Annotated in this window: 51 protein-coding genes and 5 tRNA genes (1 of these 56 running past the window's edge); 16 read left to right on the top strand and 40 right to left on the bottom strand. The window is 44.9% G+C overall.

The genetic code is table 11. The features are described from left to right. A protein-coding gene (gene vexH / locus VTH8203_RS06025; RefSeq protein ID WP_096992845.1) for a vibriobactin export RND transporter permease subunit VexH crosses the window boundary here: on the bottom strand, window positions 1–2,204 show its 5' portion. The gene continues 925 nt to the left of window position 1, outside the view; only the first 2,204 of its 3,129 coding nucleotides appear in the window; it begins with the start codon at window positions 2,202–2,204; its stop codon lies beyond the left edge, outside the window. Beyond that, a complete protein-coding gene (locus VTH8203_RS06020) occupies window positions 2,204–3,289 on the bottom strand; it encodes an efflux RND transporter periplasmic adaptor subunit (RefSeq protein WP_096992844.1) in 1,086 nt (361 codons plus the stop codon). The genes vexH and VTH8203_RS06020 overlap by 1 nt, the downstream gene beginning before the upstream one ends. Before the next feature lie 320 nt (window positions 3,290–3,609). Here VTH8203_RS06020 and VTH8203_RS06015 point away from each other — a divergent pair. The 5 genes from VTH8203_RS06015 (at window position 3,610) to VTH8203_RS05995 (ending at window position 4,358) form a co-directional block, all read left to right on the top strand. After that, window positions 3,610–3,694 (top strand) — tRNA-Tyr (locus VTH8203_RS06015). Window positions 3,695–3,775: 81 nt separating this feature from the next. Beyond that, window positions 3,776–3,860 (top strand) — tRNA-Tyr (locus tag VTH8203_RS06010). 81 nt (window positions 3,861–3,941) lie between these two features. Then, window positions 3,942–4,026, top strand: a tRNA-Tyr gene (locus VTH8203_RS06005). 81 nt (window positions 4,027–4,107) lie between these two features. Next, a tRNA-Tyr gene (locus tag VTH8203_RS06000) sits at window positions 4,108–4,192 on the top strand. 81 nt (window positions 4,193–4,273) lie between these two features. Then, window positions 4,274–4,358, top strand: a tRNA-Tyr gene (locus VTH8203_RS05995). 190 nt (window positions 4,359–4,548) lie between these two features. Here the strand turns inward: VTH8203_RS05995 and VTH8203_RS05990 are convergent. Further along, window positions 4,549–5,643, bottom strand: coding sequence for a BamA/TamA family outer membrane protein (locus VTH8203_RS05990; protein ID WP_096992843.1), 1,095 nt, complete (start codon window positions 5,641–5,643; stop codon window positions 4,549–4,551). A 133-nt stretch (window positions 5,644–5,776) separates the two neighbouring features. Next, window positions 5,777–6,661 carry a Tim44 domain-containing protein gene (locus VTH8203_RS05985; protein ID WP_096992842.1) on the bottom strand — a complete coding sequence of 295 codons (885 nt, stop codon included), beginning with the start codon at window positions 6,659–6,661 and terminating at the stop codon, window positions 5,777–5,779. A gap of 263 nt (window positions 6,662–6,924) precedes the next feature. Between VTH8203_RS05985 and VTH8203_RS05980 the strand changes: the two genes are divergently transcribed. The 3 genes from VTH8203_RS05980 (at window position 6,925) to VTH8203_RS05970 (ending at window position 10,494) form a co-directional block, all read left to right on the top strand. Continuing rightward, complete coding sequence (locus tag VTH8203_RS05980; protein ID WP_096992841.1) at window positions 6,925–7,515, top strand: TetR/AcrR family transcriptional regulator; 591 nt, start codon at window positions 6,925–6,927, stop codon at window positions 7,513–7,515. 15 nt (window positions 7,516–7,530) lie between these two features. Then, window positions 7,531–9,405: an MFS transporter gene (locus VTH8203_RS05975; RefSeq protein ID WP_096992840.1), complete on the top strand. Its 1,875-nt coding sequence runs from the start codon at window positions 7,531–7,533 to the stop codon at window positions 9,403–9,405. A gap of 162 nt (window positions 9,406–9,567) precedes the next feature. Further along, window positions 9,568–10,494 carry a YeiH family protein gene (locus VTH8203_RS05970; protein WP_096992839.1) on the top strand — a complete coding sequence of 309 codons (927 nt, stop codon included), beginning with the start codon at window positions 9,568–9,570 and terminating at the stop codon, window positions 10,492–10,494. Here the strand turns inward: VTH8203_RS05970 and VTH8203_RS05965 are convergent. From VTH8203_RS05965 to VTH8203_RS05935, 7 genes are all read right to left on the bottom strand, one after another. Continuing rightward, complete coding sequence (locus VTH8203_RS05965) at window positions 10,439–10,648, bottom strand: hypothetical protein (protein WP_096992838.1); 210 nt, start codon at window positions 10,646–10,648, stop codon at window positions 10,439–10,441. The genes VTH8203_RS05970 and VTH8203_RS05965 overlap by 56 nt on opposite strands. 72 nt (window positions 10,649–10,720) lie before the next feature. Beyond that, window positions 10,721–12,109 (bottom strand): o-succinylbenzoate--CoA ligase, encoded by a 1,389-nt coding sequence (menE, locus tag VTH8203_RS05960; protein ID WP_096992837.1) that lies wholly within the window; start codon window positions 12,107–12,109, stop codon window positions 10,721–10,723. Then, window positions 12,110–13,111 (bottom strand): o-succinylbenzoate synthase, encoded by a 1,002-nt coding sequence (gene menC, locus VTH8203_RS05955; RefSeq protein ID WP_096992836.1) that lies wholly within the window; start codon window positions 13,109–13,111, stop codon window positions 12,110–12,112. It abuts the gene before it with no gap. Window positions 13,112–13,309: 198 nt separating this feature from the next. Then, window positions 13,310–14,176 (bottom strand): 1,4-dihydroxy-2-naphthoyl-CoA synthase, encoded by an 867-nt coding sequence (gene menB, locus VTH8203_RS05950; RefSeq protein ID WP_096992835.1) that lies wholly within the window; start codon window positions 14,174–14,176, stop codon window positions 13,310–13,312. A gap of 3 nt (window positions 14,177–14,179) precedes the next feature. After that, window positions 14,180–15,034, bottom strand: a complete 855-nt coding sequence (gene menH, locus VTH8203_RS05945; RefSeq protein WP_096992834.1) for a 2-succinyl-6-hydroxy-2,4-cyclohexadiene-1-carboxylate synthase — start codon at window positions 15,032–15,034, stop codon at window positions 14,180–14,182. After that, window positions 15,024–16,739, bottom strand: coding sequence for a 2-succinyl-5-enolpyruvyl-6-hydroxy-3-cyclohexene-1-carboxylic-acid synthase (gene menD, locus VTH8203_RS05940; RefSeq protein WP_096992833.1), 1,716 nt, complete (start codon window positions 16,737–16,739; stop codon window positions 15,024–15,026). The genes menH and menD overlap by 11 nt, the downstream gene beginning before the upstream one ends. After that, window positions 16,736–18,043 (bottom strand): isochorismate synthase, encoded by a 1,308-nt coding sequence (locus tag VTH8203_RS05935; RefSeq protein WP_096992866.1) that lies wholly within the window; start codon window positions 18,041–18,043, stop codon window positions 16,736–16,738. Before VTH8203_RS05935 ends, menD begins: the two co-directional genes overlap by 4 nt. Window positions 18,044–18,271: 228 nt before the next feature. Between VTH8203_RS05935 and VTH8203_RS05930 the strand changes: the two genes are divergently transcribed. The 3 genes from VTH8203_RS05930 to VTH8203_RS05920 all read left to right on the top strand — a co-directional run bounded on the left by VTH8203_RS05930 (window position 18,272) and on the right by VTH8203_RS05920 (window position 21,505). Further along, entirely contained in the window at window positions 18,272–19,486 is a 1,215-nt protein-coding gene (locus tag VTH8203_RS05930) for a pyridoxal phosphate-dependent aminotransferase (RefSeq protein WP_096992832.1), read from the top strand. 84 nt (window positions 19,487–19,570) lie between these two features. Continuing rightward, window positions 19,571–20,155, top strand: a complete 585-nt coding sequence (yfbR, locus tag VTH8203_RS05925) for a 5'-deoxynucleotidase (protein WP_096992831.1) — start codon at window positions 19,571–19,573, stop codon at window positions 20,153–20,155. 18 nt (window positions 20,156–20,173) lie between these two features. Beyond that, window positions 20,174–21,505, top strand: a complete 1,332-nt coding sequence (locus VTH8203_RS05920) for an anti-phage deoxyguanosine triphosphatase (protein WP_096992830.1) — start codon at window positions 20,174–20,176, stop codon at window positions 21,503–21,505. Window positions 21,506–21,516: 11 nt separating this feature from the next. Here the strand turns inward: VTH8203_RS05920 and VTH8203_RS05915 are convergent, their stop codons facing one another. Further along, the gene (locus VTH8203_RS05915; protein WP_096992865.1) at window positions 21,517–22,137 is read right to left on the bottom strand and encodes a tRNA-uridine aminocarboxypropyltransferase; all 621 of its coding nucleotides are present in this window, start codon (window positions 22,135–22,137) and stop codon (window positions 21,517–21,519) included. Between VTH8203_RS05915 and rrtA the strand changes: the two genes are divergently transcribed. After that, window positions 22,136–22,699, top strand: coding sequence for a rhombosortase (gene rrtA, locus VTH8203_RS05910; protein ID WP_096992864.1), 564 nt, complete (start codon window positions 22,136–22,138; stop codon window positions 22,697–22,699). The genes VTH8203_RS05915 and rrtA overlap by 2 nt on opposite strands. Here rrtA and VTH8203_RS05905 read toward each other — a convergent pair. The 8 genes from VTH8203_RS05905 to VTH8203_RS24430 form a co-directional block, all read right to left on the bottom strand. After that, window positions 22,682–22,975 carry a ComEA family DNA-binding protein gene (locus VTH8203_RS05905; protein ID WP_096992829.1) on the bottom strand — a complete coding sequence of 98 codons (294 nt, stop codon included), beginning with the start codon at window positions 22,973–22,975 and terminating at the stop codon, window positions 22,682–22,684. The two genes, rrtA and VTH8203_RS05905, sit on opposite strands and share 18 nt — an antisense overlap. Before the next feature lie 169 nt (window positions 22,976–23,144). Further along, window positions 23,145–25,004 carry a peptidylprolyl isomerase gene (gene ppiD / locus VTH8203_RS05900; protein WP_096992828.1) on the bottom strand — a complete coding sequence of 620 codons (1,860 nt, stop codon included), beginning with the start codon at window positions 25,002–25,004 and terminating at the stop codon, window positions 23,145–23,147. A 186-nt stretch (window positions 25,005–25,190) separates the two neighbouring features. Beyond that, on the bottom strand, window positions 25,191–25,463 hold the full coding sequence (gene hbs / locus VTH8203_RS05895) for a non-specific DNA-binding protein Hbs (RefSeq protein ID WP_006075676.1): 273 nt from the start codon (window positions 25,461–25,463) through the stop codon (window positions 25,191–25,193). A gap of 191 nt (window positions 25,464–25,654) precedes the next feature. Continuing rightward, window positions 25,655–28,009 (bottom strand): endopeptidase La, encoded by a 2,355-nt coding sequence (gene lon, locus VTH8203_RS05890; protein WP_096992827.1) that lies wholly within the window; start codon window positions 28,007–28,009, stop codon window positions 25,655–25,657. A 117-nt stretch (window positions 28,010–28,126) separates the two neighbouring features. Then, window positions 28,127–29,407, bottom strand: coding sequence for an ATP-dependent protease ATP-binding subunit ClpX (gene clpX / locus VTH8203_RS05885; RefSeq protein WP_096992826.1), 1,281 nt, complete (start codon window positions 29,405–29,407; stop codon window positions 28,127–28,129). Window positions 29,408–29,530: 123 nt separating this feature from the next. Then, window positions 29,531–30,154, bottom strand: coding sequence for an ATP-dependent Clp endopeptidase proteolytic subunit ClpP (gene clpP / locus VTH8203_RS05880; protein ID WP_096992825.1), 624 nt, complete (start codon window positions 30,152–30,154; stop codon window positions 29,531–29,533). Between the two features lie 105 nt (window positions 30,155–30,259). Next, a complete protein-coding gene (gene tig / locus VTH8203_RS05875; RefSeq protein WP_096992824.1) occupies window positions 30,260–31,564 on the bottom strand; it encodes a trigger factor in 1,305 nt (434 codons plus the stop codon). 311 nt (window positions 31,565–31,875) lie between these two features. Then, complete coding sequence (locus VTH8203_RS24430) at window positions 31,876–32,049, bottom strand: hypothetical protein (RefSeq protein ID WP_158296060.1); 174 nt, start codon at window positions 32,047–32,049, stop codon at window positions 31,876–31,878. A gap of 75 nt (window positions 32,050–32,124) precedes the next feature. Between VTH8203_RS24430 and VTH8203_RS05870 the strand changes: the two genes are divergently transcribed. The 3 genes from VTH8203_RS05870 (at window position 32,125) to VTH8203_RS05860 (ending at window position 35,550) form a co-directional block, all read left to right on the top strand. Further along, window positions 32,125–33,915 carry a sensor histidine kinase gene (locus VTH8203_RS05870; RefSeq protein WP_096992823.1) on the top strand — a complete coding sequence of 597 codons (1,791 nt, stop codon included), beginning with the start codon at window positions 32,125–32,127 and terminating at the stop codon, window positions 33,913–33,915. 3 nt (window positions 33,916–33,918) lie between these two features. After that, the gene (locus VTH8203_RS05865) at window positions 33,919–35,265 is read left to right on the top strand and encodes a sigma-54-dependent transcriptional regulator (RefSeq protein WP_096992822.1); all 1,347 of its coding nucleotides are present in this window, start codon (window positions 33,919–33,921) and stop codon (window positions 35,263–35,265) included. Window positions 35,266–35,361: 96 nt separating this feature from the next. Then, the gene (locus tag VTH8203_RS05860; protein WP_096992821.1) at window positions 35,362–35,550 is read left to right on the top strand and encodes a hypothetical protein; all 189 of its coding nucleotides are present in this window, start codon (window positions 35,362–35,364) and stop codon (window positions 35,548–35,550) included. A 30-nt stretch (window positions 35,551–35,580) separates the two neighbouring features. Here VTH8203_RS05860 and VTH8203_RS05855 read toward each other — a convergent pair whose 3' ends face one another. From VTH8203_RS05855 to lafA, 19 genes are all read right to left on the bottom strand, one after another. Then, window positions 35,581–36,942, bottom strand: a complete 1,362-nt coding sequence (locus VTH8203_RS05855; protein ID WP_096992820.1) for a TRAP transporter large permease — start codon at window positions 36,940–36,942, stop codon at window positions 35,581–35,583. 2 nt (window positions 36,943–36,944) lie between these two features. Then, the gene (locus VTH8203_RS05850) at window positions 36,945–37,598 is read right to left on the bottom strand and encodes a TRAP transporter small permease (RefSeq protein ID WP_096992819.1); all 654 of its coding nucleotides are present in this window, start codon (window positions 37,596–37,598) and stop codon (window positions 36,945–36,947) included. Window positions 37,599–37,677: 79 nt separating this feature from the next. Next, window positions 37,678–38,676, bottom strand: a complete 999-nt coding sequence (locus tag VTH8203_RS05845) for a TRAP transporter substrate-binding protein (protein WP_096992818.1) — start codon at window positions 38,674–38,676, stop codon at window positions 37,678–37,680. 284 nt (window positions 38,677–38,960) lie between these two features. Then, window positions 38,961–40,073 carry an ABC transporter ATP-binding protein gene (locus VTH8203_RS05840; protein WP_096992817.1) on the bottom strand — a complete coding sequence of 371 codons (1,113 nt, stop codon included), beginning with the start codon at window positions 40,071–40,073 and terminating at the stop codon, window positions 38,961–38,963. A 5-nt stretch (window positions 40,074–40,078) separates the two neighbouring features. Continuing rightward, window positions 40,079–40,936 (bottom strand): carbohydrate ABC transporter permease, encoded by an 858-nt coding sequence (locus tag VTH8203_RS05835; protein ID WP_096992816.1) that lies wholly within the window; start codon window positions 40,934–40,936, stop codon window positions 40,079–40,081. Further along, window positions 40,933–41,862, bottom strand: a complete 930-nt coding sequence (locus VTH8203_RS05830; RefSeq protein WP_096992815.1) for a carbohydrate ABC transporter permease — start codon at window positions 41,860–41,862, stop codon at window positions 40,933–40,935. The genes VTH8203_RS05835 and VTH8203_RS05830 overlap by 4 nt, the downstream gene beginning before the upstream one ends. 115 nt (window positions 41,863–41,977) lie before the next feature. Further along, entirely contained in the window at window positions 41,978–43,231 is a 1,254-nt protein-coding gene (locus VTH8203_RS05825) for an ABC transporter substrate-binding protein (RefSeq protein ID WP_096992814.1), read from the bottom strand. 130 nt (window positions 43,232–43,361) lie between these two features. Beyond that, entirely contained in the window at window positions 43,362–44,816 is a 1,455-nt protein-coding gene (locus tag VTH8203_RS05820; RefSeq protein WP_096992813.1) for an ATP-binding protein, read from the bottom strand. Further along, entirely contained in the window at window positions 44,816–45,544 is a 729-nt protein-coding gene (locus tag VTH8203_RS05815) for a response regulator (RefSeq protein WP_096992812.1), read from the bottom strand. Before VTH8203_RS05815 ends, VTH8203_RS05820 begins: the two co-directional genes overlap by 1 nt. A gap of 161 nt (window positions 45,545–45,705) precedes the next feature. Beyond that, window positions 45,706–47,163 carry a protein adenylyltransferase SelO gene (locus VTH8203_RS05810; protein WP_096992811.1) on the bottom strand — a complete coding sequence of 486 codons (1,458 nt, stop codon included), beginning with the start codon at window positions 47,161–47,163 and terminating at the stop codon, window positions 45,706–45,708. Between the two features lie 690 nt (window positions 47,164–47,853). After that, complete coding sequence (locus VTH8203_RS05800) at window positions 47,854–48,825, bottom strand: OmpA family protein (protein ID WP_244181151.1); 972 nt, start codon at window positions 48,823–48,825, stop codon at window positions 47,854–47,856. 13 nt (window positions 48,826–48,838) lie between these two features. After that, complete coding sequence (gene motA, locus VTH8203_RS05795; RefSeq protein ID WP_096992808.1) at window positions 48,839–49,705, bottom strand: flagellar motor stator protein MotA; 867 nt, start codon at window positions 49,703–49,705, stop codon at window positions 48,839–48,841. Further along, entirely contained in the window at window positions 49,693–50,400 is a 708-nt protein-coding gene (locus tag VTH8203_RS05790; RefSeq protein ID WP_096992807.1) for a sigma-70 family RNA polymerase sigma factor, read from the bottom strand. The genes motA and VTH8203_RS05790 overlap by 13 nt, the downstream gene beginning before the upstream one ends. Window positions 50,401–50,409: 9 nt before the next feature. Then, on the bottom strand, window positions 50,410–50,844 hold the full coding sequence (locus tag VTH8203_RS05785) for a flagellar biosynthesis sigma factor (protein WP_096992806.1): 435 nt from the start codon (window positions 50,842–50,844) through the stop codon (window positions 50,410–50,412). Window positions 50,845–50,846: 2 nt separating this feature from the next. Further along, window positions 50,847–52,031: a flagellar hook-length control protein FliK gene (locus VTH8203_RS05780; RefSeq protein WP_096992805.1), complete on the bottom strand. Its 1,185-nt coding sequence runs from the start codon at window positions 52,029–52,031 to the stop codon at window positions 50,847–50,849. Between the two features lie 2 nt (window positions 52,032–52,033). Continuing rightward, the gene (locus VTH8203_RS05775; protein ID WP_096992804.1) at window positions 52,034–52,333 is read right to left on the bottom strand and encodes a hypothetical protein; all 300 of its coding nucleotides are present in this window, start codon (window positions 52,331–52,333) and stop codon (window positions 52,034–52,036) included. Beyond that, window positions 52,317–52,721, bottom strand: a complete 405-nt coding sequence (locus tag VTH8203_RS05770) for a flagellar export chaperone FliS (protein WP_096992803.1) — start codon at window positions 52,719–52,721, stop codon at window positions 52,317–52,319. Before VTH8203_RS05770 ends, VTH8203_RS05775 begins: the two co-directional genes overlap by 17 nt. Window positions 52,722–52,732: 11 nt before the next feature. Continuing rightward, window positions 52,733–54,055 carry a flagellar filament capping protein FliD gene (gene fliD / locus VTH8203_RS05765; RefSeq protein WP_096992802.1) on the bottom strand — a complete coding sequence of 441 codons (1,323 nt, stop codon included), beginning with the start codon at window positions 54,053–54,055 and terminating at the stop codon, window positions 52,733–52,735. Window positions 54,056–54,121: 66 nt separating this feature from the next. Then, window positions 54,122–55,012, bottom strand: a complete 891-nt coding sequence (gene lafA / locus VTH8203_RS05760; RefSeq protein WP_088876845.1) for a lateral flagellin LafA — start codon at window positions 55,010–55,012, stop codon at window positions 54,122–54,124. A 167-nt stretch (window positions 55,013–55,179) separates the two neighbouring features. Here lafA and VTH8203_RS05755 point away from each other — a divergent pair, with 167 nt between their 5' ends. Beyond that, on the top strand, window positions 55,180–57,267 hold the full coding sequence (locus VTH8203_RS05755) for a flagellar biosynthesis protein FlhA (RefSeq protein ID WP_096992801.1): 2,088 nt from the start codon (window positions 55,180–55,182) through the stop codon (window positions 57,265–57,267). A gap of 254 nt (window positions 57,268–57,521) precedes the next feature. On the opposite strand, the gene VTH8203_RS05750 is transcribed toward VTH8203_RS05755, so the two are convergent. Continuing rightward, window positions 57,522–57,671, bottom strand: a 150-nt coding sequence (locus tag VTH8203_RS05750; protein ID WP_208617716.1) for a transposase, incomplete at its 5' end; no start/stop codon positions are given.

The raw sequence follows: 57,671 nt of genomic DNA, 5'->3' as shown, positions 1-57,671 counted from the left end.
CCACCGAGCATTATCTCTAAGGTATCTGAGATATCGGCAACGCTAATTCCCAGCTCTGCGGCACGTTCACGGTTAATAGTGACAACCAGTTCTGGGGTTTTCTCAGAATAGTCGGTACTGGCCCCTTCCATAAATGGTGACTGTTCTGCTGCCAGTTCAAGTTTATCCGCCCAAGTTTGCAATTCATGGTAATCAGACCCACCAATAACAAACTGTACAGGTTCGCTCGAACCGCCTCTAAAGCCTGGCATAAATGGGAATACACGTACGTCAGGAATGCCTGCCAGTGACTTTCTCACTACATTAAGCGATTCTTGCGCCGTGATATCACGGTCATTCCAATCCTCTAGAATCATGATCACAAAGCCCGTTTGGTCGCCGGCATTACCACCAAACGCTGGTGATTGAATACTAAACGACTTTAAGAAACCTTGCCCTAGCAGCGGCATCAAACGTTTCTCGACGATGTCCATATTGGCTGACATACGGTTATAGCTGGTCGCATCGGCACCACGAACAAACGCGAAAATAACTCCTCGGTCTTCTGACGGTGTTAACTGGGCTGGGACTTGTTGCATCAGTTGGAAACTACCACCAATACAAGCCACGATAATAATTGGAGCCATCCAGCGCAGTTTAAGGGCTTTCACCAATGCCGCTTTATAACCGCGCTCAAGCTTTCTAAACCCTTTATCGACAAACTGAGTAAAACGGTTCGGTTTGACATTGGCTTTTAGGATAGTGCTACCCAGCACAGGGGTGAGCGTTAAGGCTATCAGCGACGAAAAGATCACTGACATCGCCAGTAACACTGAAAACTCGGTGAATAGGAGCCCTATCATGCCATCCATAAATGAGATAGGTAGGAATACCATCACCAATACTAATGTGGTAGCAACGACGGCGAATCCCACCTCACGCGTCCCTTTATAGGCCGCTAATAGAGGCGACTCTCCTCTTTCGATATGGTGGAATATATTCTCGACCACAACAATGGCATCATCGACCACCAGACCAATAGAAAGGATAAGCGCCATTAAGGTGATCAAGTTAATAGAGAAGCCAAAGAAATACGCGGCGATAAACGACGAAATCAACGACACTGGCACCGTCACAGCTGGAATTAACGTCGCTCGCGCTTGACCAATAAAAATATACAGCACGAGGATAACCAATCCACCGGTGATAAACAGCGTGTTGTATACTTCGGAAATTGAACGGTCGATAAAGACGGTAGAATCGTAATCGATCGCCAATCGTGTTCCTTGTGGTAGAAACTGCTGCATGCGTTCAACTTCTTTATGAACTAAGTCCGCAACTTGCAGTGGGTTTGCGTCAGATTGCGGCACAATCCCCATACTCACGTTGACAACACCGTCACTCTTAAAGGTCGAGTTTTCGTTTTCCGCTCCCACATAAACATCGGCGACATCTTTTAAGTAAATAGGGGTATTGTCGCTTGCGCGCTTAACCACCAAATACTCAAAATCAACGGGTGTATTATAGGCACGCGCGGTTCGTACTGACATCACAGTGGCATCGTTTCGAACTTCACCACCCGGACTTTCGATGTTTTCACTACGTAGTGCTGAAGTGATATCCGATGTAGCCACGCCGCGACCGGCCATGTAAGCAGGCTTGAGCTTTATGTACATCACCTGATACAAACCACCCGAAATATCCACTGAACTGACGCCAGAAATAAGGCTGAAGCGGTCGACCAGCACACGATTAACATAATCAGTAAGCTGGGTGCGGTCCATCTCAGAGGAACTTAGGTTGATATACAGTGACGCTTCACCGCTACCATTGTTCTTAAACACCAGAGGGTCATCCGCTTCATCCGGCAGGGCGCGCTGAGCACGAGCTACCGCATCACGAATGTCACTGACGCCTGTATTCAAATCATAGCCAAGCTCGAAGGTAACCGTAATACGCGACATACTGTTTCGCGTCGTCGATTCAATTTCATCAATACCACTGATGCCTGAGAGCTGGTCTTCAATAACCGAGGTGATCTGACTCTCAATGATGGTCGCAGACGCCCCTTCATAACGAGTCGAGATAGAAACAACGGGATTTTCAATATCCGGCATTTCGCGAACGGCGAGTTTACTAAAAGAAACAATACCGAACACGCAGAGCAGCAAGCTCAATACAATAGCCGCTACCGGACGTTTAACCGAAACATCAGATAACAACATTAGCTTGCTTCCTTGTCATTGCCTGCAGACTTGTCCATGCTGCGTCCAGCCGTCGGCTCAGAGGAGACTTCTTGAACAGACACTCCGTCACGCATGTTTACAATGCCCTGAACGACAATACGTTGGCCGATTTCTAACCCTTTTTCAATGACCACTTGATTGCCAACACGGGCACCTAAGAAGACTTCTGTGCGGTGCGCTTTGTTATTTTCATCAATCACATAAACAAAACGCTTAGTGCCTGAGTATTCAAGTGCCTGTACTGGGATAATAGGCGCTTCAATCGGTGGAAACTCCATTCTTGCTTGCGCTAACATGCCCGGCTTTAGGCGATTCTCTTCATTTTCAAAATGGATGCGAACACGAAGATTCAAGGTCTCTTGATTAACACGGGTATCGATAGCGACCACTTTCCCGGTAAAAATACGAGTGCCCCATGCCGACGTTCTTGCCGTCACTTCCATACCTTTTTCAAGCATAGGTAAGTAGTGTTCAGGAACTTGAAGATCAAGTTGCATCGTAGAAAGATCATCGAGCGTCAGCAACTCTGTACCAACACTAACCAGTTTACCGCGACTAAAGTCAATCAAACCAACGGTGCCTTTAAACGGCGCTTCGATATACAAATCATTGAGATTGGCGTTCGCAGCATCCAATCGAGCATTGCCAATTTCCACCGCTGCTTTTTGCGCATCAATTTCGGTTTTAGTAATCGCATTTCGGTCAACCAAGCGTTCAAATTCCGCCAAAATACGTTTCTGATCTCGGGTATACGCTTTAGCCTCTGCTACCGCAGCAAGTGCTTTATCGTCATTAAGCAATACCAATGGCTGCCCTTTCTCGACCTTTTGGTTCGCCGTGACTTTAATTTCATCGACAATACCATTAACTTCTGAGGCGATAATGACCGACTGATCCGCTTCTAATTTACCAACTAAAGAGAGAGATTGTGAAACTTGATGGATGGCAACGGGCTCAGTGACAACAGAGATAGCTTGGGAGCCAGCATTCCTTTTGGCGAAAGTCGCTGGTGAAGCACTAAGAATAGACAGTGCCAGTAAACCGATTATTGTTTTGTTTTTCATCGTGTTTGTCTTCAGTGTAAAAACTTTAGATAGTGTAGCGAGTAATACGGGGAGTAACGTCAAGAAGTGTAAATGTATCCTAAAAAGATTATTTACAATTGACGTTCATCTATCCAGAAACTATCCACGTACAAACAATGTATCACTCTGTTGATTAATAAATAATGATTAAAAACACGCTTTTTAAGCGCCTTTGTCCAAAAAGGCATCATTCAATTCAAAATCATCAAAAAAGGGTTTACAGCTATGCGCAGTTTGTTATGATGCGCTCCGCACTTGAGTGATGTGTTGGGAAAACATTAAACAAGTATAAAACTCCTGGGGGAGTTCCCGAGTGGCCAAAGGGATCAGACTGTAAATCTGACGGCACTGCCTTCGATGGTTCGAATCCGTCCTCCCCCACCATATTCTGTTTAAGTGTTAGTAACAATTAAACAAACTTGAAGCACCGCGTTGGGAAAACAGTGAAACAAGTATAAAACTCCTGGGGGAGTTCCCGAGTGGCCAAAGGGATCAGACTGTAAATCTGACGGCACTGCCTTCGATGGTTCGAATCCGTCCTCCCCCACCATATTCTGTTTAAGTGTTAGTAACAGTTAAACAAACTTGAAGCACCGTGTTGGGAAAACAGTGAAACAAGTATAAAACTCCTGGGGGAGTTCCCGAGTGGCCAAAGGGATCAGACTGTAAATCTGACGGCACTGCCTTCGATGGTTCGAATCCGTCCTCCCCCACCATATTCTGTTTAAGTGTTAGTAACAGTTAAACAAACTTGAAGCACCGTGCTGGGAAAACAGTGAAACAAGTATAAAACTCCTGGGGGAGTTCCCGAGTGGCCAAAGGGATCAGACTGTAAATCTGACGGCACTGCCTTCGATGGTTCGAATCCGTCCTCCCCCACCATACTCTGTTTAAGTGTTAGTAACAGTTGAACAAACTTGAAGCACCGTGTTGGGAAAACAGTGAAACAAGTATAAAACTCCTGGGGGGGTTCCCGAGTGGCCAAAGGGATCAGACTGTAAATCTGACGGCACTGCCTTCGATGGTTCGAATCCGTCCCCCCCCACCATATAAACGAAAGCCGGCTCTTTGAGTCGGCTTTTTTGTTTCTGCTTGTTCAATTGCCAGCTGAAGTTTACAGCAAACGTCCTTGTTTACTGCGTTCATCGACATCTGAATCGGTTTAAAAAACCTCATTGACATGAAAGTAGAAAGTACCTCCATGCTCACCGTAGCCAATATCAGCGCGAACATTCACTTTATCTTTGATCTTCAATCGCAGACCCGTACCTGCCACTTGCCAATGTATTGTCCCAAAGTCCTGAAACATCATCAGCTACAGTGCCCGCAGCGCCCCAGAAGACGACCCCGACTCGCCAATAAACCGGTAGACGATACTCCACTTGTCCCATCATCATTTGATTGTCACGATAACGCCCTAGGATGTAACCACGCATCGCATCAGATCCACCAAGATCTGGTAATTGATTCCAAGGCACATCACCTGAGGTTAAGTTGGCTTGCACTTGCCACGCGAGTAAACCGGGTAGTGGTGCCAACGAACGATATTGCGAGGCTTTTAGTGAATACTTTCCAAAATCTGCTGAGTTTGTCGCGTCACGGTAGTATCCAATATCTGCTTGCAACAATGTGCCTTTTGAGGCGTTAGTTACGTTATCACGAGTGTCGTACACATTAGATAGAAAGACTCCGTAGCTAGTGTTATCAGTTAGCTCTTGCGCGAGGTAGGCTGCACTTGGATCATCAAACTCTTGTTCGTGGGGACGGACTGACTTGATATTACCGCCCAGACCTAAGAAGTAATCGCCTTTGACCCGAGTAAGCCAGGTTGGCTTAACGTCAATCACCTGCTCTTTGAAGTCCACCTTGTTGTCGTCTTGCTGACCATTGTCATTACCACGACCATAGTAAACCGCTGCATCGTCAAACACTTTGATATCGGTAAACACACGATCGTTGCCTGAATTATAGAAATGTTTGTTACTGAAGGTAATACCTATCGAACCATTGCTGGACGCATAAGGGTTTATTACCATCGATGACGGTTGCCCCGCACCTTCAGACAGTGCGCCATACAGACCGACATACAGCAAACCCAACCCCAAACCTTGTTCTGGAGTGTAAAACACGGCCGGAATATAACTTGAGTTTAATCCTTGCTCAGCATCGTACTCTTGTTCGGCACCAAATATACTCAGAACGTCATCTAGAGCATCAGTTGTCGGATTGGGTTTTGCCTCAAATAGAGGAAGCACCTGCTCTTCAGCATGTAACGATGTCGTGGCTAAAGAAGCGCAAAGTAACATAGCAAGTTTAGAAAATCTGTATCGCATCGATAATTTGTATGTATTCAAAAGGAAAGGTCGGATTATAGAATAAAAACACCACTGTATCGTGAATTAGTGGGTTATAAACGAAAAAAACCGCAGCGGTTAAACTGCGGTTTTTGGAATGCTATTTCAAAGATTAACCCTGAATACCAACGATCAACCATGGCGCGTTAGGAACAGTGAGATCACGCTCTAAATGCCAGACGTCTTCGATGTCTTCTTCAACGTTTTCAATGGCATCACGGTAACGGCCTGAGAACTGCAAGCTAAGTTGCGCTTTGTTAGCATCAAAGTCTGCGCGCACAATTTCTGCATCAACGTACATGACGTCAGTGTGTTGCTCACCTTCCAACTTGGCACGTTCAGCCATAAGATCTTGCAACAAGCTTGGAGAAACGTATTCCTCGATCGTATGCAACTCATTATGGTTCCATGCACCTTGCAGAATGCGGTAATGCTCACGAGCACCATTGACGAAGGCTGTCTGATCAAAACCAGGAGGATAGTTATGTGGTACATCGCTGTGACCCGCTGCGCCAAATCCACCCGTTGCAGCACCTGTATTTTGCGGCTGCTCAAAGTTTTGGAAATTCGGTTGCTGCTCGAATTGGTTACGCGTGTTGCCACCAAATGCGGGTTGCTGTCGCTGCTGATTCATACTGCCTTGCTTGGCACCTAGCATACCTCGCATCAACTTAAAGATAACAAACGCAATCAAGCCGAAGATTAGGATGTCCATAAAGTTGATGCCTTCAAAAGCACCACCAAAGAACGCTGCCAGCAAACCACCAGCCAACAGACCGCCAAGAAGACCGCCCATCAAACCTTTTTTGCTGCTACCTGCTTTGTTTTGATCCTGTCTGCTGATGTTATTTGTGTTCTGTTGCTGTTGTTTCGGAGCTGGAGCTGTTTTAAAGCTCTTACCGAATGATTTACCGCCACCGAACTTCTTCGCTTCAGCTACCGGATTCACCGCTACTGCAAGCACGAGCAGAGCGACGAAAGAAAATAAACGTTTCATTCTAGACCTTTAGTTATATTGTTACGTTAAGCCATACCCACTATACATGAACTACGACCCATCAAACATAATATACTGAGCTTAGCATTAAAGGAATCACTCTGACATCTCGACTTGTTTCAGAATATTGCACGTATGTTAAGAGCTAGGTAGAAGTACAGACAAAACTATGCGCGAAGCCCGCAAGACAGGGCTTCATTAGTTGACGCTTAAACATCACGCCTCTAAAATAACGAACCGTGTTCAATTAACGATCCACAACCATGGCCCGCAGAAACGATCATACCAGGGAAGAGCTTGTTGAGCTTACGCTCACGACGGTAAAAGATTACCTTAGCGAAAACTCTTATCACACGCTTAGCCTTCGTAAGATTGCTACTCTAATTGGCTATGTTCCTAGTACATTAGTCAATGTCTTTGGCAGCTATAATTTGCTTTTGTTGCATGCGGTTGCACGCACACTTGATGAGCTATCTCAGGAAGCAAAAGCGGTAGTCGAAGAGGCGAATAATGCCGAAGATGCCCTATATGCATTGGCTAGCTGCTATCATGACTTTGCCAAAAAGTACCCTTATCGTTGGCAATTAATCTTCGAACACAACATGAACGGGGATACGCTGCCTGAATGGCAATCACAGCGTATCGACGGTATGACTGGTATGCTAGAGAGCTTATTGTCTGTCTACAAACCTGAAAAATCTCACTCAGAGGTGCTGCGCGCAAGTCGTGTACTTTGGGCTGGGGTGCATGGCATCACGCTACTTAGTGTCGATGACAAATTCTTTGCCTCTGAGCCAGTTGATGGCGATGAGCTAATCAAAGATCTAATCTCAAAGTACTTACAAAGCTGGTAACCAAAAGGAAAGGTAATGCCACATACGAAATCTGCGTCTCTGTTATCTCAAAGGCGCTTCCTGCCCTACTTTATTACCCAGTTTTTCGGCGCCTTCAACGATAATATTTTTAAGAACGTTTTACTGTTGTTTGTTGCTTTTGCCGGCCCGCAGGTACTGCCGATTTCCAGTAACCTATTCATCAACCTTGCTGCTGGTCTATTTATCCTGCCGTTCTTTCTGTTTTCTGCTTCCGCAGGTGTACTTGCTGACAAATACGAAAAGTCTTGGTTTATTCGAAAAGTAAAACTGGCTGAAATCGCCATTATGAGTCTTGGTGCGATTGGTTTTATTACCGAGAGTTATGGCATCTTATTGTTATTATTGTTTTTAATGGGCACACAGTCGGCTTTCTTCGGCCCAGTAAAATACGCTTTGTTGCCACAACAGCTCAAGCCTAATGAGCTGCTATCAGGCAATGCACTCGTCGAAACGGGGACTTTCCTAGCCATTCTTCTTGGAACTTTAGGTGCAGGTATTATTGCGTCGGCTGATAGTGCCAAGTATGTAGCGGCGGGCAGTGTCATTCTATTTGCATTGGCAGGATACGCGTCAAGCCGCTCAATTCCAGAAGCCCCTGCTGCTGCACCCGATCTTAAGTTTCGTTTGAAACCGGTAAAACAAATCAAAGAAACGCTCAAGATTGCGCATCAAGACCGTGTCGTCTTCCAATGTATTATGGCTATTAGCTGGTTTTGGTTCTTAGGCGCGGCTTACCTAACGCAGTTTCCTAACTTCACTAAAATTCACCTGATGGGGAACGAGGCTGCCGTCTCATTCTTGCTCGCATTATTTTCAGTCGGCATTGCGCTAGGTTCGATGCTTTGTGACAAGATGTCTAAAAATCGTATTGATGTAGGAATCGTACCGATTGGCAGCATCGGCATCACGATATTTGGTGCCCTTATGGCGTTTGCTGTTCCTAATGACCTGCCACAGTTCACCTCATTCAGTGAATTTGTTTCCTACGCTGGCTTATGGCCAGTGTTCGGTTATCTGCTCGCATTAGGCATGTCCGGCGGGTTATTCATTGTTCCTTTGTATGCCCTGATGCAGCAGCAAGCGAAAGAAACTGAGCGTGCTCGCGTTATTGCCGCTCTCAATATCTATAACTCACTGTTCATGGTCGGCAGTGCTGTATTAGGTATTGTTGGTCTCTCAATCCTTGAGTTAACCATTGTCCAACTATTCTTGGTATTGGCGCTAATGAACTTTATGATGGCAACATATCTGTTCTTGCAGTCACCTATTTTTGTCGTTCGATTCCTTATTTGGATCCTGACAACCATCATGTATCGTATCACCCATAAGAATCTGCATCATCTTCCTGAGAAGGGAGGCGCGCTGATCGTCTGTAATCATGTCAGTTATATGGACGCCTTAGTCATGACTGCGGCAAGTCCAAGACTGATACGCTTTGTCATGGAAGAGGATTACGCCAACTTTAAGCCCGTGCGTCGATTCTTGCGTCGTGCAGGCGTCATCCCTATTTCATCGACTCGAAAGGGGTCAATTCGACGAGCCTTTAATGACATTGAGCAAGCCTTGGCTGAGGGCGAAATTGTTTGTATTTTCCCTGAGGGGCGCCTAACCTCTGACGGTGAAATGAATGAGTTTATGCGCGGGATTGATATCGTTCTTCGTCGCTCTCCTGTTCCTGTTATCCCAATGGCCTTAAAAGGGCTTTGGGGTAGCTACTTCAGTCGTCACAAAGGTCGCGCGTGCAAAGGCTTACCGACTCGTTTTAGAGCCAAGTTAGAGCTAGAAGCGGGGGCGCCAGTCGCACCTGAAGAAGCGTCTAGTCAGACGATGTTTGAGCGAGTCGCTACACTTCGAGGTGATTATCGCTAATGAAATTTGCTACATAGCGATCTGGCTTGTTCAAAACAAAATAATTGGCGTTTAGTTTTTCTGAACGCTCGTTAAATAATTTTAGGTTTTGTTGATCTAGCGAAATTCATACAATTCCTTTAAGTGGCGAGAGATTTCTCGCCTTTTTATTAAAGGTACCCCATGTTCACCCAGTTACGCTCTTACCCACTATTTTTTCTCGCGATCATTGCGTGTCTTACCCCCTGGGTATCTTCGCCTATTGCTTTGATTCTCGGCTTTTTCCTCACTACTTTTAGCTTGGTTCCCACCGCGCTTCCTTTAGCAAAATTCACGAAAAAGCTGCTTGCTTACTCTATCGTAGGCTTAGGTTTCGGTATTCATTTAGATCAAGCGATGCAAGCCACCAGCGATGGTATTGGCATTATTGTTGCCACCATACTTGGTACGCTCGTCATAGGTTGGTTTTTAGCACGCCGAATGGGGTTAGATAAGCAAACGGGCTACCTCATCTCGTCAGGTACTGCAATTTGTGGTGGTAGCGCAATCGCCGCGGTTGCCCCAGCTATTAATGCCGATGACGAGAAAATTGGTATCGCGCTAGCAACCGTTTTTGTGCTCAACTCTGTCGCTTTATTCGTTTTTCCAGTGATTGGTCATGCATTGAACCTTGACCAACATACGTTTGGCACCTGGGCTGCTATCGCCATTCACGATACGTCATCGGTTGTCGGTGCTGCCTCTGCTTATGGTGAGGAGGCACTGACCACGGCCACGACGCTCAAATTAGCCCGCGCCTTATGGATTATTCCCGTTGCACTAGTTAGTGCGGCCATTTTTAGCAACAAAAAGAATAAAATTACCATTCCGTACTTTATTTTGTTCTATTGCGCCGCCATTTTGGTAAGTGATTACTTACCTCAATTTGAGATGGTATATCAGGGTATTTTTGATGTATCGAAGAAACTACTCGTCGTGTGCCTGTTCTTAATTGGCTGCAGTATCTCAATTGATAAGCTTAAGCAGGCTGGCAGTAAGCCAATGCTATTTGGTATTACAATGTGGTTGTTGATTTCCGCGACTTCTCTAGCTTGGTTAATGTTTTCTTAGTATCGCCTTGCGCTAATTTTGCGTGTTTAACGTTAAAGAACAGGACGACCGTCAACAGAAAGGCGGTCAGCTCTGCAAGTGCCCGTGTCAACCCATCGCTAGAGAAGGCCAGAGCAAGTTGCAGTGCAATCGCGATAATCAATAATTTATTCATTCCATAGGCTCACTCAGTATCTATGTTTTCTATTATGGTGAGCCTAATGGGTAATGAAAATTCAGTTTTGGACTATGAAATAACTACATAATTGGATTGGTATTGCGACAGCCACTTCTTCACCTCAGCACGCGAGACTTTGATTCCTGACCGTGACAGTGACTCAGGCAATAGAAAATACGCCACAGGCTGTTTGAATCTTGGTAGTAATTCCGCCAGTCTCTGCCTTTGCTCATCGAGTGTGGGTAATGCCGCGGACTGCACAACAGCCACACACCGCGCCCCATACTCTTCATCTTCAACGGCAATAACGATACTCTGAGTAATAGTTGGTAGCGTATTAAGGGCAGCTTCCACCTCCTCACAATGGACGTTTTCGCCCCCAGAAATGAACAGATTATCAGTACGACCAATAACTCTCAGCTCATTGCCATTGACCCACTCCCCTAGATCTCGCGTATCCAACCATTGACTCTGCAACTCCAGTGGCAGGATGCTCCCTTGCCAATAGTAGCCCTTTGCCAACGTATCACCTGCAACAAAAATACGGCCATCATCCAACTTGAGTTTTCGGCGTGGTAACACATAACCCGATGATGGCAATTCATCGACTGGCTTAGCCGTTACGGTCGACGCGGTTTCTGTCATCCCATAACCCATCCAAGCGTCGATATGACGTACTTTGGCCTGTTGAATCAACGACAAAGGAATATGACTTCCTCCAAGCAGCACTCGTTCTAGCTTGGTCGGCCATTGATTATCCACTATCCACTTAAGCTGAGTCGATACCAGTGATGCATGACTCACGTCTGATATATCTTGGCGAAAGTCTCCACTGGCAATTTTTATTGCAGCGCCAGACTGTAGCCAACGCCACACAATCCCTAAGCCAGACACATGATACATTGGCAGACTCAACAACCAACTGTCTCCAACTACAAAACGAAAGCGCTCTAGGAGGCCACTGGCAGATGCAATATGTTGCTCTGCTCCATGCACGACGGCTTTGGGGCGACCTGTTGAACCCGATGTAAAGATAATGGAGGCAATATCAATATCGGACGGTACCGCAGACCTATGCTGGCTCGTTCCGCGTGACTGAAAATGCAAACTTGGTAACTCGGTTGAACTGCAGCAATTCCACACCACCGCAGGTTCATCTTTCAAATACAGAGCTGAGAGTTTGGCTTCGAGTAATTCATCCGATTGCTGGGCAACAATCGCGGGGACGGCGCCATGCGCAAGACAAGCAAGGTAAGCAAAAACTAAGGTTTCTTGCGCACGACCTATGAGGCAAACAACCTGACCTTGAACAATGGCTCTATCAATCAACTGATGTCGATATTGTACAACCTGTTGCTTTACCTCCAGCCAGGTAAGCTGACGCTGCACAGTGGTTAAAGCGATTTGAGTGGGAGCAGACTGTGCCCAGTGCTCCCATAAACAAGTTGACGCCGCCACTTAAAGACTCGTTGGCTCAGATTGCCAAACCAATGTTTGGTCCTCTAAGCGTTCAACTGGTAACAAACAACCTGGCCAAGGGGTTTCTAGTTGCGCACCAAACAGTTGCATAGTATCCAAGCCCGGTGTTTCGGCGGGCACTTGCCAATGAGAAAACCTCGCTAATTGCCCAAGGCCGACGCTGCTCTCCAAGCTTGAGCTGATGACCACTTGAATGGCATGACTTTTCGCCTCTTCAATCAAGCGAATACACTTGTCTAAGCTACCAATCAAGGTTGGCTTGATGATCAACGCTTTCACACCCGTTAGCTCTTTCACGGAAAAATTAGGTTCTTTAATCGCTGCCTGCAATGTTTCATCCCAAGCGATAGCGATTCCGGTATCAAGAGCGAATGACACGCTATCTCCTGGCGTTTGACAAGGCTCTTCCACAAAAGCAATTCGCTGCCTTAATGACGGTGAGATATGTTTAGCGAACTGTTTCGCTTTCTCTAAGGTCCAGGCTTTGTTCGCATCAAGGCGCAGTGTCAGATCAGGGATTGATTCAAGAAAAAGACTGACTAACATACCATCTCTAATGGTTTCATAGAGCCCAACTTTAAACTTAGCCACCTTGCTGCCTTGCATATTGTTGAGTATCGGTATCAATTCATCTGGGTCGCCACTGCACAGAGGCGCAGCACGATAATTACCGTCTTGAGGTAGAGTTCGAGAAAGCTCCATCAAGGCTGCAGACAGACCAAATGCCACTGAAGGGGTACACTGTTCGAACTCAATGCGGTTACCGTTTACCCACAGTTCTAACTGACCCTGTGCTTCAACACCCGCTTGCTCGAGGGTTTCTTGGCTAAATCCTGGTAATGGTGCGATTTCACCTAAACTTACCCGACCATCCTCAGAAAGTTCAACAATCCAGCCATCTCGGTGAGTAAGTTTTTGATCTCGAAGAATGACGCCACTGTCCATAGGAAGACGATAGCGGTAGAGTTTTGCTTGTCTCATAATAGAGTCCCACTTCATAGGAAGTACACGCCGCTGACACAAACCACGAGCCCGTCAGCGACGCTAAATACACCGCAGTTAGGCCACATTTCGATTCAAGAGTTCCAAATTTACTCGCAGTAATTGAGGATAAAATGTATCTAAATATGGCCAAAACAACATGACGCCAAGGCAAAAGACATGCCTTGGTACCAATGTTTATGGGTTTCTTGGGAATTTATTAAAGTCTGGACGACGCTTTTCATTAAATGCGTTACGCCCTTCCTGACCTTCATCAGTCATATAGAACATCATCGTTGCGTTACCTGCTAGCTCTTGTAAGCCAGCTTGACCATCACAGTCCGCGTTCAGAGCTGCTTTCAGACAACGAAGCGCCATTGGACTATGTTGAAGCACTTCACGGCACCAACGGACGGTCTCTTTATCCAGATCTTCAAGCGGCACGACTGTGTTAACGAGTCCCATATCTAACGCCTCTTGTGCATCGTAAAAGCGGCATAAGAACCAGATTTCGCGTGCTTTTTTCTGACCAACGATACGAGCCATATAAGACGCCCCCCACCCCCCATCAAAGGAACCTACTTTCGGACCAGTTTGGCCAAACTGAGCATTTTTCGCGGCAATCGTTAGGTCACACATCATGTGCAAAACATGACCGCCCCCCACTGCCCAGCCAGCTACAGAAGCAATAACTGGTTTAGGACAAGTACGGATCTGACGTTGGAAGTCTAGGACATTTAGGTGATGAGTACCTGAATCATCTTGGTAGCCGCCGTAGTCGCCACGAACACTTTGGTCACCACCAGAACAGAAAGCTTTTTCACCTAAACCGGTAAGAATGATCACACCAACACTTTCATCATAACGAGCATCCGCTAGCGCTTTGATCATTTCGTTGACCGTTCTTGGGGTGAATGCATTGTGAACTTGAGGACGGGCAATCGTAATCTTCGCGATACCGTCTTCAGATTTGTGGTACTGAATATCTTCGAAATCGCCGGTTACGTCAGCCCAATTCACTGGCGCGTAAAGTTCTTCTTCTGTTAGTCCAACTGTTTTAGCCATGCTCTATTCCAATTTTTTTCTCGGGCTTTCGCCCATTTGTTCTAGATAACCAAGTAGCACCGAAGCAAAGACTTCAGGCTGCTCTTTGTGCACATTATGCCCAGCACCCATAATGATCTGACAATCAAGATGGCTATGTTTTGCTAGAGCAGTAAATTTTTTGTCCCGTTCGCCTGTGATATACAAAGGCCGACTGCCATTACTGAATTGCAGCTGCCGTATCTGGGGCAGTAAATCCGGTTGATGGGCTAACGATGTCGACATCAGCATCTGACTTAACTTATCACCAAGGTTAACACTTCGTTTGGCAATCAAATGTTGTCTTTGCTCATGATTTAAGGAAGAAAAGACCGGTTGTTGATACCAATCGCTTAAAACCTCTGCAATATCGTCATTTTTGAATCGCTCTGACCATGCTAGATCATTGGCAAGCCTAGCGTGACGCGCTGCCTGTGAGTCCAAGCCAAAATTACCGCCCTCAATGACAAGCCCCGCCACTAAAACTGGAGTTAGGTGACTCTGGATTTTGAAATACTCCGTCACAAAGTACATCGCAAGCCTAGCGCCCAATGAATAGCCTACCAAACATATCGGCCTTGTGGCACTTTGCTTTTGTGTTTCAATACATTTTAGTACGCTTGAGTGAATCAATCCGCAAACGGCATCAAAACTTGTGCTTTGGATCGAGTGGCTTTCTCCATGTCCAGGTAAATCGATAAATAGTTTATCGTAACCGGTCAAATAGTCCTTCACCGCTTTCCAGTCATCGCCCGCACCTAAAAAGCCGTGCAGAAACACCACGAGAGGCTTTCCACCGGCTTTTCCTTTTTGTGCTTGAACAAACTGACTATGAAGCATGAGTCTGAAACGAACTGATGTCGCGACCAAGTTGACGAATCATATCAGCGACTTCATCACTGGCTGTGACAGTTTCAATTAATAGTGAGCCTTGTCCGCTGACCAAGTGTTGCTGTATTTGGGCATCGAGATCTTGGCGTGATTTGACCATACAATAGCCCAACCCAAATTGAGCCGCTGCATGTTCAAAACGCAAACCGTGAGGCATTTGGTAGCAGCGAACTTTTTTATCTTGTGGGACGGGTAGCATGTCAAAGATAGCACCGCCATCGTTGTTAGTGACGACGATAACACAGGGTGCTTGGGTGTGAGTAAAGAGAGACAAAGAATTTAAGTCGTATAACAGTGATGTATCGCCCAAATATAAGACGGTAGAACGGCCTTTATCTCGATGAACACCGCTTGCCGAGGCAACCAAACCATCAATCCCTGAAGCGCCCCTATTGCTGTAGGTTTCAATCCCTTTTGGATTGGCCAGCATATCTACCAGCCTAACGATAAGACTATTGCCTAAAAACAGATTAATGTTGTTTGGCAGTCGTTCAATACTGCACGCGACATCAAACTCGGTAAGGTGACGTCGAGTTGGCGCTAATCTTGGGACTAATCCCGACCATGATTTCAGCTTATCGCCCCACCCTGCGTGTTGACTATGTTTGCGCGCACGCAGTGCGGATTCTAACCACTGTTCGATGTTGACTTGGTAGTGCCTTAATGTCACATGGTCTGGGTTGAGTCTGTCATCAAACTCGCTTAAGAGCAGATATTCGCTATGTTGAGCGTGTGACTTCAGCCATGCGTTTAGGCGTTTAGACACCAGCCTTGCTCCGACCTGCAGCACAGTATCGGCTTGTGACAATAGACCTGATGCTTGTGGATTCTGAAGCCAAATATCGTAACGCTGCCAATCGCCACCTATACCTGCCTGTGGATCACAAAGGAGTGGCCAACCTAACTGCTGTGCCAGTAGCCCGGCTTGTTGCGCCACAGCCAGAGATACACTGCCAACTATGATCACGCCTTTTCGGTTACTCAGATTGAGGGCGTTAATCTGGGCAACGTAGTCAACCGCAGTTGGAGAAGGATATTCGACGAAACACGTCGATGCCATTCGCCATTTGGCGATGCTTTGCACATAGTCAGAAAATGCCGTTTTGTCTTCACCGCCATAAAGAGGCTCAGGGAAAGGGCAGTTAAAATGAATACTACCGCCGCGCTTTTCTTGAAGCGAGAAGGCATGGTCGATTGTCGACAGTAACCATGCTGCTGGAACCTGAGTGGAGGGTGATGGCAGATTCACTGCCTCAGTCACATGCTGGGAAAAAATACCCAATTGATCAATGGCCTGATTCGCTCCACATTGCACCAGTTCAATTGGACGGTCAGAAGTCAACAATACTAACTTTTCTTTCGTCAGTCGCGATTCAGCCACCGCTGGCAGTAAATTTGCTACCGCGGTACCTGAGGTGACAATGACGGCCACTGGCGATTGACTGGATTTAGCAAGACCTAAGGCTAAAAACCCTAAACCACGTTCATCAAAATGGGTATGAACCTTTAAATGGGGATGCTCGACAGCTTCAAGAGTCAGTGGCGTTGAACGTGAACCAGGTGCAATACAAACGTGTTTTACCCCTTGGCGATAAAGCTCTTCCATCATGATTTCAGTCCAAACTCTATTTAAAGCAGCTTGGTTGTAGCTCATGAGGCAACACCTAATGAAGGTTGGTCAGAAATTAAGCTCAGCAATGTAGACATCTTTTTATCCAATTCTTGCCACTCATCGTCCGCAATGGAGCCCGGAACAATCCCAGCACCAGCAAAGAGTTGCAATTCATCCTTAACGAGCAGCGCGCTTCGTATTGCGACACAGAACTCTGCTTTTTCATGGCTTAGATAGCCCACCGAACCTGCATACCAACCTCGAGCAAACGGTTCATTGTCTTGGATATACTGCATGGCTTCCGCTCTAGGTAGCCCAGCCACCGCCGCCGTAGGCTGTAAGGCTTGCAATAACTGCACACCATTAATACCTTGATGTAAATGCGCCAAGATGTTTCTTTTAAGGTGTTGAACTTTACGTAGTCGCACCAAACGAAGCTCAGTCTCTAAATGCACTTGTTCTGAGTGAGGCGATAGACTGTGCAGAATATCATCAACGACATATTGGTTTTCATTGATGTTTTTATGGTCTTGAGTAAGCCAGTTTGCCAGTTCCATATCTTGAGCCGCATTCCCACCACGGCCAATAGTTCCGGCTAAGGCTTCTGTCTCTAACTCCAGCCCAACTCGTCGATACAGACGCTCAGGAGTGGAGCCAACAAAGGCATGTTCCGGAGACAACGCCATCAGGAAGTGAAAGCTATGATGGTTTTGAATGTAACTCGCTTTAAGTAGCTGCGCAGGAGATATTGAATGTTTAAGATCGACACAAGTTTTACGAGCCAACACGACTTTCTTAAACTTGTCTTGCTCAATGCCTTTCAACACGTCCTCAACCAACTCACACCATCGCGCTTTCTCTGGCGTATGACTTAAAGAGACAATATCGCTTGCAAGTGGCGCTAATTCTTTTGCATCGGCAACCAGCTGCTTTAATGCTCGAATCGAGACCTCTTTACTCATTCCAATGTTGACCGCGAGGCGCCAGCCATCATCGAAACGGATCAATTCCACTTGAGGTAAAAAGAAAAACGCAGACATACAGCGACGATTTTTCTCAGAATGACCGTCAAAAGAACGACCGCCCCAAACTCGCTGGTTATCGCTCAAAATGGTGTAAGCTGGGGCCGGCTCAGAAAATGTGTGCAACTGACCAAGTGCGACCACCTCTTCACGGGTGTCTCGCGACTGCCAGTAGAACTTAGGATAATGAGGCTGTGTGTCCAACCAGTCTATACAATGGGTGTTTGGTGGACCCAGTAGTTCTTGTTCTAGACGCTTAGTGCCTTGTGGCGCACGCTCTAATTTTTCAACAAGCTGAGTGATAGCTTTTGTTAAATGAGACAAATCAACCTCAAAACTGTAACTTTTAATCTTATATACACGAGATACTCTATTTATACCAACTACATAGATCAAGAAACACACGCTTTAATTGCTCGCATTGTTAAGTGGCTCATTACCACCTAACTCATATCAAATCTTTAATCTTCACTTTATGTAGATTTTTATTCTCCCAAAAGGCGATTTAGTGTAATTTAGTAAAGAAATAACCGATTTTTTAGGAATATAGCAATGAAAAATATCGAGATGTCGTCAAAACTCGACAATGTCTGCTACGACATTAGGGGCCCTGTACTCAAACATGCTAAGCGCATGGAGGAAGAGGGACATAAAATACTGAAACTCAATCTCGGTAATCCAGCCCCATTCGGTTTTGACGCCCCTGATGAAATATTAGTCGATGTCATCAGGAATCTACCGACATCTCAAGGATATTGTGATTCCAAAGGTATATACTCCGCACGGAAAGCTGTGGTTCAACATTATCAACGTAAAGGGATTCGTAGCCTAGACGTTGAAGATGTCTACATCGGCAACGGTGCATCGGAGCTTATTGTAATGGCGATGCAGGCTCTGTTAAACAACGGAGATGAAATGTTAGTTCCCGCTCCTGATTATCCGTTGTGGACTGCGGCCGTTTCTCTTTCCGGTGGTAGTCCTGTGCATTACCTATGCGACGAACAAGCTGACTGGTACCCCGACCTAGACGATATCAAGAAGAAAATCACACCAAAGACACGTGGTATCGTGCTGATCAACCCGAATAACCCAACGGGCGCAGTGTATAGCCGCGATTTCTTGCTTGAAGTGGTAGAAATTGCTCGCCAGCACAAGTTAATCATCTTCGCCGATGAGATCTACGACAAAATTCTTTACGACGGTGCGACTCACACTTCGGTTGCAACCCTAACAGAAGACGTCTTGGTTGTGACCTTTAACGGTCTATCTAAGTCATACCGCGTTTGTGGCTTCCGCGGTGGTTGGATGTTTATGACCGGACCTAAAGAATACGCTAAAGGTTATATTGCAGGTCTTGAGATGCTCGCTTCAATGCGTTTGTGCGCGAACGTTCCAATGCAACATGCGATTCAAACCGCATTAGGTGGCTATCAAAGCATTAACGAGCTTATCTTGCCAGGCGGCCGTTTGTTGGAACAGCGAGATAAAGCCTATGAGTTGATTACTCAAATTCCTGGCATCTCTTGCGTTAAGCCCAAAGGCGCCATGTATTTATTCCCGAAGATCGACACCAAGATATACAGCATCAAAGATGACCAACGTATGGTGCTAGATTTCTTGAAACAGGAAAAAGTACTACTGGTGCAAGGCACCGGCTTTAACTGGCCTAAACCGGATCACTTCCGCATCGTCACATTGCCACATATCGAAGATCTGGAAATGGCGATCGGTCGATTTGAAAAATTCTTAAGCACATATAGCCAGTAACTCTTTCATAACACTGCTATAAAGCCTATTCTTAATGAGCGCCGAATAAATAAGTTCGGCGCTAGTAATAAGGGATTACGCTGTATGAAAGAAAGTCATTTTTTTGCTCACCTTGCTCGAATGAAACTGATCCAACGCTGGCCATTAATGCGTTCGGTTTCAACCGAAAATATCTCTGAACACAGCCTTCAAGTAGCCTTTGTCGCGCACGCTTTAGCTATCATTAAAAACAAGAAATTTGGTGGTAACACTAATCCAGAGCGCATCGCTATTCTTGCCATGTATCACGATACCAGTGAAGTTTTGACTGGTGACCTCCCCACCCCTGTGAAATATTACAACCCTGAAATCGCTAAGGAATACAAAAAAATAGAGTCTGCCGCTGAGCGAAAGCTGCTCTCGATGTTACCGGAAGAGTTTCAGGAAGATTTCAAGCCTTTCTTAATTTCAGAATACGCTTACGAAGAAGACACTCAAATCGTCAAACAAGCCGATTCTATCTGTGCCTATTTAAAGTGCCTTGAGGAGTTGAGCGCAGGTAACCATGAGTTCGCACTCGCCAAGAAGCGTTTAGATCAAACGTTACTTGAAAAAAAGACCGAAGAGATGGACTATTTCCTTAACACCTTTGCACCAAGCTTTGAGCTTTCTCTTGACGAGATAAGTTAGCCACTTCAAGGAGTTGTGATGCCATTAGAATCCATGCAAATTTGGCAAGCCCGACATAGCGATGAGCACAAACTTAGACGTAACGACCATCGAGATCCCTTTCAACGCGATAGGGCGAGAATTCTACATTCTGCGGCTTTTAGGCGACTGCAAGCGAAGACTCAAGTTCATGGGACCGGTGTTAATGACTTCCATCGCACACGGCTAACGCATTCACTTGAAGCGGCGCAAATTGGCTCCGGTATCGTGGCTCAATTAAAACAAAAACAGCCTGCACTTGAATCATTACTGCCCTCTGATGCGTTGATTGAAGCACTCTGCCTTGCCCATGATATCGGACATCCACCTTATGGGCATGGTGGCGAAGTTGCTCTCAACTATATGATGCGCGACTATGGCGGCTTTGAGGGCAATGCTCAAACGTTCCGCATCGTTACTCAACTTGAGCCTTACACCGAGCATCATGGGATGAACCTAACTCGTCGCAGTCTGTTAGGATTACTTAAATATCCGGCTCTTGTCAGCCAAACTTGCGCTGATAAGCAGCCGCATCCGGTCACTAACCAGCGTCAGTTAAAAGCCAAAGATTGGGCTCCGGCTAAAGGGATATACGATAAAGACCAATTGCAGTTTGACTGGGTCATCGCTCCCCTCTCCGAGCGTGACAAACAGCATCTACCAACCATGCGATTCGAGCAGCTAACACCACTTCAACACAACAAGACTCAATTCAAATCACTGGATTGCTCTATTATGGAGCTCGCCGACGATATTGCTTATGGGGTGCATGATTTAGAAGACGCCATTGTTCTCGAGTTGGTAGATAAAGATATGTGGCAAGCGAATGCAGCAGAGCAGCTAAAGACCCAAACCAATACTTGGCTGTCAGACCATATAGACTCGATTACAGAGCTACTTTTTTCCGGTAAGCACTACGAACGCAAAGATGCCATTGGCGGCATTGTAAACGCTCTACTGACCAGCATTGAGGTTAAAAAAGTTCCTGAAGCCAGTTTTGAACAGCCTTTGCTTCACTACAACGCGTATCTTGATAGCGGTATGGAGCGTGTGCTGGAGATCCTCAAGCGATTTGTCAGTGAGTTTGTTATTCAAGTGCCTCGAGTACAAATCGTTGAGTATAAAGGGCAGCAAATTATTATGGACTTGTTTGAAGCCTTTAGCGCCGATCCGGAACGCTTACTCCCTGAGTCAACCCGTAACCTTTGGCGTAAAGCCTGTGGTCAGCAAGATACTGGTATGCGCGTAATCGCCGACTATATTTCCGCGATGACCGATGGCTATGCTCAAAAGATGCATCAGCAGTTATTTGCCGCTCATTCAGGGTATTAATGGGTCAGCGTTTACTCGTTTGAACGCGGCGAATGGTAGTTCTTTTCATAAACACCTGACGGCATTTGTTGAATTTGGAACTGAATCATTTTATCGAAAGCGACCAGCATAGCGTCGAAATTCAGTTCCGGCTCCAATGTTTGAATAATATGATGACCTGCTTCAACCGTGGACAACGCATTAGGAGACGGAGCCTTGCGAATACGGTAATCACCTTGCAAGGTTTCTGGTAATTTAATCATCGGCAAGCTATGTAGATTTGTAGACAACTTCCACATTTTAAACGCTTTCTTCCATGTTCCATCAAGTAAAATGACACGCAAATGTTTGTTAGACTTCGCGCATTTTACATGTGATAACTCCACGGAGTCTTCACCCGGATACAACACCACAGATTGGTAGGCATCATCGGCTAACAAATCATTAAGCACTTGATGAGTCGAAAAGTTCTCACCCACAAAAAGGTAGCCGTTCGGCAATGACATCGATAAAATTCGCGCTGTACCAAGTGGGCGCTTTTCTTCGCTCTGGTGCTGCAAAATAATCAATTGTGTGTCACAGTGAATGGGTTGAATCCACTGACAAATACAAGCACGCTTAGCTTTTAGGCACTTGGGGCAATATCGAGATATGGACACTTCTTTTGGCATAAGACTATTACTGATTTCACTACTCTGCGTATTGCTGCAAATTCCCAGCTTACAATCTCTGGTAGAATGGGACAAGCTTGCAATACATGCAGGTCAATGGTGGCGAATAGTATCAGGAAACTTCTCACATACCAACTTAGCTCACCTGTCAATGAACCTTGCTGGACTTTGGGTTATATGCTACCTATTTCGTCCCTCCTGGCGCTCAACGGTTATAGTTACCCTGATCAGTGCAACCGTTATCGGCATTACCTTACTATTTACTGATATACGCTACTATTTAGGGTTGTCCGGGGTGTTGCATGCATTATTTGCTTATGGGGCGCTACAAGAGGCTCTACAAGGAAGAAAGTCAAGCTGGCTGTTAGTGTTAGGTGTGACTATAAAAGTGGCATGGGAGAACATCTACGGCGCATCAGAGGCGACATCACAACTCATTGCTGCGGCTGTTGCAACGCAAGCCCACGCTATTGGATTTAGCGTCGGCTTGGCTTTAGCATTATTGGTGGCGCTTTATCATACTCGTCTACAACATAATCCTTGAGCGATTTTTCTCCACCGTGGCAGCCCCTATTCCCTTAACTTGTGTTAGGTCGTCAGCGGAGTTAAAATGACCATGTTGGGTGCGATACTCTACAATATCTTTTGCTTTCTCCTCACCAACGCCCTTTAACAGCTCTGCCAGTTCTTCAGCGCCAGCCTCGTTGATATTCACCGTAATCTCTATGCCCTCTAATTTCTTTGCCTCAGACGCATAGCTAAGACCCACAGGAGTCACCAATAGAAGTAGCGTCAGACCAATGTTTTTCAGATAGTTCATTTAAATTCCCTTTTCTCACTAAAAGTCATCATCCAAGATACTCAGAAAACGATCGCTGAAAAGTTCTACAGACAAAAAACAAAACGGACCGCAAATACGGTCCGTTTTTATTAGCTTATCAATTACAGTAACACTGTGAACTGATTGGCATCATCGCGTTACTTTGCTGTTACTCAGCATTAAGTAAGTATTCGATATCCGTGTTTTGACGCAGAATAGAAAGCACAGAGGCTAAATCTTGTTGCGTAGCTTCACGTTCCATTTGAGCACCAATTTGCTCGTTGTAAGCTTGGTTATACTCAGATTCAACTTTAGTGAGTTCAACAACAACAACGTTGCCTTGCATATCTTTAGTTTGAGCAAACGTCGCTGAACCTTCAGCAGGCTTGGCCATAGCGAAGACTGTGCCCGCTAATGGCGAACTACGATCGATAGCTTCTAACTCACCAAAGTTTAGGTTGTTCGCTTGCAGCGCGTCTTGCTTGCCTTCTCTTAGTTCATTTACTAGCTGAACACCAAGTTCCATCGCAGCTTGCTCACCTTTCACTTTCGCTAATTGTGCCTCTGTTTGCTCTTTTACTTCAGAAAGTGGCAGTACCGTCTCTTCACGAACGTCATCAACACGAACAACAATAATGTGCTCAGGAGAGACTTCCATCACTTCAGAGTTAAGACCGTCTTCTTTCACCTCTGGTGATTGAAGCGCTTGCATGACCGCTGGAGTTTTCAAGACTTCTGTTGCATCAGCTTGAGAGATAAAGTCCGTGGTCACCACTTTCTGATTAACCGCTTTCGCTGCGTCATCAAGTGAGTCGGGATACTCAAAGGCCACTTTCTCTAGCTCGTTTTGCAGATTATAGAACTCATCAACCGCTATTTGATCTTTCAGTTCAGCGATAATTTCATCTTTCACTTCTGCTATTGGCTTAGTCTCAGAAGGCTTGATCGCATCAAGTTTAATAATGTGATAACCAAAGTCAGACTTCACTAGACCTGTTGCGTCACCAACATTTTTGAGTCCAAATGCAGCTTCTTCGAATGCAGGGTCCATCACACCACGTTCGATCCAACCCAATGAACCACCCTCTTCAGAGCTACCAATGTCTTCTGATTTTTCTTTTGCCAACGTTGCAAAGTCTGCACCAGCATTCAATTCATCAAGGATGGCTTGTGCTTTCGCTTCGTCATCGCCTTGCACTAGAATATGGCTAACTTCACGTTGCTCAGATGTCGAGTACTTATCCAAGTGCTCGTTGTAATACTTCTGAACTTCATCATCCGTTACGGTGATTTGGTCTTTTAGATCTTGAGCAGACAGTTCAATGTACGCCACTTTTACTTGTTCTGGACGAGTAAACTGAGTTGGGTTCTCTTCGTAGTACTTTTGAATTTCCTCATCAGTAAGTTGTACTTTCTTAGAGAAGTCTGCGAGAGATAGCGTCAGCGTTTTGATATCACGTGTTTGCGTCAATAGCTTGCTTTGAAGTTCAATTTCGCTAGGAAGCGTAAATTCACTGCCTTGAATGGCAGAGAGCAATTGGTTACGCACTAAATCACGACGAAGGTATTCAGCAAAGCTGTCAGCACTGAAACCTGCACGACGCAGCGTTGCTTGATAAATTTCTTGGTCAAATTTGCCATCATTTTGAAACTGAGGCATGTCAAGAATCATTTGGCGAACTTGAGCGTCACTGATGCGTAAACCCATCGATTCTGCATGTTGCTCTAGCAACACATCGTTGATCATGCGATCAAGAACAGATTGACGGAAAGACGCTACGTAGCTTGGGTCACCAAGCAGTGTCGAGAAATAATCACCAAGCTGAGATTGCATTCGGTTACGTTCGTTTTGGTAGGCTTGTTCAAACTCACCACGACTGATTTCTACATTACCCACTTTTGCAGCGGTATTGCCGATCCCGCCTGCTATGTAGCTACCTACACCTGCAAACACAAAAGACAGAATAATGAGTCCTAAGATAATTTTAACCGCGATGCTATTCACGCCTTCGCGAATTCGCTCCATCATAATTTTATTACTCTCCAGAATAGGAAGGGTTATCTTCTACTGCTTTGGATAATATCAGAAAAAGAAATGCGCATCAGTAAGATGCGCATATTTAAATAAAGTTCGACTTAATTTGTCGTTCAAGTCTTATGATAGCTTAATTTTTGCTCAGACCTCGCCAATTTTGCGAGTAACTGCAACAAATGATTAGTTACAAGCGTCTTTAAGTGCTTTACCTGCTTTAAATGCAGGAACTTTCGCTTCAGAGATTTGGATCTCTTCACCTGTTTTTGGGTTACGACCTGTGCGAGCTGCACGAGTACGTACGCTAAAAGTACCGAAACCAACTAGAGCCACTTGATCACCCTCTTCTAGAGTAGTGCTCACCGCTTCAATGAAAGCGTCTAATGCGCGACCTGCTGAAGCTTTAGATAGATCTGCGTTCTCTGCGATTTTTTCCACTAATTGTGTTTTGTTCACTGTGTTTCCCCTTTATGTTACCGAATTGTTATTTTTAAAAGGTAACGTTAGTTCCATTCTCGTAGTTAAAGACTCTAAGCCTTGTCTATCAAGGGCTTCAAAGTTACATAGCTAAACTTAGTGCTACAAAAAAACGCTGACAAGCTTTTTTTACCTATCAGCGCATTTCTTTTACCTAAATTTGGGGCGCATCACTCTTTTGCTGGCTCAAATGCCGCTCCAAGCGGTGCTCTCTCTAGTGCGACTTCAAGTACTTCGTCAATCCATTGCACTGGAATCACCTTCAGATCCGCAATAACGTTGTCAGGAATTTCTTCCAAGTCACGTTCATTATCCTTAGGAATTAATACCGTTTTGATGCCACCACGGTGTGCTGCCAATAGTTTCTCTTTTAGACCGCCAATAGGAAGAACTTCACCGCGTAGCGTGATTTCACCCGTCATTGCGACCTCAGCTTTCACAGGGTTACCGGTTAAGCTAGATACTAATGCCGTACACATGGCGATACCCGCACTCGGTCCATCTTTCGGTGTAGCACCTTCAGGAACATGGACGTGAATGTCACGTTTCTCGTAGAAATCCGTGTTAATGCCAAGTCTTTCTGCGCGAGTACGAACGACCGTCATCGCCGCTTGGATGGACTCTTGCATCACATCGCCAAGGGAACCAGTTTGAGTAAGCTTACCTTTGCCTACCATCGCTTCTGTTTCTATAGTCAGTAGATCACCGCCCACTTCAGTCCACGCAAGACCCGTTACCTGTCCAATACGGTTACTGTCATCTGCTTTACCAAAGTCAAAGCGTTGAACCCCTAAGTATTCTTTCAAGTTGCCTTGGTTTACCGTGACTGTTTTCAGTTTCGGGTCAAGTAAGATATTCTTAACGGCTTTACGACAGATTTTCGAGATTTCACGCTCTAGGCTACGAACACCTGCTTCACGCGTGTAATAGCGAATGATGCCAATAATCGCAGAGTCTTCAATCTCAATTTCGTGTAGCTTCAGGCCATTACGCTGAACTTGTTTAGAGACTAGGTGACGCTTGGCAATATTTAGCTTCTCATCTTCGGTATAACCAGAAAGACGAATCACTTCCATACGGTCAAGCAAAGGCCCTGGAATGTTCATTGAGTTAGACGTTGCCACAAACATAACATCAGACAGATCATAGTCGACCTCAAGATAATGGTCGTTAAACGCATTGTTCTGCTCAGGGTCAAGGACTTCAAGCAGCGCAGATGATGGATCACCACGCATATCCGAAGACATTTTATCGATCTCATCAAGAAGGAACAGTGGGTTTTTAACGCCGACTTTCGACATCTTCTGAATCAACTTACCCGGCATTGAACCAATATAGGTACGTCGGTGACCACGGATTTCCGCTTCATCACGCACGCCGCCTAATGCCATACGAGTGTATTTACGACCCGTTGCAGCCGCAATCGAACGACCAAGAGAGGTTTTGCCTACGCCAGGAGGACCGACAAGACAAAGGATTGGCCCTTTCAGCTTGTTGATACGGTTTTGTACCGCTAAATACTCAAGGATGCGCTCTTTAACGCGCTCTAGACCGTAATGATCTTCGTTAAGCACTTCTTCTGCTTTCGCTAGGTTCTTTTTCACCTTCGAGCGCTTAGCCCAAGGCACACCTACCATCCAGTCGATGTAGCTACGAACAACCGTTGCTTCGGCAGACATCGGCGACATCATCTTCAGCTTTTGCAGCTCTTGCTCGGTCTTTTCCTTAGCTTCAGTCGGCATTTTCGATTCTTCAATCTTAGCCTTTAGAGTTTCAAACTCATCTGGAGCATCATCTAAATCACCCAGCTCTTTCTGAATCGCTTTCATTTGCTCATTCAGATAGTACTCACGCTGAGACTTCTCCATCTGCTTTTTAACGCGGCCACGGATTCGTTTTTCTACTTGCAGTAAGTCGATTTCCGATTCCATTTGGCCCATTAAGAACTCAAGACGCTCAGTCACATTGAGCAGCTCAAGCACTTGTTGTTTATCAACCAGTTTAAGTGGCATATGCGCAGCAATGGTGTCGGCAAGGCGAGCAGCTTCGTCAATACCACCAAGAGACGTAAGCACCTCTGGAGGAATCTTTTTATTCAGCTTGATGAAACCTTCAAACTGATCGATGGCGCTGCGGACAATGACCTCTTCTTCACGTTCATCCAATTCTGGTGTGATCAGGTATTCAGCGTCCGCAACAAAAAACTCTTCATCGCGGTAGTTATTAATTTTGGCACGCTGCTGACCTTCAACCAGCACTTTTACCGTGCCATCAGGTAGCTTGAGAAGCTGCAAAATGGTTGCAACTGTGCCCGTTGTGAATAGATCGTCGATTTTTGGCTCTTCAGTATCTGCTTCTTTTTGAGCCACGAGGAGTACTTGCTTGTCATTATCCATTGCCGCTTCTAAACAATTAATAGACTTTTCGCGGCCAACAAACAAAGGAATCACCATGTGTGGGTAAACCACCACGTCGCGCAGAGGCAATACCGGGATTTCTATACGCTCGGAACGTTCCAAGTTCATATCATTCTCTCTTCCGCTTAGTATTATTTTCAGTATATGGGGGCGTATTCGTTGGATTCAATAAAGAAATAAAAAAAGGAGGTATCAAATACCTCCTTTTTAACTCAGCTTCGCAAATTACTCAGCACTGGCAACTTGATTATCGTTGTTGGTATAGATAAGTAGCGGTTCTGACTCGCCATTTATCACACTCTCATCGATAACTACTTTGCTTACCTCCGTCGCTGACGGTAGTTCGTACATCGTTTCTAAAAGCACACTTTCCAAGATTGAACGTAGACCACGGGCACCAGTTTTGCGCTCCATTGCTTTTTTAGCAATAGCACGTAGTGCATCTTCACGGAACTCTAATTCAACACCTTCAAGATCGAACAGCGCACCGTATTGTTTCGTTAGTGCGTTCTTCGGCTCATTCAGGATTTGAATCAGTGCTTCTTCGTCAAGTTCGGTCAGTGTCGTCGTTACTGGTAAACGACCAATAAACTCAGGAATAAGACCGTACTTAACCAAATCTTCTGGCTCAACTTGGGTAAATAGCTCGCCAACCGTCTTAGTTTCGTCTTTTGAACGAACTTCAGCGCCGAAGCCAATACCTGTGCCCGTTGCAACTCGCTGGTCGATAACTTTATCAAGACCTGCGAATGCACCACCACAAATAAACAGAATCTTAGAGGTATCTACCTGCAAAAACTCTTGTTGTGGGTGCTTACGACCACCTTGTGGTGGAACAGATGCAATGGTACCTTCAACCAGTTTCAATAGTGCCTGCTGAACACCCTCACCCGACACGTCACGTGTGATTGATGGGTTCTCAGCTTTACGAGAAATCTTGTCAATTTCATCGATATAAACAATGCCACGTTCGGCTTTTGCTACATCGTAGTCGCACTTCTGAAGTAGTTTTTGGATGATGTTTTCAACGTCTTCACCAACATAACCTGCTTCGGTTAGTGTTGTTGCGTCGGCCATTGTGAATGGCACATCAAGGAAACGTGCAAGCGTCTCAGCAAGTAGTGTTTTACCACTACCTGTTGGGCCGATAAGAAGAATGTTACTCTTACCGAGTTCAACACCATCTGCTGTTGTATCACCATTGCGCAAGCGCTTGTAGTGGTTGTAAACAGCAACTGAGAGAACTTTCTTCGCATAGTCTTGACCGATTACATAATCATCGAGGTGTGCGCGAATATCTCTTGGCGTTGGCAACGCTTCAGATTCTTTCTTTGGCAACACATCTTTGATTTCTTCACGGATGATATCGTTACATAAATCAACGCACTCATCGCAAATGTAAACAGATGGACCTGCGATTAGCTTGCGAACTTCGTGCTGACTTTTTCCACAGAAAGAGCAATACAGCAGTTTACCGCTACCACTCTCTTTGCTTTTATCTGTCATTCGCTAACCTCTTAGCCTTTACTTTCTATGATTTGAGTGTATATCAATTTAGACCAAATTGCGCCCGCCATTTTGATTTTCACGGGCAGCAATTCGGTCAATTGTCACTCAAACGATTGTCGATTAACCGCGATGGGTTAAAACTTCGTCAATAATACCGTATTCAGCCGCTTGTGCTGCTGACATAAAGTTGTCACGGTCAGTATCTTTTTCGATAACGTCTAGAGGCTGACCAGTATGTTCTGCCAATAGATTATTCAACTTCTGTTTGATCGTCAGAATTTCTTGTGCGTGAATCTGAATGTCTGAAGCCTGACCTTGGAAACCGCCTAGTGGTTGGTGAATCATCACGCGAGAATTAGGCAGAGCAAAACGTTTTCCGGGTGCACCACCAGCAAGTAGGAAGGCCCCCATCGAACATGCTTGACCAGTACAAAGCGTGCTTACATTAGGCTTGATAAACTGCATAGTATCGTAAATCGACATACCAGCCGTTACGCTACCACCAGGTGAGTTAATGTAGAGGAAGATATCTTTGTCAGGATTTTCTGATTCAAGGAAAAGCATTTGGGCAACAATTAAGTTCGCCATGTTGTCTTCCACTTGACCAGTCAAGAAAATGATTCGTTCTTTTAGAAGTCGCGAATAAATATCGTAAGAGCGTTCACCACGGGAAGTTTGTTCAACCACCATAGGTACTAGCGCGTTCATAATTGGCGACATTGCATTTTTTTCTTGGTAGCTCATATTCTTATGTCCCTAAAATAAATGGCCCGGATGATAAACATCATACGGACCATTGTTAGCAGAGAAGTCGACTCTAAGTCAACCTTCTATACAAGATATTGCTTATTAAGCTGCAGGCTGTTGGTTCATTAGCTCGTTGAAGCTAACTTCTTGATCAGAAACCTGTGCTTTAGCAAGAATTGCATCGATCGCTTGCTCTTCTAGTGCAACGTTGCGCATGTTGTTCATCATTTGCTCGTTTTGCTCGTAGTAAGCGATAACTTCTGATGGATCTTCGTAAGCTGTTGCCATTTCAGAGATAAGCTCTTTCACTTTCTCATCGCTAGCTTCTAGCTCTTCAGACTTGATTACTTCACCTAGAAGTAGGCCAACTACTACGCGACGCTTAGCTTGCTCTTCGAATAGCTCACGTGGAAGCTGTTGTGCAGCTTCTGGGTTGCCACCGAAGCGTTGTGCAGCTTGCTGACGTAGAGCACCGATTTCTTGGTCGATTAGTGCAGTTGGGGCGTCGATGTCGTTTTCTTTAACTAGACCGTTAAGCGCTTGCTCTTTGATGCGGTTCTTAATTGCTTGCTTAAGCTCACGCTCCATGTTCTTACGAACTTCTGCTTTAAGAGCGTCAACGCCACCTTCAGTAACACCGAACTTAGCAACGAACTCGTCGTTTACTTCTGGAAGTTCACGTGCTTCAACTTTGTTCACTTTGATTAGGAACTTGGCTGCTTTGCCTTTTAGGTTTTCAGCGTGGTAATCTTCTGGGAAGTTTACGTCGATTTCAAATTCCATACCCGCAGTCTTACCTTGGATACCGTCTTCGAAACCAGGGATCATGCGACCAGCGCCCATTTCTAGAGGGAAGTTCTCAGCTTTGCCGCCTTCAAACTCTTCACCGTCGATTGAACCAGTGAAATCGATAGTTACACGCTTACCGTCTTCAGCTGCTTCTTCAACTTGAGCCCAAGTTGCTTGCTGCTTGCGTAGCGTATCGATCATCTCTTCAACGTCTGCGTCGTTAACTTCTGTTGCTGGCTTTTCAACAACGATGTTTTCTAGACCCTTTAGTTCTACTTCTGGGTAAACTTCGAAAGTCGCAGTGAAAACAAGATCTTTACCAGCTTCGTTTTCAACAGGAGCGAAAGTAGGCGCGCCAGCTGGGTTGATTTTTTCAGAAACGATTGCTTCGATGAAGTGACGTTGCATAACTTCACCCATCACGTCTTGACGTACTGCTTTGCCGTACATTTGTGCAACCATCTTCATTGGTACTTTACCTTTACGGAAACCATCGAAACGACGGTTTTTCGCGATGTTGCGTAGTTCAGCTGTCACTGCGTCTTCGATGTTAGCAGCAGGAACAGTAATGTTTAGACGGCGCTCTAGGCCCTCTAGAGTTTCAACAGTAACTTGCATTGTATAAACCTCAGTTTGGCTCAGTGTTGGCTGAGCGTATGAGCATCCATATCACGAGGATATTTCCGCTTCATCCTTGTTAGTACCAATAGGCACTTCTTTAAAGTGAGCATCGATAACCAGTCAATCATGCTTCAATTGCATGACTCTCTTGGCTATCGGACTAATGAGTGACGTCTTCATCGGGCTGAATTGACAGCCTCAAAGGCATCTCTGATTAGTCTCAGGACAAAATTTCAGACGCGACATTCTAGCGATCTCCGCCTACCCTGTCGAGTCGAACTCGGGTCAATCGGTGGTTTTGTCTCTAATTACTCTAAGAAAACGTTCAACAATGACGTTTTCAACCGATTCCAACTTGAAATGGGGACAATATCGGCTTTTTCAAGAGAGTGAAGGGCTTTTTTTGGTGAATGGTGAAAAAAGAGATCTTGCTCTTGTTTTACGGCGCTTTTACCTCTCAGTTCTTGTAACTTTTTTGCCATAAAACACCCAAATTCGTTAACCTATACTCTCAAGCGACACATTGAAACGTTGGGGTTTAACGTTGGGGTTCGACGATGCGATTGAAACGGATTTTACTAGGCTTTGTTGTCCTATTTGTCTTTATCTCGACAGTAGGCGGCCATTGGTACTGGCAGCATAGTTACACGGATCTCCAAGAACAACATAACAACTGGCTAAATCGTTTTGTAGAAACCATTGATAGTAAATTAGACAAGTATCGGCATATCCCCCAACTGCTGTCGCAAGATAAAGAGCCTGTTGATGCGTTATTGTCACCGACAAACAGTGCACAGATTGAGGTCACAAATCGCTACCTTGAGAAAGCAAACCGTATCATTCAAGCGTCCGACACCTATCTCATTGACCGTTATGGCAACACTATCGCCTCTAGCAACTGGGATCTTGAGCGCTCCTTTGTTGGTAAAAACTTCGCTTTTCGTCCTTATTTTCAGCAAGCCATCAACGGCAGTCGCAGTACCTATTTTGCGCTGGGCTCTACGTCTGGACAGCGCGGTTATTACTACTCGTTCCCTGTTACATACGCAGCGGAACACATTGGCGTCATTGTCGTAAAAATGGACTTGTTATCGATTGAACGAAATTGGCAAAGTGAAACCAGCACTTATGTTGCCACCGACAATAACCATGTGGTTTTTATGTCGAGTAATCCTAGTTGGTTGTTTAAAAGCCTATCCCTGTTGGAGCCACAAACCTTGCGCCTCATTCGGCAGTCAAGGCAATATCTAGAAACCAATATTCGCAGCTTAGGGTTTATTGGTAACCTTTCTGACCCGTCCTCTCAATTGACCAATCCTGCAGGCAACTTATTGACCAAACACTACCTCGTTACACAACGTGAGTCTGGCATTCCAAATCTCATTTTGCGGGTGTTGACCCCCCTTTCAACACTTTATATTAAGCTTTTCGGCTTTATTAGCGTCTTAACGCTCGTTTTTATCACTCTTTACCTAATCGTGGCACTAATAGAGACGCGACGTTACCGTCATCGCCAAATCGAGCAGGTACAAGCCGAAGCCAAACAAAAGCTTGAATATTTGGTGATGGAACGTACATCTGAACTGCATCTCGAAATCGATGAAAGAGTGAAAACAGAAAGAGCGTTGAGGCAAGCTCATGACGAACTTATTCAGGCGGCAAAGTTAGCCGTTTTAGGACAGATGTCCGCCAGTATTAGCCATGAACTCAATAATCCTTTAGCCGCTATTCTCAGTTTTGCAGAAAACGGCCAGCGTTTTATTGATAAAAACAGAGTTGACCGTGCACGAGAAAATCTAGAACGTATCGTGGTATTGACAGAGCGGATGGCAAAAATAAGCCAACAATTGAAATCTTTTGCCAAACGAAGTGACGCCAATGAGTTAAGCCAAGTCCAGCTTGCTCCGGTCATATATTCGACCATTGAGTTGATTCAGCCACAACTCAAAAGCCATCAGGTCACACTGGAGTGCAACATCAAGCAACAAGATATCTTGGTACATATCAATCCAATTCAAGTGGAACAAGTGCTCATCAACTTACTGACGAATGCTATTCAAGCCATGCACAATCATAATGAGAAACACCTGGTATTAGCGATAGAGCAAGGTCAAACCAAGGTAACCATTCATATTGATGATTCAGGGCCAGGACTGGATGGAAACTCTGTTGCCGAGCTGTTTGAGCCCTTCTATACCACAAAGGACAACGGGTTAGGATTAGGGCTGTCTATCTCACAACAAATTATCCAAAATTTAAACGGCAAGATTCGCGTTGCCCGCTCTCCGTTAGGCGGTGCGCGTTTTTCGGTCGAATTGCCAATTTGTACTCATACGGACAAGGACTAAGCGATGAGCTACGTATTTTTTATTGATGACGATGATGATATTAGAGCCGCGTTACAGCAGAGCTTCGAACTCGCCGATATTGATGCACAATTCTTCTCATCGGTAGAAGAGGCGCTGTTGTGTCTAAAACACAATGAGCGACCACTCGCCATTATTTCCGATATTCGTTTACCCGGGTTATCAGGTCTAGATCTGCTCAATACCGTTACTCATCACTACCAAAATATCCCAGTAATCCTCATCACAGGACACGGTGATATCTCTATGGCGGTTCAAGCCATTCAAGATGGCGCCTATGATTTTATCGAGAAACCCTTCTCTGCCGAACGTCTTATCGAAATCACGCAGCGAGCGATAGAGAAGCGACAACTTACCCTTGAAAATGAACGCCTCAAACGTTCACTAAAGGCAAGTCAAACCCTTGGCCCAAGAATTATCGGTGACACTCAGGTCATTCAAGAGCTACGCTCTACTATTTCTGTGGTTGCTGATACCGATGCTGATATCTTGTTATTTGGGGAAACGGGCACAGGTAAAGAATTGGTTGCGCGCTCTTTGCATGAACAAAGCTCAAGAAAAGAAGGGAATTTCGTCGCGGTAAACTGTGGCGCAGTTCCTGAAAACTTGATTGAAAGTGAGTTGTACGGCCATGAAAAGGGCGCATTTACCGGTGCAGAAAGCACGCGTATTGGTAAATTTGAGCATGCAAATGGCGGCACGTTATTTCTTGATGAAATAGAGTCTATGCCCCAGCAAGCACAGATTAGATTGTTGAGAGTCTTACAAGAACGTGCCATTGAACGTATTGGCTCTAACACCCTGATACCCTTAAACATACGGGTTATTGCTGCCACAAAAACCGATCTAAACCAAGCCTCTCTGGATGGTAACTTTCGGCAGGATCTTTATTACCGACTAAATATCGTCACACTTGATTTACCACCATTAAGAGATCGCAAAGATGACATCGCCTCTTTGTTTCACCATTTTCAACTGGTCGCCGCATCTCGCTATGGAAAAACGGCCAACGCTTTATCTGCTCAACAATTGAGTCAGTTGATTGGCCATGATTGGCCAGGAAACGTTAGAGAACTGAGAAATTGCGCAGAACGTTTTGTATTACTTGGCAAAATCCAAGCAGGTACGCCTACGCCAGGAGAGAACGACGATGCTCAATCACTTGCTGAGCAGGTAAATTTATTTGAGAAGAATGTCATTGAGCAGGCCCTTAGTGAAACTAACGGAAGTATCAAAGCTACGATGACGAAGCTCAACATCCCAAGAAAAACTTTGTACGATAAAATGCAGAAATATCAACTTATTAAGGAGTCTTATAAAAGCACCTACTAAATTACTGTAGAAGTGTGAGCTAAGTCTCCTATACTGAAATTATATAGACAGTAAGTTGCATAGCAATTAAGTATAAGAACACGTAGGGAGACAATTATGGGCGAAAAAACGAAGGTTCCCTTAATTTCTGATACGGTAGAAATCGATGGTATTTTTTATGTTGAGCATCGCACCAGCGAAACAGTAGACAGAAGGAAAAAACAGAGTAGACGTGTTTTTTATGATCGACGCTCTCAGCCAGATCCAAGAACGCAGAACATCAAGCATATCGATGAGGAGGTCTAACGACCTCCTCTTTTTTTCGTGAGTCAGAGGTTACTTGGTAATGATCTCCGGCCCCATTAATGTGGTCGGAAGCCACGTTGACACCCACGGAACGTAAGTAACGATGATTAAGAATAGGAACATCACCGCGACCCAAGGCAATGCCGCTTTCACCACACCCATCATCGACATTTTCGCCACCCCAGCGGTCACGAAGAGATTGAGCCCGACCGGTGGTGTTATCATCCCAATTTCCATGTTCACTACCATCATAATGCCAAGGTGAATGGGGTCGATACCTAACGCAATAGCAATTGGGAACACCAAGGGTGCAACGATGATCAATAAGCCCGACGGCTCCATGAACTGACCGCCGATAAGCAGTAAAACGTTGACCACAATAAGAAAGGTAATTGGGCCAAGACCCGCTGAAAGCATTGATTCCGTTATCATTTGAGGAATGCGTTCTTCGGTTAACACATGCTTAAGAATCAAAGCATTGGCAATGATAAACAGAAGCATGATGGTCAGTTTTCCAGCTTCAAACAACGTATGCTTGGTATCTTTATGAACAAAAGCTTGGAACACTTTAACAAGGGCTGGCTTGCGATTTTCCTTATCAGCAAATGGCCCCATGTCTTTGTAAATAAAATTGGCAATCAAAAACGAATAGACAGCAGCAACCGCAGCCGCTTCTGTAGGTGTAAATACGCCACCATAAATACCGCCAAGAATAATCACCACTAGTAACAAGCCCCAACTTGCCTCACGAGCGGAGTCGAACACTTCCTTCCAACCGACAAATGGTTGCTTGGGCAAACCTTTCACGGTTGCAGCTATGTAGATCGCTACCATTAACATTAAACCGGCGAGCAACCCTGGAATAACACCACCTAAGAACATACGACCTACCGACACATCTGTTGCTGCAGCGTACACCACCATAACGATGGAAGGTGGGATCAAAATCCCTAGTGTACCGGCATTACAAATAACCCCTGCCGCAAACTCTTTGGTATAGCCATTTTTGATCATACCTGCGATAACAATACTACCAATCGCAACGACCGTAGCAGGTGATGAGCCAGATAGCGCGGCAAACATCATACATGCCACTACCGACGCCATGGCTAGACCGCCTCGGAACCAACCAACCATAGCTATCGCAAAGCGAATGATCCGCTTCGCCACACCACCCGTTGACATAAAGCTTGATGCGAGAATAAAGAATGGAATTGCAAGTAACGTATAGTGGCCAGCAAAGGCGTTAAACAAGGTTTGCGCTACAGATGCTAACGATGCGTCCGAGTGCATTAGTAGGAACAAGATACTGGACAATCCCAGTGACACGGCAATAGGCACGCCAATTAGCATGAAGCCTACCACCATTAAAAAGAGTAATAGAATATCCATGCTTATTTATCCTTGTCTTTAACACTGTCAAACGCGTTGTCTTGCATGTCCGCTTTTAACGCTTCTAGATCTTCTTCAGCTTCATGACCTGCGATCAGACGATCCAATTTGCCCGTCATGATCTGATACGCTGCCTGAGTGAATCTAAATGTGAGTAGTGCCATACCAATTGGTAAGGCCATATAAGGAATAAAGCGCGGTAGTTTTTCGTAACGTTCACCCTCATTGAGCCAGTCAGCTAAAAACTGCAACATTTCGGGCATAGGAATATCATCGGTTTCATACCACGCACGTTCGGTAGCGAACGGATACCAATAGTTCCATGAACCGATCAACAACAGGATAGAGAAGGCTAAACAAGATAATACTGAGACGATAGCAAAAAGTTTGCGCTTGTCTTCTAAGACCATATTGATGACAACATCAACACCGATATGGAAATGTTTCTTTACTCCATAAGAGGCGCCGACAAGCACCATCCAGGCAAACATAAATACGGTAAGTTCAAGAGCCCAAAGAATATTATCGTTAAATACGTAACGAGAGATAACGTTAGCAAAAGTCAGTAACGTCATCGCGCCTAGAAAGAAAGCAATCAAGGTTTCTTCAAAAGCATCGGTAACTTTACCAATACGAGAGATAACAGACTGTTCCATGTGATACATCGCTTTTGTAATAGTAGGGACAGGAGGTTAGGCCCCACTTCCCGTGAGGCCCCTCGTTATGAGTGTGAGATTATTGTTGGTTTGACGCTTGAGCTGCGTCAATCAGATCTGAGCCAATATCTTTCTCAAACTTCTGCCAAACAGGTTGCAACGCTTGAACCCATTGCTGACGTTGCTCAGGAGTCAACGTACGCACTACACCACCAGCTTCAACAATGTTGTTTTTGTTAGCGAGGTTGACTTTACTCGACTCAGAATTACGAGTCTCTGTCACTTCTTTTAGAATCTGTGCAAATTGCTCACGAGTGTCATCCGGCATACCATCCCAGAACTCTTTTGAAGTCACGACAAGATAATCAAGGATACCGTGATTGGTCTCTGTCACGCCGTCTTGTACTTCAAAGAACTTCTTGCCATAGATATTCGACCAAGTATTTTCTTGACCATCGATAACCTTAGTTTGCAGGCCGCCATACACCTCTTTAAAAGACATTTTCTGTGGGTTCGCCCCTAGTTGTTCAAACTGAGCAACTAAAACGTCAGACGCTTGCACTCGGAATTTTAGATCCTTTGCATCTTCTGGTAGTAATAATGGTTTGTTGGCAGACATTTGTTTCATGCCATTATGCCAAAACGCTAGACCTTGAAGACCACGACGATTCATCGCATTTTTTAGCTTTTCACCCGATTCTGAGTTTTGAAAACGATCGACGGCTTCCACATTTTCAAATAGGAAAGGAAGATCAAAAATACGGTACTTCTTGGTAAACTTCTCGAACTTAGAAAGTGATGGAGCGGCAAGTTGAACATCGCCGTTTAAAAGGGCTTCGAGAACCTTATTGTCATCATAAAGAGTAGAGTTAGGAAACACCTGCATACACGCTTTACCGTTCATTTCCGTATTGACACGCTCTTCTAACAAAGATGCGGCGATACCTTTAGGGTGCTTGTCGGTATTGGTGACGTGACTAAACTTAATCACTATCTCACCAGGATCGCACGCTGCCGTGGCATTGAAACTTGCCAGAGCAATAGCAGAAACAGACAGTAGGGATAGAGGCTTTAACATTATTATTCTCCTTTGGATTAATGCAGTCCCATCAATGGGTACTGATAGGCATCAAGAGAGCAATAAGAGTGCCAACCTCAAAAAAACAAAACTTTTCAGAAAGATAATTGAAATTCAGTAATGAGCAAACACTTCGGGCATAAAGTAATGAGTGGAAAATGAAACACGGAAATTTGTGGTATTGGTGGGAAATGACCCAATATCAAAAAAAGAGCTGACCCACTCCCCCCCACTGGCTTTGTGGGATCAGCTCTAAAAATGTGAAGCCGTAATGCCTCACATCCCTACACTAACAACCTCTCCTCAGTCCCTGCATCAAAAAACACCGCTTTAGACATATCAAAATAAAGGGGGGCCACGTCCCCTGCATTGACGTCAAATTCAGGTGATAGACGGCACGCTACTTCCTGTTCATTGACTTTAACCATAGCAATAACATCAGGACCTGTTGGCTCAAGAACTTCCAGTTTGAGTTTTACTTTAGTTGCAACGGCCGTCTCTTCATCGAGTTTTTCTGTGATGTGTTCAGGACGCAGACCAATCACAATCTCGTTGCCATCTTGTGAGCGCAGAGATTCTGGCAGCGCGACAACATGCTGTTGATTATCACCTGAGAACACGCGGACAATTGGCTTATCGTTCTCATCCAAGTCAACACGTGTCCTAATAAAGCTCATCGAAGGAGAGCCCATAAAGCCTGCTACGAACATATTGTTTGGCTTGTTATAGATCTCTTTCGGCGAGCCCAATTGCTGTAACTCACCGTCTTTCATCACCGCAATGCGATCAGCAAGCGTCATTGCTTCGATTTGGTCATGAGTGACATACACAATTGTTGTCTCTAGCTGTTGATGGAGGCGCTTTATCTGATGTCGCATCTCCACACGTAGTTTTGCATCTAGGTTAGATAAAGGCTCATCGAACAAGTAAAGCTTAGGACGACGCGCTAACGCTCGACCCATTGCGACCCGTTGCCTCTGTCCACCCGAGAGCTGTGATGGTTTTCGGTCAAGAAGGTGGTCAATCTGCAACATCTCAGCGACTCGGTTGACCTCGGCATCAATCTGTTCCTGAGGCATTTTTCGAATTTTAAGACCAAAAGCAATATTGCCACGTACCGTCATATTGGGATACAGGGCATAAGATTGAAATACCATAGCAATATCACGGTCCTTCGGCTGCACTTGCGCGACGTCACGACCATCAATGACTATTTCGCCAGAGCTTATGTCTTCAAGTCCAGCAATGGTATTCATCAAAGTCGACTTTCCACAACCTGAGGGGCCAACAAGGATAAGGAACTCGCCAGAGTCAATGCTGATATCTATACCCTTGAGAGTTTCATTATCCGCATTTTTATAAGTTTTGCGGATCTGTTTAAGTTCTAAAGTTGCCATGTTGATTATCCTTTTACTGAACCCGCAGTCAGACCGCGAACAAAATACTTCCCTGCAAGAACATAGACCACCAAGGTTGGTAACGCTGCAATTATCGCCGCCGCCATATCAACGTTGTACTCTTTTACGCCTGTACTTGTGTTAACTAAGTTGTTGAGTGCCACTGTAATCGGCTGTGTCTCAGAGCCTGAATAGACCACCCCGAACAAGAAATCATTCCAGATCGAGGTAAATTGCCAAATCACCGTCACCATGATGATGGGTGTTGACAGCGGCAGTAGGATTTTAAAGAAAATGGTAAAGAAGCCTGCGCCGTCTAATTTGGCTGCTTTGACAAGCTCGTCCGGCACCGCAATGTAGAAGTTACGAAAAAACAGCGTCGTAAATGCCATGCCATAGATAACGTGCACGGCCACCAAACCAGCGGTTGTATTTGCTAGACCCAGCTTGCCAAGAAGAGCTGCCATTGGGAGTAGAATAACTTGAAACGGAATAAAGCATCCGAACAATAGTAGGCTGAAAAACAAATCTGAGCCTCTAAACTTCCACTTAGTGATAACGTAACCGTTGAACGCGCCGAGCAAGGTTGAAATAGCTACAGCAGGAATCACCATTTGGAATGAGTTCCAGAAATAGCCCTTCACACCTTCACATTTCACACCTGTACAGGCGCTATACCAAGCTTTCCTCCACGCATCGAATACCCATTCAGTTGGCAGCGACATCAAGTTACCTGCTTTGATATCTGGCAGTGTTTTAAAAGAGGTAATAAACATAACAAACAAAGGCATCAGGTATATCAGACAAAAGAAGGTCAATGCTGCATAGACAAATAATCTGGAGAAATTCATTGACGAGTTCATGATTTCTTCTCCCTAAGTTCCGAGTACAGATACGGAACCAAAATAGCCAGTATTCCAGCAAGCATCATCATAGCACTGGCAGCACCAAGACCAATCTGCCCTCGTGTAAATGAATGCGCATACATAAATAGCGCAGGCAAATCCGATGAATAACCAGGACCACCCGCAGTCATGGCCGTAACTAAATCGAAACTCTTTATCGCAATGTGCGAGGTAATAATAACCGCGCTAAAAAATACCGGTCGCAGGCATGGCAAGATAATTTTCCAGTAAATAGCTGGTAAACTGGCACCATCGATTTGCGCGGCTTTGATAATGGATGAATCAATACCACGAAGGCCTGCTAAAAACATTGCCATTACAAAACCAGATGACTGCCAAACCGCAGCTATAACTAGCGTATAGACAGCCATATCTGAGTTTACGAGCCAATCAAACTTAAAACTATCAAATCCCCAGTCATGCATTAATTTTTCAATACCAAGCCCGGGGTTCAAAATCCACTTCCATGCTGTTCCTGTCACGATAAAAGACAGTGCCATTGGATAGAGATAAATGGTACGAATCGCGCCTTCCTGACGAATATTTTGATCAAGTAATATTGCCAGCCCTACGCCAAGGAGGATCGCAATGAGCATAAACAACACCCCGAAGATTCCGAGGTTGGTGATTGAGGTGATCCATCTATCGTTTTCCATCAACTTTTCATACTGTAAGAAGCCAGCAAAATTGAACGAAGGTAGAAAACGCGAGTTAGTCATTGAGACCGCAGCGGTCCAGAAGATAAATCCGTAGATACACACTATGGTCACTAGCATAGTGGGCGCCATAACTAATTTTGGTAGCCATTGCTGTAAGCGATCTACCAAGCTAAATCTCGGCTCGGACTGTTTATTTGAGTTGTGTGCTTTCAAAGTCTGCTCCATAACCTTTCCTAACTAAAAACTGCTTTCGGAATTGAGCAAACGTTAAAGGTGCAGAGCACCACCCACTCCCTTTTAAAAAAGGAGTGGGTCGTATTTAACGCTTGATTCAGGAGGACTAGATAGCCGCTTTGACCGCTTTGGCCAGTTTCTGTGCTGCTTCTTTCGGATCCGCGTTGGGATCATTGAAGAAATTAGTCACTACATCATAGATGGCGCCTTGTGCGTAACTGGTTGTCGACATACCATGAGCCATACTCGGTACAAGGTCACCTGTCTTAGCTGACGCTTTGAAGGTTGCCATTGAGTCCAGTGCACATTGATCAAACGCACTCATGTCCATATCAGTACGAACTGGAATTGAGCCTTTGTTGAGGTTAAATACTTCCTGGAAATCCTTATCCAAGATAGTCGCAGCCAATGCCTTTTGCGCTGATACATTCGCTTCATCTTTGATTTCAAAGAACGCGAAACTGTCTACGTTGTGTGTGAATTGACCATCCGTACCTGGTGCAGGAGCGCAGATATAATCTTTTCCTGGCACCTTACCAGCTGCGGTAAATTCACCTTTTGCCCAATCCCCCATAATTTGCATTGCAGCTTCACCATTAATAACCATTGAGGTTGCAACGTTCCAATCTCGGCCAGGAGAGTTGGCATCGATGTAATCATGAACTTTCTTGAACTTGGTAAACACTTCGACCATCTTATCTCCAGATAGCGTATCCATATCTAGTTCAACAAATGCCTTACGGTAATCATCAGAGCCCAATACATCTAGGGCGACCGCTTCAAACACTGTTGCGTCCTGCCATGGCTGTCCCCCGTGTGCAAGAGGAATGTAACCTGCCGCCTTTATCTTTTCTGCCGCAGCAAAAAACTCATCGAGTGTTTTAGGAACCCCCACGCCTGCTTTCTTCAATACTTCTGGATTAGCCCACAACCAGTTAACACGGTGCACATTAACAGGTACAGCGACGTACTCACCGTTGAACTTCATTACATCAGTGACCATGGTTGGCACAACGTCATCCCATTTACCAGACTGCGCAACATCGTCTAGGTTGGTCAAAAAGCCAAGCCCGCCCCATTCTTGAATATCGTGGCCTTTGATTTGAGCCGCGGAAGGGGGGTTGCCTGATACCGCGCGAGTTTTTAGCACCGTCATCGCGCTCTCACCGCCGCCACCTGCTACAGCAAAGTCTTTCCAAGAATGTCCTTGCTCCTCTAGCATCGCTTTAAGTTCTTGCACGGATTTAGCCTCACCACCAGAAGTCCACCAGTGAAGGACTTCTACTTCGCCTGCATTAGACAGCGATGGTAAGAAGGTAGCAGAGAGAGATAGAGTCAGTAGAGTTTTATTAATGTTCATTGTTTTCTTCCATGTATCAATTAGACAAAAGGCCTTTATTGCCTGTTCTCGACACTAAGTGTAGAAAAAATGAGCAACAAAAAACGCAACAAATTGTTAGTCAATGGTAACAATAATGTTACATTACAACCTATACCTCTAAGTTTGGTGGTATGTAAACTTTTACCTCCAATCCCCCCTGAATCGAATTTTGTAGTGTGATGTCTCCACCCAATCCATGAAGAATGCTGCGGCATATCCCCAAGCCTAAACCGTGACCTTCTTTATCAATTTCGAAGCGAACGTACGGCTCAAAAACCACTTCCATCTTTGACTCAGGAATACCTTCACCCTTATCTAATATTGTGATCACGGTCCATGTTGGAGTCTCTTCAATTGACACAAATGCATGCTTGCCATATTTAACAGCATTGTCGATCAAGTTGGTCAATACCCGTTTAATCGCAAGCGGTTTCAAAACGACAGGCTCAATTGGCAAAACCCTAAAGCTTACTCGTGTGTGAACTTGATTATAGGCCTCTGAAATGTTTCTAACCATCTCGTTTAGGTCCACAAATTCATGATTCTCATGCAGTTCAGTATCGCGAACGCATTGCAGTGACCCTTTTACCATCATTTCTAGGTCATCAAGATCTTGATTAAATTTGTGGCGCTTAATGTCATCATCGAGCAACTCGGCTCTGAGCCTTAGTCGCGTAATAGGTGTTTTTAAATCGTGGGAAATAGACGTAAATAAATGCTCTCTATCGGAAATATATTTTCGGATCCTAGTTTGCATCCGATTAAAGGCCCGAGTGGCCATCACTAGTTCGGTTGCACCCTCTTCTTTTATTGGCGACTGGTCTACATCCATACTCATTTCATTTGCTGCTTTTGCAAGTCGTCTCAGCGGTTTTACCTGAGCTCGAACCAGTAAAAAGGTCAGCACCAAAAGTAACGATGTAAAGATAATTAGGAATACCAACTGATCTTTAGAAAAAATAGTGTCATCTAATTGCATGTAAGGGGAAGGCAATAACGCCGCCACATAGATCCACTCTCTCTCTTTAAGTTTGATTTGCACCACCATTATTGGTGGGTCAAGAGGTCCAAGAGTCAGGGTGTGATGAGCCCAAGATTTTGGTAAGTCATCCAGAAAAATATCATTTTTAATCAGCCTTAGATTTGCTGCTTTAGAGAAGTTTACGCTGACAGATTCAACTTTTGGTAGTTTTTCTTTAAGCACACGCGTAACTGATTGCATGGAAGCGAGTTTGAGCGGTGTATCGGGGATCGGATCAACAATGAGCTCTTCACTGTTGAATGACACAAAGAATCGCGTACCACCCATATTACGGATCTGATCCAGTACAATATGGCGATAGGCCGTCGGCAATTGTTGGAAAAAAGTCACCGTCGAGGCAAACATGGTTGCCATACTAGCAGAAGTATCACGAATACCCGAAAGTTCGTCTTGCTTGGTTTTTTGATACCAAATGGCAGTGAGAACAGCCTGGGAACATAACACGGCGAGTAATGTAAGCAACAGCGTTCTTGCCACTAGCGAATTTGGGTTCAGCCGCTTGAACCAATGAACTTTAGACATTATTGATCGTATTTTACGGGTACAGAAAGAATATATCCGTTACCACGTATCGTTTTAATATAGTCAGGATAGGCTTTACTGGAACCCAATCGATTTCGAATTCTACTCAATTGAACATCAATACCACGCTCGAAGGGGAGTGCCTCTCGACCTCGTGTAGCAAAAGATATCGTATCACGATTGAGAATTTCATTCGGGCGAGACAGAAACAGCATCAGCAACGCAAAGTCACTACCGGATAGGTCATGCGTGCGTCCATTCAACTTATTGGTCATACGATGAGCGATGGTGTCTAAATGCCAGTCGCCAAAGTCAATCGTTCTTGGTGGCAAATCTTCTGTCTTCTCACTACTGAGATGGGTACGACGCAACAACGCTTTGATGCGCGCCATGAGCTGACGAGGACTAAAGGGCTTAGCAATATAGTCATCTGCACCTATTTCCAAACCTATGATTTGATCGGTTTCATCGGATACCGCCGTCAGCATAATGATTGGCACTTGCGAATCTCGTCGTACACGTTGGCAAAGAGTAAAACCATCATCTCCCGGCAACATGACATCGAGCAGAATAAGATCTGGGTAACCTTTCGCTTTAATGAATAGCTCCATCTCTAACCCATCTTCAGCAGTAGAAACTTGAAAGCCAGATTTCGTCAAATACTCATCGAGTAAGAGACGGATCTCTTCATCATCATCTACAACCAAAATGTGCGTCTTAGCCTGCATTTTATTTCCTTAAGTCAGCACTTACTTTCTATAGTGTAAGGCTTTATGGGGAAATTTATTATTGCTTCGTTTATATAATTTGCAGCTTGAATTTGCGCAAAGTCACAAAAGTGACATGCTGATACGATTTGGCTATGAAGGGTTAACAAATTCATTCATCTTTATGATGAGCAGGTGATTACCATACGTTTACCCCATTCAGGTGGCAGCTTGGCGAGTTCTTCAGCGTCTGGTTGTTCTTCATAAGGTGCTTTAAGCACATTTGCCAGTCTATGAACCAAAGAAAAATCACCGCTTTCCGCTAGCTCTATCGCCTGTTGAGCTAAGTAGTTTCTTAGAATGTATTTGGGGTTCACCAAACGCATTTTTCGACAGCGTTCAGTCTCTGAATCATTTTCTAAGCGACAACGCAACATATAGCTTTCTACCCAAGATTGTGCTTTAGCGCGATCAATAAACAAGTCAACCACAGGTGTAATCCCATTGCTATCTATATTCGATAATGATCTGAAAAAACGAGTATAATCGACCTTTTCACTTTTCATAAAAGCAAAACATCGAATGAAGAATTTCTCATCTTCATTTTGCTTAGTCAATAGACCAAACTTCTCGCGCATTTGCCGACTGTATTCTGTTTGCAAGAGTGGCGTAAAGGTTTCCAATCCATTATCGAGATCTTCGCGGTCAATAAGAGGAGACAAAGCATGAGCCAATGCCGCCAAATTCCACATTGCTATCGATGGTTGGTTGTCAAACGCGTAGCGCCCCTGGTAATCAGAATGATTGCAGACATACCCTGGTTCATAGTCGTCCATAAAGCCAAAAGGACCATAATCAAAAGTCTGCCCTAAAATTGACATGTTATCAGTATTCATCACCCCGTGAGCAAATCCTTTGGCTTGCCAGTGCGCGATCATTTCTGCGGTCAAACGTACCACTTCAGCAAACAAGGCGACATAAGGCTTGTCTGCGGTTAAACATTGAGGCATATGCCATGCAATGACCTTATCGGCTAACACACGAAGCTGCTCATGCTGACCGCTATAAAAGAAGTGTTCAAAATGTCCAAAGCGAATATGCGTTTCGGCGACTCGCAACAGTAGCGCCCCCTGCTCTACTTTTTCTCGATACACAGGTGTATCACTGACCATCATTGCCAAAGCCCTTGTCGTTGGTACACCTAACCCCTTCATGGCTTCACTGCACAAATACTCACGAATGGTCGAACGTAATACCGCTCGGCCATCTCCCATACGAGAATAAGGGGTTTTCCCAGCGCCCTTAAGATGCAGATCGAAAGTCTGGCCCGACTTTGCCGTTAGTTCTCCCAACAACAAGCCACGCCCGTCGCCTAAATCGGGGTTATAAATACCAAACTGATGGCCCGCATACTTCATTGCAAGTGGCTTAATCTGCTCATTCGACAAACTACCAGAAAGCACATCCAGCAAAGCGTGTTCCTCATCAACCTCGTTAGGCAATCTAAGCTCAGCCGCCAGATCTTGATTCCAAGCCACCCAGCGTGGATTGTCCAGAGGTGTTGGTTCAACCTGTGTGTAAAAACTCTTAGGAAGGGCTAAAAAACGATGCGAAAAAGACAATGAATCCAGCGAAAACATAGGCAGCTCTATACGGGTTCGATAACAATGAATTAGAGTATAGCGAGTTGTCGTGGATAGAAAACAAACGAAAAGTGTGGATATTCACTTATTTGAAGATTTTACTAAGAGATGAGAATAGAGCTAGGCATGCTTGCTACGCCTAGAGGAACGCTCATCTACAAACTCAAGTGCTTGCGTTTGAGCTGTCCCCTAAGGTCTACGTTATTAGAGCAAAACCAGAATGGCGAGTACTGTACCCAGAGAGAATAGGCAAGTGCGACTAATAACGCCGAGGTTGGAAGGTTGAATCATTTCTTGATGCATAGACAAACACTCCTTTTTATTACACTACTATTACAACTTAGGCTTAAATGGTTATTTTTGCAACGCTGTTCGCAAAAACCTTTGAAATAGCGCCAGAAAAATCACCAAAAAACGGTTAAAACAACAATAGTGCAACCAAGGAAAGTGGCAAAGCAAATAGGGATAACAAGATGCTTATCTCTACCTAGTGAAATAAAGCCTGGTGGTTGATGAACAACAACCGTCACAAGCAAAATGTTATACAGAGCTATCAAAACTCCAATAAGAAAAACATCGAAATATACCAAACTCGTCGCTAAATAGACGTAAAAGCCTATTAATACATAATCTATAACCACAAGCCATGCTAGGCACTTTCGCATATTGAAAACCGAGTGAAGTAGCTCAGTCATAACGATTCATCACCTCAAACGAGGTTACTGGTTGATTGTACTCCGCCTGTCCAATGGCCTGACGATGTGACTCTTGTAACACTGTATCGAGTTCTTTTTCCGCTAGAGGTGAAGCCCTATCCACTTGTTCTAGAGCAAAGGTCTTATAGACCTTATTCAATTCATTTAACGTCTTCGCGGTTAAGATATACAGTTCAATACGACGGTTAATGCCGGATTTAGCATTATCGAAATCAATAGGCGCAGTGTCACTCATCCCCGTCACTTGGAAAATATGGCGCTCTTTCAGTCCTCCCTTATCTAGATAGTAACGAGCACTGTTAGCTCGATTGCTAGACAGCTCCCAGTTCGTCATTCGACTTCCTTTATAGCGGCTCGCATCCGTATGCCCGGTGATGATCATCTTGTTTTCGATTTTTTCTAGCAGCCCCGCTAAATTCAGCAGCAAATCCTGATAGAAAGGCGTCACTTTGGCCCCTCCTCGAAAAAACATTGGGCCTTTATCTGAATCGGCAATCACCAGTTTAACGCCTTGAGGGGTGACTAATACGCTGACACTGCCAAGGGCATCAATGCCGGATAGCTCTTGTTTGACCCGCTGAGCGAGTACCTCTAATTCTTGTTGACTGTTAAACTCACCTTCAAGTACTGAGGTGTCGTTGATGCGATGCAATTCTGCATCGTAATGAGATGTCGCGACATGGGGCAGTGGTAGTGGGTTGATAGAATTGCCACCACTTTCGTTAGTCCCTAAATGCATAATGGGATCATTACCGTAAGCAAAATAGTACAACAGCTTTTTCTGATCGTCTACATCAACAACTTGCAGTATCCACAACACGAGAAAAAGGCACATTAGCGAGATCATCAAGTCTGCCATAGCAACTTTCCAACCACCATGTTGCAGTTCGTTTCGCTTACGACGTCCTTTTTTATTAATGATGATATTTGGTTGTTCCATCATTTGCTCCTTAGCCTTATGAAGGCTGTTGTCTGAGCACTTCTACCGCTTTTTCTAGTTCGACAAACGACGGTTTATAGCGAGTCTCGATATTTTTACGCCCTGCATTCGCGCACATGTGTGCTGATTGACCTTGAGCGTACGCTGACAGGATTGATTTCACACACAGCAGCGGCGCTAACTGGTTCTCGGATACGTCTTTAATACTGCTCGACATCGGCCCGAGTACACAGTAACAACCAAATACGCCGGTAAAGGTTCCGACTAACGCACCCGCGATATTCTTACCGATCTCACTTATCTCGCCATCAAGACCTTGCATGGTAAGAATGATACCCATAACCGCCGCAAGAATACCGAGCCCCGGCATGGCTTCCGCTGTGGCATGCAATTTCTCTGAGGGCTTAGTGTATTCATCTTCAAGGTGCTCGATTTCCTCTTCAAGAAAAGCCTCTAACAAATGCTGAGATTGTTTTCCAGTGATCACCTGTCGGAAAGAATCAATGATAAATTGAGTTGTTAGCGCATCATTGGTGATCTTAGGGTATTTAGCGAAAATCTTACTCGAATCAGGGTTTTCAACATGAATATCCAGTGCTTTGATATTTTGAACTCTGGCGGTATTAATCAGCTCAAACATCAGGGATAACAGCTGTTGGTAATAATCTTTATTGTAAGGCGTGGCGCGAAAGGCAATACCAATCTGTTGAGCCATGAGTTTCAAGGTCGCTGAGGTGGTCGACATTAATAAACTGGCAAACGCCGCACCGAAAATAATGATGATTTCTGACAGTTTGAAGATAAACTCAAATTTACCGCCAAGGAAAATGAAACCGCCAAAAATTACGCTCAGCACCACAACAATACCGATCAATTTTTGCATACATCACTCTCCTTCATTCTACTCTTGAGAATGTCCAAACCTCGGTGCTTCAATCGATGCACCTTGATTTCGTTAATATCGAGAACCAGTGCCGTTTCTTTGGTACTTAAGCTTTTCACGTACACCAAATAAAGAATGCGCTTTTCCATTTCAGGAAGCGTGTTTAATACTTGTTTCACTTCATTGAACAGCACTTCTCGATCCGTTTCCGGAACCGCTGTTATCACTGTATCCAACTCAATATCATCAAACACATCCACCAGCGTCATGGCTTGTTGAAAATCATGACTTTCAATGCCTAAATGATGACAAATTTCGTTGGTTGTGGGCTGTCTTCCCAACTGCTGAACTAATTGCCGTTCAGCGTGTTTGATTCGATTGACCAATTGGCGCTTATCGCGCTCCATGTAATCCCGACGGCGCAGTTCATCGACGAGTTCACCTCGAATTCGTACCGCCACAGCACGACGAAAGTCATCATTGGCGACATGGTCAAACTTCCTAAGTTCAATAACCAACGTCATCATGGCTGTTTGACGTAACTCTTCAAACGTTCCTTCATCAACCGCGTAACGATATTGATACAGCAGCCCGTTAATCAGCTTGATATTTTGTTGCAACACCAACTTTTCTAACTCCTGCAACGTAGCTTGGTCGTTAGTTTGGGTATGCTGGTATTTAGGCTGCATCAACATAGTGACAACCTATTGAAAGACCGCTTTAGTGACAAGTACATCGCCGACTTGCAAGCTCGGTAATTCATCCAAGTCGTCTTTAAGGTCGTCTTGAATCACGTAAATAAACTGTTTGTTATAGAAATAAGAGGCTTCTTTGATACTGAATTTTTTAATGATTCGATTCTTAATTCGGCTTAATTGCTCATGCACATAGGCTCCATTTTTCTGTGGGGTAAACATGGAAACATCAAGCAAAAGCAAGCTTTGTCGATTACCTAAATTAATGGGCACTAAGACATTTTCCAATTGAATCTCAACCTGTTGCATTTTTACTGGTTCAGGCTCTGTCGGTGAAAGCCAAGCGCTCAATGACGCCATGTTCAACATATTGCTTTGGTACAACCAAAAACCTGTCACCGAGAGAGCAAGCGTCGCGACGAATGTGACAATAATTTTAGTCATCCTTAAGCCCTCGCTATGTAAGCACGATATTCCAAAACATCGCTGCTATCTTGACTAGACGTATCATTGGTCTTCGGGTTGATATCTGACTCTGAATGCCCACTTTGTTGTTGAGATTGAAACGACTGTGAGTTTGATTGCCCTAGAGTGATAGTGACCTCTGAAAGCTCACTATTTTGTGCGACGAGTTCTGCTCTTAGGCGTTCTGATGTCGCAAGAATCGCTTCCCTTGTTGCCGCGGACGTTGCGCTCACTTGGATCGTAACGCGCTCACCATCAATTCTTACATGTATATCCACTTTGCCAAGCTCTGGTGGATCAAAACGAATTCGAGCGGCTTGATTGCTGGTGTCCAATTGAAGCTGAATTTTATCTCGCAGCACTTGGTAAATTTGTCTTTGGCTATCTACGTCAAGCGCTTTACTGACTTCAATAGTCGGTGCCACTCGACTTGCTGTTGTTTCATTTACTAGATACAGCGCTTCGGCGGATTGTTGGGTGATGGTCCCAAGAGGGAGTTGCGAGCTGAGTTTTAAGCTTGCTGGTGTCCAAAGGTTCATAGAGCTGGCCTTAGGCGCAATGCCTGGCAAAGATTCTAATTTGAGCAAAAAGGGGGGAGTCTGAGGTGCGCCCTTTGGTAACCACCTGTCCTTAACATCCAATATCACGCCACTCAATACCTGCTGAGAAAAGGAGATATCGTTGGAAATCACTAGCACTTCATCATTTTTGTGCTCGTCAGCTTCAAAAGAGAGCTGATGGGGCTGCGATGACGCTGTTAGCACTTGGATAGAGGCTGCGATTGAGCCTGCGACTTCATTGAGTCGAAACCGTAACTCCTCTGCAGGCAGAGGTAAGCTAACACTTGACGTCTGCGCAGGCTCTTCGAGCATCAACAGACTCATGGGTTTCAAAATACTGTGTTCATTAACCTCGCGAACATCGCTCTCAAAAACAACGCCTTGTTCAATAGGTAACGACTGCTGCACCTGATTCAGCACTGAGAACAAGGTTTGAAATGAGTGTGCAATGGGCGTCATTCGAGTTTCCCCAAGCTCAGAAGACAGTGAGGAGTGAGGCGTTGAAGCGACATTGGTCTTCACCACAGAGTCGCCCACCGACAGCAAGTCGAAAACCAAGCCATTGGTCGTCCAACTATTTGATGCCATTTTTCCTTGCAGTTCCATGACTATTCTCCTGCTCTCACCTGTGTCTGGGTATACGCTTTATCTCGCTCGCGCAGACTTGAATTAGCATTAAGCTGCTGTTTAAGGATAACTTGTTCATGCTCTACTAATGCTCTGCATTGGTTGTGAACAATTTTCAACCGCACAACCAGAGACAAATAACTCGGATGTGATTGCTCTATGGCTAGCAGCACCTGTTTGAGCAAACGGTTTAGCTTTTCGATCTCAGAAAACTGTTTGTTAGTAACCGCCTGTTCTAGCTTGAGAACAAGACGTTCTAATTGCTCAGGACTGGGCTTCATCAAGCCACTCCATTGCGCCTTCCCACCCTTCCTTAAGATCCATCATCACTTCAATAAGCTTGTCTATTAGCTCGGTATTCATCTCCTTAGATGCTTCAAAAACCGTCGCAATGCCATGCTCATAAAGGGCGTGTATGTTCTGAATAAGGACTTCCCCTGTCGATAAATCAAGAGAGGCATCTAGCCCTACTAAGATATCAATAGACTTTTGAGAAGCTTTGGATTTAAGCTCAAGATCCTTATGCTCTATCGCGTATTTGACGCTTTCTAGCTCCTGAATTAGACGCTCATGTAACATACATATCAGCTCAAAACTTGATGATACTGATGCATTAGCGGCCACTTGAACGTTGGCATAATTAGCTTGTTGCTGTTTTCCTAATAGCATGCGGTTTCTCCTTAAACCGTGAAAAGCCCGGAAACGGAATCCAATTGACTGCTGAGTGAATTCAATTGAGTAAACTGGGCAAGGTAACGGTTATAGTAGGTCTCATAACGAGTATCCAAAGCAGACAAGGCGTCGTTGATACGACTTTTTTCATTGTTCAGGGTATCAATTCGGCGATTGAGCGAGCCGTTGGAGAAGTCGATATAGCTCTCTAACTGAGTTTCAAACGCTTCGAACACACCGCCCGTACCTGTAAATAGTGTTTCAAAATCGATGTTAGCAGCGGCACTTTCAAACACATCCGAGTCCAAACTCAATTTACCGTCGCGATCAATTTCTAGCCCCAGCTCAAAGAGTCGAGTTCCGCCATAATCAGCTCTAATAACATTGGATAATTGGTTTTTGATATTGCGTATTGTGCTGTCGGAAGCGAGCACCCCGCGTGCTTCATCTTCGCTTCCTGACTGCGTCAAGTTGGTGATTTCGCTAACAGCATTGTTGTAGCTATCTACAAACTCTTGCAGCGATGCTACCGTGGCGGAAATGTCATTACCTATATTGATATTAGTCGCCGCATCGCCACTGATATTCGCTTTGAGAACCGTGAGATCGACACCATCGATTAAGTCTTCGAAAGTATTGCTAGAACTGGTCAGCTGCGTACCAAATTCATTACCGAGAGCAATAATGGCATCTTGAGCTGCTTGTAACGGTGCCGCACTTGCCGCTGTTACCGTCGTGTCCCAACCGCTTGCCACATCCGCGGATAAGGTGAAACTGGCCTCAACCCCCTCATTGTCGGAGCCAAACAACACTTTCATTGCTCCCTGCGACTTAATCAGCGTTGCTTGAATTGAACCATCAAACTGGTCGTTGAAGTAAGTCACAAACTCACTGTAGGTGACATCACCACTTATATCGCTATCAGCATCCATGATGTTGATACTGGTCGTAGCCCCACCTTGCATCACCGAAAAGCTTCCAGCCGCAGCCATCACATCGTTCGGGTCGGTAGAAGTAGCATCAAAGACAACTTGGTGATTAGATGCCATCTGCTTAACGAAGACATCAAGATTAACCTCTTCCGTACCTGGACTGGTCGTTAACGAAACGTAGTCTTCACTGGAGGTAGACGTCGAGGTTTGAGTGAGACTAGAACCTGTTTTTGTAAACTGGTAGATGTTGTTTTCGAGAGATTGTAATGCGGTTTTGACTTTGTTGATGGCCGATGTCTTGGACGAAATTGTTGACAATTTTTGGTTGTAGCGCAGCTCAAAAGGCTGCACGTCTAAGCTGGCAAAATTACTGGCGAGCTGCACCGCATCAACGTTCATGATCCTTCCCTCTTTAGTCCAATAAGGAGGTACAGCTCTACCCTCCTTGGCATGCTATTACTATGATTATCCTAATAAGCTCATCGCTAGTTGAGGTACCATTTTCGATGCACTAAGCATTGATGCCCCGGATTGCATTAGCATTTGTTGTTTGCTCATATTGCCTGATTCTGAAGCGAAATCAGTGTCCATAATTCGACCTTTAGAAGCATCCACATTTTCAGTCATATTACCGAGATTGGTAATGGTATGTTCTAGTCGATTGATTGTGGCACCAAATGTAGAGCGAATTTCACCTAGGTTACCGACAAATCCATTGTCCGTTGCCGTAGCTGGATCGCCAGTCAATGCATCCATAGCAGTAAGTGCGTTAGCTTGTGTTGTCAAATCACCAATACCCAGTGCTCCAGTAGTACCAACAAAAGTCTGAATGTCGGCCAGAGCTGATGAAGCGCCGCCAACCGTTGTATCGAATGTTAATGTTTCTGCTGAAGTGCTACCTATCTGGAAATCGATAGTGGCATCAAAAGCCCCTGTACCACTCATCAAATTATTACCACCGTAGTTAGTGTTTGCTAAAATATTCGCTAGCTCTTCACCTAACTGTTGATACTCTGAATCCAATGCCGCTAAATCTGCTGTAGTATTCGTGCCGTTAGCCGCTTGAGTCGCTAGGTCGTTCATACGATAAGCGATATTCGTCATCTCATCGAAAGCACCTTCTGCCGTTTGCAGCATCGAAATAGCATCTTGTGAGTTACGCATTGCTACATTCATACCACGAGACTGCGCTTCCAAACGGTTAGCAATTTGCAAGCCCGCCGCATCGTCAGCAGCTGAGTTAATTCGAAAGCCGGTAGACAGTTTTTCCATAGATTTAGTTAACGCACTGTTTGTCGACTGCAACGTGTTCTGCGTGACCAAGCTTGCGTAGTTAGTGTGTACTGATATAGCCATCTGATGTTCCCCATCTGTGTTTGCTGTTCAATGACTGCTAACGACAGTGCAAAAATTCCATTTCATATTTTTTCGAAAAAAAATCCATTAACCTTAAAATTACACGACTCAAAAGTGAGAAGTGGATGAAAAATATCCTAGTATTTTAATCAACAATAACCACAAAAATGGCTGTTATGGGAAACATATTTAAGGCAGTAGCGTCAAGGCTGACGATTCCGATCGTGTTGCTCATGATCTTAGCGATGGTTATTCTGCCGTTACCACCGATCCTGCTTGATGCGTTTTTTACCTTTAATATCATGCTAGCTATTGTAGTACTATTGGTCAGCAGCACAGTCACTCGAGTTCTCGACTTTTCTATTTTTCCGTCCCTGCTTTTGGTGGCGACATTACTTCGATTAACGCTGAATGTGGCATCAACCCGTATCGTTTTGCTTGAGGGTCATAACGGTGGCGATGCCGCCGGTAAAGTTATTCAATCGTTTGGTGAGGTCGTGATTGGCGGCAGTTATGTGGTGGGTATCGTGGTGTTTGCGATTCTGATGATCATTAACTTTGTAGTGATCACCAAAGGTGGCGAGCGGATCTCAGAAGTATCCGCTCGATTTACTCTTGATGCATTACCAGGGAAACAGATGGCCATCGATGCTGACCTTAATGCAGGGGCTATCGATCAAAACGAAGCCAAAGCTCGACGCTTAGAAGTCGGTGAAGAAGCGGAGTTTTACGGCGCCATGGATGGGGCAAGTAAGTTCGTTCGAGGCGATGCTATCGCGGGATTGTTGATCCTATTTATTAACCTTATTGGCGGTGTACTCATCGGTATTTTTGAGTATGGCCTTTCTGCAGAGAACGCCTTTCAAACATACGCTTTACTCACTATAGGTGATGGTCTTGTTGCTCAGATCCCATCACTATTACTTGCAACTTCCGCTGCCATTATCGTAACGCGAATTAGTGACAACGATAATGACATGGCACAAACCGTAAAAAGGCAGTTACTCGCCTCGCCAAACAACCTTTATATGGCAGCAGGCGTAATGTTCGTTATAGGAAGCGTGCCAAACATGCCTCATCTGGCTTTCTATACTTTTACCGTCTTGCTGGCATTTGTTGGTTGGCGTCAGTCAACGTTTCAAGCTACTCCTGAACAGATCGAATCTGATGTAGACGCGCTACCGCGCACCAATCATGAAAACACGATTGATTGGAGCATCATTCCCAATGTCGATGTGATAGCGCTCTCTCTAGGGTTTAAGTTAGTACCTCTTGCTAGCAATAAGAAAGGAGGTAATCTCATCAAGAGTATTCGCGGCAGCCGCAAAACCTTGAGCGAACAAATTGGTTTTGTGATTCCAGAGGTGATTATTACCGATAATCTCGCGCTCAAACCCTCAGAGTACGCGATTAGTATTGATGGCGATGAAATAGAGCGCGGTGAAGTCTATGCCGATAAATCCATGGCGGTTGGCAACCGAATTGACCACCCAGACCTAGATGGCATCGTGGGTGTCGACCCCGCTTATCAGCTCCCTGCTTTGTGGATAAACCAAGCGGACAAAACTAAAGCTATTAACCTCGGATTTCAGGTTATTGAGGTGTATGACGTGATTGCGACACACGTCAGCAAAGTATGCAGTGAACATCTAGACAATATCTTTAATTATGATGATGTGAAAGCAATCAATCACCGACTCGCTATTCACCACCCTGAGCTGGCAGAAAACCTTGCCAACGTGATTTCGCCTAGCCTGCAAATGCAAGTGATTCGCCAGTTACTTGCTCAGCAAGTGCCCATCATTAATGTACGAACCATCGCAAACACCATTATCGAAAGTATCGATACGGTTAAGGATCCAATTCTGCTGTCATCAAATATTCGTGTGGCGTTAAAACGAACCATAGTGAATTTGGTATCGCCCAACAACAAAACCATTAACGCCTTTATTATCGGTTCTACATTGGAAAATGAACTGAAAGGCGCGATTTCTCTTAGTCAACAGGGCGACCCAAACATTCCGTTAGATGCCATCCCCGTTGAACCCTCTGTATTACAAAAGTTTCAAAACCGCATGCCGACAATAGTCCAAACCATGCAAAGCCAAAATCTACCCCCTGTTATCGTTGTTCCACCAACCACACGACCCATGGTGGCCAAATTGGCCAAGGCTTTTGCTAAAGAGCTTATCGTGCTTAGCTACAATGAGATTCCGAATGAGTATGGGTTAAACGTACTTGGTGATGTTGAGTAACGTTAAAAAAACCGAGCTACGTTAATAACTCGGCATCAATCAACTCTTTTTGGGGGCGGAGACGTTTATTGAGGAATAACAACTTGCCTTGGTTAGTCTTGACTAGATCTTACAAAGTCGGCCTTCTGACACTCGGCCTGCTGGTATCGTAACTCGGAATTGGACAAAAGTTTGCTAGCGATTTGCCTAAATTAGCAATCAAAACTACCGGTGAAACCGGTAGTATGATGAAAGCCCCTAGAAGGGGCTATGTTTTATAAGCCCGAGAGTCGCAACTGCTCTTGGCGTTTTTCTTCCGACTCCTGATTACGTATGTATTCACGAATCATCTGTTCATCGAGTCCTACTGTGCTAACACAGTAACCTCTTGCCCAGAATTTTCTCCCAGTAAAGTTACGTTTTAC

The sequence above is a fragment of the Vibrio thalassae genome, assembly GCF_900089835.1.
GTDB classification, from domain to species: Bacteria; Pseudomonadota; Gammaproteobacteria; order Enterobacterales; family Vibrionaceae; genus Vibrio; species Vibrio thalassae.
The sequence above is the reverse complement of the archived record's forward strand: the minus strand, read 5'-3'. Positions and strand labels throughout refer to the sequence as shown.

Bases quoted from the DNA above. Each gene is read 5' to 3' on its own strand.
- VTH8203_RS06020 (WP_096992844.1), bottom strand. From the start codon at position 3,289: ATGAAAAACAAAACAATAATCGGTTTACTGGCACTGTCTATTCTTAGT.
- VTH8203_RS05990 (WP_096992843.1), bottom strand. From the start codon at position 5,643: ATGCGATACAGATTTTCTAAACTTGCTATGTTACTTTGCGCTTCTTTA.
- VTH8203_RS05985 (WP_096992842.1), bottom strand. From the start codon at position 6,661: ATGAAACGTTTATTTTCTTTCGTCGCTCTGCTCGTGCTTGCAGTAGCG.
- VTH8203_RS05980 (WP_096992841.1), top strand. From the start codon at position 6,925: ATGGCCCGCAGAAACGATCATACCAGGGAAGAGCTTGTTGAGCTTACG.
- VTH8203_RS05975 (WP_096992840.1), top strand. From the start codon at position 7,531: ATGCCACATACGAAATCTGCGTCTCTGTTATCTCAAAGGCGCTTCCTG.
- VTH8203_RS05970 (WP_096992839.1), top strand. From the start codon at position 9,568: ATGTTCACCCAGTTACGCTCTTACCCACTATTTTTTCTCGCGATCATT.
- VTH8203_RS05965 (WP_096992838.1), bottom strand. From the start codon at position 10,648: ATGAATAAATTATTGATTATCGCGATTGCACTGCAACTTGCTCTGGCC.
- menC (WP_096992836.1), bottom strand. From the start codon at position 13,111: ATGAGACAAGCAAAACTCTACCGCTATCGTCTTCCTATGGACAGTGGC.
- menB (WP_096992835.1), bottom strand. From the start codon at position 14,176: ATGGCTAAAACAGTTGGACTAACAGAAGAAGAACTTTACGCGCCAGTG.
- menH (WP_096992834.1), bottom strand. From the start codon at position 15,034: ATGCTTCATAGTCAGTTTGTTCAAGCACAAAAAGGAAAAGCCGGTGGA.
- menD (WP_096992833.1), bottom strand. From the start codon at position 16,739: ATGAGCTACAACCAAGCTGCTTTAAATAGAGTTTGGACTGAAATCATG.
- VTH8203_RS05930 (WP_096992832.1), top strand. From the start codon at position 18,272: ATGAAAAATATCGAGATGTCGTCAAAACTCGACAATGTCTGCTACGAC.
- yfbR (WP_096992831.1), top strand. From the start codon at position 19,571: ATGAAAGAAAGTCATTTTTTTGCTCACCTTGCTCGAATGAAACTGATC.
- VTH8203_RS05920 (WP_096992830.1), top strand. From the start codon at position 20,174: ATGCCATTAGAATCCATGCAAATTTGGCAAGCCCGACATAGCGATGAG.
- rrtA (WP_096992864.1), top strand. From the start codon at position 22,136: ATGGACACTTCTTTTGGCATAAGACTATTACTGATTTCACTACTCTGC.
- VTH8203_RS05905 (WP_096992829.1), bottom strand. From the start codon at position 22,975: ATGAACTATCTGAAAAACATTGGTCTGACGCTACTTCTATTGGTGACT.
- ppiD (WP_096992828.1), bottom strand. From the start codon at position 25,004: ATGATGGAGCGAATTCGCGAAGGCGTGAATAGCATCGCGGTTAAAATT.
- lon (WP_096992827.1), bottom strand. From the start codon at position 28,009: ATGAACTTGGAACGTTCCGAGCGTATAGAAATCCCGGTATTGCCTCTG.
- clpX (WP_096992826.1), bottom strand. From the start codon at position 29,407: ATGACAGATAAAAGCAAAGAGAGTGGTAGCGGTAAACTGCTGTATTGC.
- clpP (WP_096992825.1), bottom strand. From the start codon at position 30,154: ATGAGCTACCAAGAAAAAAATGCAATGTCGCCAATTATGAACGCGCTA.
- tig (WP_096992824.1), bottom strand. From the start codon at position 31,564: ATGCAAGTTACTGTTGAAACTCTAGAGGGCCTAGAGCGCCGTCTAAAC.
- VTH8203_RS24430 (WP_158296060.1), bottom strand. From the start codon at position 32,049: ATGGCAAAAAAGTTACAAGAACTGAGAGGTAAAAGCGCCGTAAAACAA.
- VTH8203_RS05870 (WP_096992823.1), top strand. From the start codon at position 32,125: ATGCGATTGAAACGGATTTTACTAGGCTTTGTTGTCCTATTTGTCTTT.
- VTH8203_RS05865 (WP_096992822.1), top strand. From the start codon at position 33,919: ATGAGCTACGTATTTTTTATTGATGACGATGATGATATTAGAGCCGCG.
- VTH8203_RS05860 (WP_096992821.1), top strand. From the start codon at position 35,362: ATGGGCGAAAAAACGAAGGTTCCCTTAATTTCTGATACGGTAGAAATC.
- VTH8203_RS05855 (WP_096992820.1), bottom strand. From the start codon at position 36,942: ATGGATATTCTATTACTCTTTTTAATGGTGGTAGGCTTCATGCTAATT.
- VTH8203_RS05850 (WP_096992819.1), bottom strand. From the start codon at position 37,598: ATGGAACAGTCTGTTATCTCTCGTATTGGTAAAGTTACCGATGCTTTT.
- VTH8203_RS05845 (WP_096992818.1), bottom strand. From the start codon at position 38,676: ATGTTAAAGCCTCTATCCCTACTGTCTGTTTCTGCTATTGCTCTGGCA.
- VTH8203_RS05840 (WP_096992817.1), bottom strand. From the start codon at position 40,073: ATGGCAACTTTAGAACTTAAACAGATCCGCAAAACTTATAAAAATGCG.
- VTH8203_RS05835 (WP_096992816.1), bottom strand. From the start codon at position 40,936: ATGAACTCGTCAATGAATTTCTCCAGATTATTTGTCTATGCAGCATTG.
- VTH8203_RS05830 (WP_096992815.1), bottom strand. From the start codon at position 41,862: ATGGAGCAGACTTTGAAAGCACACAACTCAAATAAACAGTCCGAGCCG.
- VTH8203_RS05825 (WP_096992814.1), bottom strand. From the start codon at position 43,231: ATGAACATTAATAAAACTCTACTGACTCTATCTCTCTCTGCTACCTTC.
- VTH8203_RS05820 (WP_096992813.1), bottom strand. From the start codon at position 44,816: ATGTCTAAAGTTCATTGGTTCAAGCGGCTGAACCCAAATTCGCTAGTG.
- VTH8203_RS05815 (WP_096992812.1), bottom strand. From the start codon at position 45,544: ATGCAGGCTAAGACGCACATTTTGGTTGTAGATGATGATGAAGAGATC.
- VTH8203_RS05810 (WP_096992811.1), bottom strand. From the start codon at position 47,163: ATGTTTTCGCTGGATTCATTGTCTTTTTCGCATCGTTTTTTAGCCCTT.
- VTH8203_RS05800 (WP_244181151.1), bottom strand. From the start codon at position 48,825: ATGATGGAACAACCAAATATCATCATTAATAAAAAAGGACGTCGTAAG.
- motA (WP_096992808.1), bottom strand. From the start codon at position 49,705: ATGCAAAAATTGATCGGTATTGTTGTGGTGCTGAGCGTAATTTTTGGC.
- VTH8203_RS05790 (WP_096992807.1), bottom strand. From the start codon at position 50,400: ATGTTGATGCAGCCTAAATACCAGCATACCCAAACTAACGACCAAGCT.
- VTH8203_RS05785 (WP_096992806.1), bottom strand. From the start codon at position 50,844: ATGACTAAAATTATTGTCACATTCGTCGCGACGCTTGCTCTCTCGGTG.
- VTH8203_RS05780 (WP_096992805.1), bottom strand. From the start codon at position 52,031: ATGGAACTGCAAGGAAAAATGGCATCAAATAGTTGGACGACCAATGGC.
- VTH8203_RS05775 (WP_096992804.1), bottom strand. From the start codon at position 52,333: ATGAAGCCCAGTCCTGAGCAATTAGAACGTCTTGTTCTCAAGCTAGAA.
- VTH8203_RS05770 (WP_096992803.1), bottom strand. From the start codon at position 52,721: ATGCTATTAGGAAAACAGCAACAAGCTAATTATGCCAACGTTCAAGTG.
- fliD (WP_096992802.1), bottom strand. From the start codon at position 54,055: ATGAACGTTGATGCGGTGCAGCTCGCCAGTAATTTTGCCAGCTTAGAC.
- lafA (WP_088876845.1), bottom strand. From the start codon at position 55,012: ATGGCTATATCAGTACACACTAACTACGCAAGCTTGGTCACGCAGAAC.
- VTH8203_RS05755 (WP_096992801.1), top strand. From the start codon at position 55,180: ATGGCTGTTATGGGAAACATATTTAAGGCAGTAGCGTCAAGGCTGACG.